The organism is Bacillus sp. FSL R5-0434 (assembly GCF_038004745.1).
Lineage (GTDB): Bacteria > Bacillota > Bacilli > Bacillales > Bacillaceae > Bacillus > Bacillus halotolerans.
Window position 1 is genome coordinate 408,186 of sequence record NZ_JBBORV010000001.1, and the last position, 56,937, is coordinate 465,122.

Annotated in this window: 59 protein-coding genes and 2 pseudogenes (2 of these 61 running past the window's edge); 41 read left to right on the forward strand and 20 right to left on the reverse strand. The window is 45.8% G+C overall.

All coding sequences use genetic code 11. The features are described from left to right. The 3 genes from tcyB to bsdA all read right to left on the reverse strand — a co-directional run. Positions 1-681, reverse strand: the 5' portion of a protein-coding gene (tcyB, locus tag NYE43_RS02060) for a cystine ABC transporter permease TcyB (protein WP_024120194.1). 24 nt of this gene lie to the left of the window's left edge; only the first 681 of its 705 coding nucleotides appear in the window; its start codon is at positions 679-681; its stop codon lies beyond the left edge, outside the window. Continuing rightward, on the reverse strand, positions 668-1,474 hold the full coding sequence (gene tcyA, locus NYE43_RS02065; RefSeq protein ID WP_095714076.1) for a cystine ABC transporter substrate-binding lipoprotein TcyA: 807 nt from the start codon (positions 1,472-1,474) through the stop codon (positions 668-670). Before tcyA ends, tcyB begins: the two co-directional genes overlap by 14 nt. A 115-nt stretch (positions 1,475-1,589) precedes the next feature. After that, positions 1,590-2,462, reverse strand: coding sequence for a transcriptional regulator BsdA (bsdA, locus tag NYE43_RS02070; protein ID WP_024120196.1), 873 nt, complete (start codon positions 2,460-2,462; stop codon positions 1,590-1,592). A gap of 88 nt (positions 2,463-2,550) precedes the next feature. Between bsdA and NYE43_RS02075 the strand changes: the two are divergent. The 5 genes and pseudogenes from NYE43_RS02075 (at position 2,551) to NYE43_RS02095 (ending at position 6,216) form a co-directional block, all read left to right on the forward strand. Continuing rightward, positions 2,551-3,166, forward strand: a pseudogene (locus NYE43_RS02075) (non-oxidative hydroxyarylic acid decarboxylases subunit B). 2 nt (positions 3,167-3,168) lie between these two features. Continuing rightward, positions 3,169-4,590 (forward strand): phenolic acid decarboxylase BsdC, encoded by a 1,422-nt coding sequence (gene bsdC, locus NYE43_RS02080; RefSeq protein WP_024120198.1) that lies wholly within the window; start codon positions 3,169-3,171, stop codon positions 4,588-4,590. Positions 4,591-4,607: 17 nt separating this feature from the next. Next, positions 4,608-4,835 (forward strand): phenolic acid decarboxylase subunit BsdD, encoded by a 228-nt coding sequence (gene bsdD / locus NYE43_RS02085; protein ID WP_044161900.1) that lies wholly within the window; start codon positions 4,608-4,610, stop codon positions 4,833-4,835. Then, on the forward strand, positions 4,832-5,296 hold the full coding sequence (locus NYE43_RS02090) for a pyridoxamine 5'-phosphate oxidase family protein (RefSeq protein ID WP_101863979.1): 465 nt from the start codon (positions 4,832-4,834) through the stop codon (positions 5,294-5,296). The genes bsdD and NYE43_RS02090 overlap by 4 nt, the downstream gene beginning before the upstream one ends. Before the next feature lie 74 nt (positions 5,297-5,370). Beyond that, entirely contained in the window at positions 5,371-6,216 is an 846-nt protein-coding gene (locus tag NYE43_RS02095; protein WP_101860974.1) for an alpha/beta fold hydrolase, read from the forward strand. Positions 6,217-6,251: 35 nt separating this feature from the next. On the opposite strand, the gene NYE43_RS02100 is transcribed toward NYE43_RS02095, so the two are convergent. Next, positions 6,252-7,730 (reverse strand): peptide MFS transporter, encoded by a 1,479-nt coding sequence (locus NYE43_RS02100; protein ID WP_044161897.1) that lies wholly within the window; start codon positions 7,728-7,730, stop codon positions 6,252-6,254. Positions 7,731-8,009: 279 nt separating this feature from the next. On the opposite strand from NYE43_RS02100, the gene NYE43_RS02105 reads away from it, so the two are divergent. Next, entirely contained in the window at positions 8,010-9,764 is a 1,755-nt protein-coding gene (locus tag NYE43_RS02105) for a right-handed parallel beta-helix repeat-containing protein (RefSeq protein WP_101860975.1), read from the forward strand. Positions 9,765-9,780: 16 nt separating this feature from the next. Here NYE43_RS02105 and NYE43_RS02110 read toward each other — a convergent pair whose 3' ends face one another. Continuing rightward, a complete protein-coding gene (locus tag NYE43_RS02110) occupies positions 9,781-9,999 on the reverse strand; it encodes a hypothetical protein (protein ID WP_340928021.1) in 219 nt (72 codons plus the stop codon). A 126-nt stretch (positions 10,000-10,125) separates the two neighbouring features. Here NYE43_RS02110 and gerKA point away from each other — a divergent pair, with 126 nt between their 5' ends. Genes gerKA through NYE43_RS02125 form a run of 3 tightly spaced genes read left to right on the forward strand, consistent with a single transcriptional unit; the run spans position 10,126 to position 14,114 of the window. Further along, positions 10,126-11,754 carry a spore germination protein GerKA gene (gene gerKA / locus NYE43_RS02115; RefSeq protein WP_024120205.1) on the forward strand — a complete coding sequence of 543 codons (1,629 nt, stop codon included), beginning with the start codon at positions 10,126-10,128 and terminating at the stop codon, positions 11,752-11,754. Then, positions 11,744-12,967 carry a Ger(x)C family spore germination protein gene (locus NYE43_RS02120; RefSeq protein ID WP_340928019.1) on the forward strand — a complete coding sequence of 408 codons (1,224 nt, stop codon included), beginning with the start codon at positions 11,744-11,746 and terminating at the stop codon, positions 12,965-12,967. Before gerKA ends, NYE43_RS02120 begins: the two co-directional genes overlap by 11 nt. A 22-nt stretch (positions 12,968-12,989) precedes the next feature. After that, positions 12,990-14,114, forward strand: a complete 1,125-nt coding sequence (locus tag NYE43_RS02125) for a GerAB/ArcD/ProY family transporter (RefSeq protein WP_024120207.1) — start codon at positions 12,990-12,992, stop codon at positions 14,112-14,114. 102 nt (positions 14,115-14,216) lie between these two features. Here NYE43_RS02125 and NYE43_RS02130 read toward each other — a convergent pair whose 3' ends face one another. Further along, positions 14,217-14,897 (reverse strand): ABC transporter ATP-binding protein, encoded by a 681-nt coding sequence (locus NYE43_RS02130; RefSeq protein ID WP_024120208.1) that lies wholly within the window; start codon positions 14,895-14,897, stop codon positions 14,217-14,219. A 15-nt stretch (positions 14,898-14,912) separates the two neighbouring features. After that, entirely contained in the window at positions 14,913-16,367 is a 1,455-nt protein-coding gene (locus NYE43_RS02135; protein ID WP_340928017.1) for an ABC transporter permease, read from the reverse strand. A gap of 212 nt (positions 16,368-16,579) precedes the next feature. Here NYE43_RS02135 and yclJ point away from each other — a divergent pair, with 212 nt between their 5' ends. From yclJ to NYE43_RS02155, 4 genes are all read left to right on the forward strand, one after another. Continuing rightward, the gene (yclJ, locus tag NYE43_RS02140) at positions 16,580-17,263 is read left to right on the forward strand and encodes a two-component system response regulator YclJ (RefSeq protein WP_024120210.1); all 684 of its coding nucleotides are present in this window, start codon (positions 16,580-16,582) and stop codon (positions 17,261-17,263) included. Further along, positions 17,250-18,674 carry a HAMP domain-containing sensor histidine kinase gene (locus NYE43_RS02145; protein ID WP_341060758.1) on the forward strand — a complete coding sequence of 475 codons (1,425 nt, stop codon included), beginning with the start codon at positions 17,250-17,252 and terminating at the stop codon, positions 18,672-18,674. Before yclJ ends, NYE43_RS02145 begins: the two co-directional genes overlap by 14 nt. Before the next feature lie 168 nt (positions 18,675-18,842). Beyond that, positions 18,843-19,991 carry a response regulator aspartate phosphatase RapC gene (gene rapC, locus NYE43_RS02150; protein WP_024120212.1) on the forward strand — a complete coding sequence of 383 codons (1,149 nt, stop codon included), beginning with the start codon at positions 18,843-18,845 and terminating at the stop codon, positions 19,989-19,991. After that, positions 19,975-20,097, forward strand: a complete 123-nt coding sequence (locus NYE43_RS02155) for a PhrC/PhrF family phosphatase-inhibitory pheromone (protein WP_024120213.1) — start codon at positions 19,975-19,977, stop codon at positions 20,095-20,097. Before rapC ends, NYE43_RS02155 begins: the two co-directional genes overlap by 17 nt. Before the next feature lie 104 nt (positions 20,098-20,201). On the opposite strand, the gene NYE43_RS02160 is transcribed toward NYE43_RS02155, so the two are convergent. From NYE43_RS02160 to NYE43_RS02170, 3 genes are all read right to left on the reverse strand, one after another. Further along, entirely contained in the window at positions 20,202-20,294 is a 93-nt protein-coding gene (locus NYE43_RS02160; RefSeq protein ID WP_024120214.1) for a YjcZ family sporulation protein, read from the reverse strand. A 146-nt stretch (positions 20,295-20,440) separates the two neighbouring features. Next, a complete protein-coding gene (locus tag NYE43_RS02165) occupies positions 20,441-20,551 on the reverse strand; it encodes a YjcZ family sporulation protein (protein WP_024120215.1) in 111 nt (36 codons plus the stop codon). A 150-nt stretch (positions 20,552-20,701) separates the two neighbouring features. Then, entirely contained in the window at positions 20,702-22,066 is a 1,365-nt protein-coding gene (locus NYE43_RS02170; protein WP_185848283.1) for an aspartate kinase, read from the reverse strand. A 385-nt stretch (positions 22,067-22,451) separates the two neighbouring features. On the opposite strand from NYE43_RS02170, the gene yclN reads away from it, so the two are divergent. Genes yclN through NYE43_RS02190 form a run of 4 tightly spaced genes read left to right on the forward strand, consistent with a single transcriptional unit; the run spans position 22,452 to position 26,069 of the window. Then, positions 22,452-23,402: a petrobactin ABC transporter permease YclN gene (yclN, locus tag NYE43_RS02175; RefSeq protein ID WP_010333025.1), complete on the forward strand. Its 951-nt coding sequence runs from the start codon at positions 22,452-22,454 to the stop codon at positions 23,400-23,402. After that, entirely contained in the window at positions 23,395-24,342 is a 948-nt protein-coding gene (yclO, locus tag NYE43_RS02180; protein ID WP_024120217.1) for a petrobactin ABC transporter permease YclO, read from the forward strand. The genes yclN and yclO overlap by 8 nt, the downstream gene beginning before the upstream one ends. Then, on the forward strand, positions 24,336-25,094 hold the full coding sequence (gene yclP / locus NYE43_RS02185) for a petrobactin ABC transporter ATP-binding protein YclP (protein ID WP_095714087.1): 759 nt from the start codon (positions 24,336-24,338) through the stop codon (positions 25,092-25,094). Before yclO ends, yclP begins: the two co-directional genes overlap by 7 nt. Positions 25,095-25,115: 21 nt before the next feature. After that, a complete protein-coding gene (locus NYE43_RS02190; protein WP_024120219.1) occupies positions 25,116-26,069 on the forward strand; it encodes a siderophore ABC transporter substrate-binding protein in 954 nt (317 codons plus the stop codon). A gap of 47 nt (positions 26,070-26,116) precedes the next feature. Here NYE43_RS02190 and NYE43_RS02195 read toward each other — a convergent pair whose 3' ends face one another. The 4 genes from NYE43_RS02195 to NYE43_RS02210 form a co-directional block, all read right to left on the reverse strand. Continuing rightward, entirely contained in the window at positions 26,117-27,535 is a 1,419-nt protein-coding gene (locus NYE43_RS02195; protein WP_185848282.1) for an MDR family MFS transporter, read from the reverse strand. Positions 27,536-27,553: 18 nt separating this feature from the next. Further along, positions 27,554-28,432 (reverse strand): TetR/AcrR family transcriptional regulator, encoded by an 879-nt coding sequence (locus tag NYE43_RS02200; RefSeq protein WP_103671929.1) that lies wholly within the window; start codon positions 28,430-28,432, stop codon positions 27,554-27,556. A gap of 162 nt (positions 28,433-28,594) precedes the next feature. After that, positions 28,595-29,344 (reverse strand): NADPH-dependent oxidoreductase, encoded by a 750-nt coding sequence (locus tag NYE43_RS02205; RefSeq protein WP_024120222.1) that lies wholly within the window; start codon positions 29,342-29,344, stop codon positions 28,595-28,597. Between the two features lie 16 nt (positions 29,345-29,360). Then, on the reverse strand, positions 29,361-29,648 hold the full coding sequence (locus NYE43_RS02210) for a putative quinol monooxygenase (protein ID WP_003225015.1): 288 nt from the start codon (positions 29,646-29,648) through the stop codon (positions 29,361-29,363). A gap of 140 nt (positions 29,649-29,788) precedes the next feature. On the opposite strand from NYE43_RS02210, the gene NYE43_RS02215 reads away from it, so the two are divergent. Further along, entirely contained in the window at positions 29,789-30,103 is a 315-nt protein-coding gene (locus NYE43_RS02215) for an ArsR/SmtB family transcription factor (RefSeq protein WP_103671931.1), read from the forward strand. Between the two features lies 1 nt (position 30,104). Here NYE43_RS02215 and gabR read toward each other — a convergent pair whose 3' ends face one another. After that, on the reverse strand, positions 30,105-31,544 hold the full coding sequence (gabR, locus tag NYE43_RS02220; RefSeq protein WP_341060764.1) for a MocR-like transcriptional regulator GabR: 1,440 nt from the start codon (positions 31,542-31,544) through the stop codon (positions 30,105-30,107). A gap of 105 nt (positions 31,545-31,649) precedes the next feature. Between gabR and gabT the strand changes: the two genes are divergently transcribed. From gabT to gdh, 4 genes are all read left to right on the forward strand, one after another. After that, on the forward strand, positions 31,650-32,963 hold the full coding sequence (gene gabT, locus NYE43_RS02225; protein WP_185848280.1) for a 4-aminobutyrate--2-oxoglutarate transaminase: 1,314 nt from the start codon (positions 31,650-31,652) through the stop codon (positions 32,961-32,963). A gap of 70 nt (positions 32,964-33,033) precedes the next feature. After that, positions 33,034-34,422, forward strand: coding sequence for a succinate-semialdehyde dehydrogenase (gene gabD, locus NYE43_RS02230; RefSeq protein ID WP_101860987.1), 1,389 nt, complete (start codon positions 33,034-33,036; stop codon positions 34,420-34,422). A 125-nt stretch (positions 34,423-34,547) separates the two neighbouring features. After that, a complete protein-coding gene (locus tag NYE43_RS02235) occupies positions 34,548-35,411 on the forward strand; it encodes a RhaT/GlcU family sugar-proton symporter (protein WP_103671933.1) in 864 nt (287 codons plus the stop codon). A gap of 18 nt (positions 35,412-35,429) precedes the next feature. Then, the gene (gene gdh / locus NYE43_RS02240; protein WP_024120229.1) at positions 35,430-36,215 is read left to right on the forward strand and encodes a glucose 1-dehydrogenase; all 786 of its coding nucleotides are present in this window, start codon (positions 35,430-35,432) and stop codon (positions 36,213-36,215) included. A gap of 43 nt (positions 36,216-36,258) precedes the next feature. Here the strand turns inward: gdh and NYE43_RS02245 are convergent, their stop codons facing one another. Genes NYE43_RS02245 through NYE43_RS02255 form a run of 3 tightly spaced genes read right to left on the reverse strand, consistent with a single transcriptional unit; the run spans position 36,259 to position 39,125 of the window. Next, positions 36,259-36,879 carry a YcnI family copper-binding membrane protein gene (locus NYE43_RS02245; protein ID WP_103671934.1) on the reverse strand — a complete coding sequence of 207 codons (621 nt, stop codon included), beginning with the start codon at positions 36,877-36,879 and terminating at the stop codon, positions 36,259-36,261. Between the two features lie 13 nt (positions 36,880-36,892). Next, positions 36,893-38,518, reverse strand: coding sequence for a copper resistance CopC/CopD family protein (locus NYE43_RS02250; RefSeq protein WP_185848279.1), 1,626 nt, complete (start codon positions 38,516-38,518; stop codon positions 36,893-36,895). A 34-nt stretch (positions 38,519-38,552) separates the two neighbouring features. Next, the gene (locus NYE43_RS02255) at positions 38,553-39,125 is read right to left on the reverse strand and encodes a DeoR family transcriptional regulator (RefSeq protein WP_024120232.1); all 573 of its coding nucleotides are present in this window, start codon (positions 39,123-39,125) and stop codon (positions 38,553-38,555) included. Between the two features lie 162 nt (positions 39,126-39,287). Here NYE43_RS02255 and NYE43_RS02260 point away from each other — a divergent pair, with 162 nt between their 5' ends. From NYE43_RS02260 to NYE43_RS02290, 7 genes and pseudogenes are all read left to right on the forward strand, one after another. Continuing rightward, positions 39,288-39,641 (forward strand): hypothetical protein, encoded by a 354-nt coding sequence (locus NYE43_RS02260; protein ID WP_024120233.1) that lies wholly within the window; start codon positions 39,288-39,290, stop codon positions 39,639-39,641. Between the two features lie 167 nt (positions 39,642-39,808). Further along, positions 39,809-41,242: a PTS mannitol transporter subunit IICB gene (locus tag NYE43_RS02265; protein WP_024120234.1), complete on the forward strand. Its 1,434-nt coding sequence runs from the start codon at positions 39,809-39,811 to the stop codon at positions 41,240-41,242. A gap of 24 nt (positions 41,243-41,266) precedes the next feature. Then, positions 41,267-41,698, forward strand: a complete 432-nt coding sequence (locus NYE43_RS02270) for a PTS sugar transporter subunit IIA (protein ID WP_059291950.1) — start codon at positions 41,267-41,269, stop codon at positions 41,696-41,698. A gap of 1 nt (position 41,699) precedes the next feature. Beyond that, positions 41,700-42,821, forward strand: coding sequence for a mannitol-1-phosphate 5-dehydrogenase (locus NYE43_RS02275; protein WP_101863995.1), 1,122 nt, complete (start codon positions 41,700-41,702; stop codon positions 42,819-42,821). A gap of 88 nt (positions 42,822-42,909) precedes the next feature. Next, entirely contained in the window at positions 42,910-43,974 is a 1,065-nt protein-coding gene (locus NYE43_RS02280) for a tartrate dehydrogenase (RefSeq protein ID WP_185848278.1), read from the forward strand. Between the two features lie 124 nt (positions 43,975-44,098). Beyond that, positions 44,099-44,658 (forward strand): annotated as a pseudogene (gene sipU, locus NYE43_RS02285) (signal peptidase I sipU). A 56-nt stretch (positions 44,659-44,714) separates the two neighbouring features. Further along, on the forward strand, positions 44,715-45,107 hold the full coding sequence (locus NYE43_RS02290) for a 3-hydroxyacyl-ACP dehydratase FabZ family protein (RefSeq protein WP_024120239.1): 393 nt from the start codon (positions 44,715-44,717) through the stop codon (positions 45,105-45,107). A gap of 35 nt (positions 45,108-45,142) precedes the next feature. On the opposite strand, the gene NYE43_RS02295 is transcribed toward NYE43_RS02290, so the two are convergent. Continuing rightward, positions 45,143-45,307, reverse strand: a complete 165-nt coding sequence (locus NYE43_RS02295) for a hypothetical protein (RefSeq protein WP_024120240.1) — start codon at positions 45,305-45,307, stop codon at positions 45,143-45,145. Positions 45,308-45,438: 131 nt separating this feature from the next. On the opposite strand from NYE43_RS02295, the gene NYE43_RS02300 reads away from it, so the two are divergent. The 9 genes from NYE43_RS02300 (at position 45,439) to NYE43_RS02340 (ending at position 52,861) form a co-directional block, all read left to right on the forward strand. Then, on the forward strand, positions 45,439-46,188 hold the full coding sequence (locus NYE43_RS02300; protein ID WP_185848277.1) for a Cof-type HAD-IIB family hydrolase: 750 nt from the start codon (positions 45,439-45,441) through the stop codon (positions 46,186-46,188). Between the two features lie 206 nt (positions 46,189-46,394). After that, positions 46,395-47,162, forward strand: coding sequence for a 5-oxoprolinase subunit PpxA (gene pxpA, locus NYE43_RS02305; RefSeq protein ID WP_185848276.1), 768 nt, complete (start codon positions 46,395-46,397; stop codon positions 47,160-47,162). A gap of 18 nt (positions 47,163-47,180) precedes the next feature. Further along, positions 47,181-48,395 carry an NRAMP family divalent metal transporter gene (locus tag NYE43_RS02310; protein WP_103671939.1) on the forward strand — a complete coding sequence of 405 codons (1,215 nt, stop codon included), beginning with the start codon at positions 47,181-47,183 and terminating at the stop codon, positions 48,393-48,395. 5 nt (positions 48,396-48,400) lie between these two features. Continuing rightward, a complete protein-coding gene (locus NYE43_RS02315; RefSeq protein ID WP_260627289.1) occupies positions 48,401-49,192 on the forward strand; it encodes a putative hydro-lyase in 792 nt (263 codons plus the stop codon). A 44-nt stretch (positions 49,193-49,236) separates the two neighbouring features. Further along, complete coding sequence (pxpB, locus tag NYE43_RS02320; protein ID WP_101860993.1) at positions 49,237-49,959, forward strand: 5-oxoprolinase subunit PxpB; 723 nt, start codon at positions 49,237-49,239, stop codon at positions 49,957-49,959. A 2-nt stretch (positions 49,960-49,961) separates the two neighbouring features. Beyond that, on the forward strand, positions 49,962-50,969 hold the full coding sequence (locus NYE43_RS02325) for a 5-oxoprolinase subunit C family protein (RefSeq protein WP_185848954.1): 1,008 nt from the start codon (positions 49,962-49,964) through the stop codon (positions 50,967-50,969). Positions 50,970-50,985: 16 nt separating this feature from the next. Next, positions 50,986-51,738 carry an IclR family transcriptional regulator gene (locus NYE43_RS02330; RefSeq protein WP_185848275.1) on the forward strand — a complete coding sequence of 251 codons (753 nt, stop codon included), beginning with the start codon at positions 50,986-50,988 and terminating at the stop codon, positions 51,736-51,738. Between the two features lie 63 nt (positions 51,739-51,801). After that, the gene (locus NYE43_RS02335) at positions 51,802-52,443 is read left to right on the forward strand and encodes a GDSL-type esterase/lipase family protein (protein ID WP_185848274.1); all 642 of its coding nucleotides are present in this window, start codon (positions 51,802-51,804) and stop codon (positions 52,441-52,443) included. 172 nt (positions 52,444-52,615) lie between these two features. After that, the gene (locus tag NYE43_RS02340) at positions 52,616-52,861 is read left to right on the forward strand and encodes a YczI family protein (RefSeq protein WP_010333057.1); all 246 of its coding nucleotides are present in this window, start codon (positions 52,616-52,618) and stop codon (positions 52,859-52,861) included. 2 nt (positions 52,862-52,863) lie between these two features. Here the strand turns inward: NYE43_RS02340 and NYE43_RS02345 are convergent, their stop codons facing one another. Continuing rightward, positions 52,864-53,154 carry an antibiotic biosynthesis monooxygenase family protein gene (locus NYE43_RS02345; protein ID WP_024120249.1) on the reverse strand — a complete coding sequence of 97 codons (291 nt, stop codon included), beginning with the start codon at positions 53,152-53,154 and terminating at the stop codon, positions 52,864-52,866. A gap of 150 nt (positions 53,155-53,304) precedes the next feature. Between NYE43_RS02345 and NYE43_RS02350 the strand changes: the two genes are divergently transcribed. The 3 genes from NYE43_RS02350 to NYE43_RS02360 form a co-directional block, all read left to right on the forward strand. Continuing rightward, on the forward strand, positions 53,305-55,311 hold the full coding sequence (locus tag NYE43_RS02350) for a penicillin-binding transpeptidase domain-containing protein (protein WP_024120250.1): 2,007 nt from the start codon (positions 53,305-53,307) through the stop codon (positions 55,309-55,311). Positions 55,312-55,408: 97 nt separating this feature from the next. Continuing rightward, entirely contained in the window at positions 55,409-56,311 is a 903-nt protein-coding gene (locus NYE43_RS02355; RefSeq protein ID WP_095714100.1) for an aldo/keto reductase, read from the forward strand. A gap of 190 nt (positions 56,312-56,501) precedes the next feature. Beyond that, positions 56,502-56,937, forward strand: partial view of a BglG family transcription antiterminator gene (locus tag NYE43_RS02360; protein ID WP_185848273.1) — the 5' end (the start) only. Its footprint extends 1,649 nt past the window's final position; 436 of the gene's 2,085 nt are visible here — the first part of the coding sequence; its start codon is at positions 56,502-56,504; the stop codon falls past the right edge of the window.

The window sequence follows — 56,937 nt, forward strand, 5'->3', positions numbered from 1 at the left end:
ACGCCGTTCGATGACATGCTGGACGAGCGAAAGCAAGAAGCAGATCATCCAATAAATAAAGGCCGCTTCAATATAAATGACTAAAATCTGATCGAGATTGCGCGCGCCGATTTCCTGAGCTTTTCTGAACAGCTCAGCGACGAGAATCTGAGATGCAAGAGATGTATCTTTGATCAGGCTGATAAAGGTATTGGATAATGGCGGGATCGACACACGAAACGCCTGCGGCAAAATGACGCGGAACAGCGTCTTCTGGTGTGTCATGCCGATGGTATAGCCAGCTTCCCATTGCCCCTTCGGCACGGATAAAATAGATGCCCTGATGATTTCAGATGCATAGGCGCCAACGTTTAAGGAAAAGGCAATGACTGCGCTTGGAAATGGATCTAGTGTAATGTTAAAGGCCGGGAACAGATAGAAAATGATGAACAATTGAACGAGAAGTGGAGTGCCGCGTACGGCGGATACGTATACGCTGAACACCCATCTCAAAGGTCTCACTTTCGACATTCTGGCAAGCGCCGTAATCAGCGCCAGTATCATTCCGAATATAAAGGAAAGAATCGTAAGGGGAATCGTATAGTAGATTCCCCCTGAAAGTATCGGCCAGAATGACTGCTGCACCAGATCCCACGGGATCGCCGTGCCAAGCGTCAATGCCGGTATATTATTTAGAAACATCTTCGCCGAACCATTTTTTAGAGATTTTAGAAAGAGTCCCGTCCTCTTTCATTTCTTTTAATGCTTTGTTGACTTGGTCGACAACCTCGCCGCTTCCTTTACGGAACGTGAAATACGTTTCCTGAGGGTCGCCTGTTTCAAACGCGATTTTTACGTTTTTGTTGCCTGATGTTTTTAAATAGTTTAATACGGCAAGCTTATCGTTGTACGTCATGTCGACGCGGCCTTGCTGGATCATTTGAAGGGCCTGCGCCATGCCTTCAACGCCTTCTACTTTCGCGCCGGCATTTGCAGCTAGTTTGTTATAGTTGCTTGTCAGTGATTGAGCTGACGTTTTTCCTTTTACGTCTTTTTCAGACTTAATATCGTTGTTGTCTTTTTTCGTCACGACAACGGCTCTTGATGTTGTGTATTTGTCTGAGAAGTCATATTGGTTTTCACGATCTGTTTTTCCGACTTGGTTGGCAACGACGTCAAACCGTTTGGAATTCAGGCCGGCAAACATACTGTCCCACTGTGTTTCCTTGAATTCGGCTTTCAGTCCAAGGCGTTTTGCGACTTCTGTGATGACTTCCACGTCATAGCCAGTCAGCTTGTCAGTGTCTTTGTCATGATAAGTGAACGGTTCGTACGTTCCTTCTGTACCGACTGTCAGTACGCCTTTTTTCTTAATTGAAGCCCAAAGATCGCCGTTTTTTCCGTTATCTTTTGACTGATTGTCATTTCCTGCTCCGCAAGCTGCGAGAACTGCAATGCTTACGACCATGAATAAAGCTAAAAGTGCTTTTTTCATTCTATTCCCCACTTTTCTGATTAATTTTGTTGAAATGAAAAAATAGCTTACAAATCTAAAGGATAACTTTTTTTTAGTATGAGTCAAGTATTTGGTTTTCATGAGACAAAAACACTTAAAATAAATTCAAAAATTGCTGTACCGGTTTTGGCAAATAACTGTCAGTTCTCCACATGACAGCCGGTGTCATAACGAAGGGGTTGTTTTCGATTTTAACTGTGTGAATGTGGTTTCTCATATGAACAGGAATCATGGTGACGGGCAGAATGGACGCGCCAAATCCTGATGAGACGAGACTGAGCAGTGTTGCTGAATCGTGGCATTCACAAACAATACGCGGCTCCAGCTGAAGACGGTGAAATTCATTCATGACCTGGTTATAAACGCCTTTTCCGTTCACAGGCCGCAGCAGAATCAGCGGGAAAGAAGGGATATCCTCCATTTGAATGGTGTCTCCGCATGTATACCCGGCATCATCAGAAAGAACGAGCACACATGGAATGTCGTCAAGCTTTTTAAATTGGACGGTATCGCTTTTTATCATGGTTGTCGTGACAGCGGCGTCGATTTGCCGGCTTTCCAGCAGCTCTAACAGCGTTGCCGGTTCGTTCTCCCAAATATTAAAGGTGAGGTGCGGATATCTATCTTTCATTTGCGTCACTTTCTCAAGCATAAGAGCGGCGCAATAAATCGTCGAACCCACAGCCAGCGTGCCGGCAACCTCCTCCCTCAGCTCTTGTACCTCAATGACCGCATCTTCAAACCTGTGCAGAATCTCTTTGGCTCTTTTGAGAAAAATGCTTCCTTCATATGTAAGAGTCATTTGTTTTTTCTTATTGCGGTCAAACAATACAACACCCAGCTCATCCTCCAGCTGTTTGAGCTGCCTGCTTAGCGGCGGCTGCGCCATATGGAGTTTTTTGGCGGCAGAGGTGATCTTTTGTTCTTGGGCAATGGTAATGAAATATCGCAGCTGACGAATGTCCAAAGAAGGGCCTCCTTTTATATACCTTTTAGGTATTGATTATAGATTTAACGAATATTTTTCATATGGATATATCAGGAGTATGATTGAAATGAAGACAGAATTCAAGCGTGAAGGAGGGGCAAAATTTGAAACTCGTTGTCGGAATGACAGGGGCAACTGGGGCTATCTTCGGTGTCAGGCTATTAGAATGGCTGAGGGCAGCGGAAGTGGAAACCCATCTCGTTGTGTCTCCTTGGGCTAACGTTACCATCAAACATGAAACAGGCTACACGTTAAAAGAAGTTGAAAAGATGGCCACATACACATACTCGCATAAGGATCAGGCGGCGGCCATCTCCAGCGGCTCGTTTGATACCGATGGCATGATTGTGGCGCCGTGCAGTATGAAATCGCTTGCGAGCATCCGCACCGGGATGGCGGATAATCTGCTGACTCGCTCGGCGGATGTCATGCTGAAAGAGCGGAAAAAGCTCGTTCTCTTAACAAGAGAGACACCTTTGAACCAGATTCATCTCGAAAATATGCTTGCACTCACAAAAATGGGGACGATTATTCTTCCGCCGATGCCGGCGTTTTATAATCAGCCGAGCAGCTTAGAAGAAATGGTCGACCATATTGTATTCAGAACGTTGGACCAATTCGGCCTGCGCCTTTCTGAGGCAAAGCGCTGGAATGGAATTGAAAAACAAAAAGGAGGAGCTTGATGATGGCTTATCAAGATTTCAGAGAATTTCTCGCTGCCCTTGAAAAAGAGGGACAATTGTTAACGGTGAATGAAGAGGTAAAGCCTGAGCCTGATCTGGGAGCAGCTGCACGGGCAGCCAGCAACCTTGGCGATAAAAGCCCTGCACTGCTATTTAACAATATTTACGGCTACAACAATGCGCAAATCGCGATGAATGTCATCGGCTCTTGGCCGAACCACGCGATGATGCTGGGACTGCCGAAAGATACACCGGTGAAAGAGCAGTTTTTTGAATTTGCGAAGCGATATGAACAGTTTCCGATGCCGGTCAAACGCGAAGAAACAGCGCCATTTCATGAAAATGAAATCACAGAGGACATCAATTTGTTCGATATCCTGCCTCTTTTCAGAATTAACCAAGGAGACGGCGGTTACTATTTAGACAAAGCATGCGTCATCTCCCGCGACCTTGAGGACCCTGACAACTTCGGCAAACAAAATGTCGGCATATACAGAATGCAGGTAAAGGGAAAAGACCGCCTCGGCATTCAGCCTGTGCCGCAGCACGATATTGCGATCCATCTGCGCCAAGCCGAAGAACGCGGCATCAATCTTCCGGTCACCATTGCGCTCGGATGTGAACCGGTCATTACAACCGCGGCATCCACTCCGCTTCTCTATGATCAATCCGAATACGAAATGGCGGGAGCAATCCAAGGAGAACCGTACCGCATCGTAAAATCAAAGCTGTCTGACCTTGATATTCCATGGGGAGCAGAAGTTGTGCTCGAGGGAGAAATCATTGCCGGAGAACGTGAATATGAAGGGCCATTCGGTGAATTTACAGGGCACTATTCCGGCGGACGCAGCATGCCGATTATCAAAATTAACCGCGTGTATCACAGAAACAACCCGATTTTTGAACATTTATACTTAGGCATGCCGTGGACAGAATGTGATTACATGATCGGCATTAATACTTGTGTGCCGCTGTATCAGCAGCTAAAAGAAGCGTATCCGAATGAAATTGTGGCTGTGAACGCCATGTACACACACGGTTTAATCGCGATTGTATCAACAAAAAACCGCTATGGCGGATTTGCGAAAGCGGTCGGCATGCGCGCGCTCACAACCCCGCACGGACTAGGCTACTGCAAAATGGTTATCGTTGTCGACGAGGATGTCGATCCATTCAACCTGCCGCAGGTCATGTGGGCGCTCTCTACAAAAATGCACCCGAAACACGATGCGGTCATTATACCGGATTTATCTGTCCTGCCGCTTGACCCGGGATCAAATCCATCAGGAATCACGCACAAAATGATTCTTGATGCCACAACACCTGTTGCGCCGGAAACAAGAGGCCATTATTCACAGCCGCTTGATTCTCCATTAACAACAAAAGAATGGGAACAAAAACTAATGGACTTGATGAATAAATAAGGAAAGGATGATTCGACATGCATACATGTCCTCGATGCGATTCAAAAAAAGGAGAAGTCATGAGCAAATCGCCTGTAGAAGGAGCATGGGAAGTCTATCAATGCCAAACATGTTTTTTTACATGGAGATCATGTGAACCGGAAAGTATTACAAATCCGGAAAAATATAATCCGGCCTTTAAAATCGATCCAAAAGAAACAGAAACAGCGGTTGAAGTTCCCGCTGTTCCGGAACGAAAGGCCTGATCGGCGTGAACCAACTATCAGACCGTCTCTTTGAGCTGCTTGACGGGGAACGTCTGAAAGAAAAGCAGCATGAAGCCTTCGTTCTGCAAACGGTATCGGAGGACGGCTGGCCGCATGCCGCTATGATCAGCGCCGGAGAAATCATCGCCCTGAATCGGACGGATATCCGGATCGCCCTGTGGAAAAACACAGAGACCGCGGGAAATATCCTTCGAACGGGACAAGCCCAGCTTACTGCATGGTGGAAAGGAGCCGCTCATTACGTAAAACTGCAATGTGAGCCGCTCCCGCCGCTGAACGATGCGGTTTATGACAGGGAACGCTTTGCCTGCCGTATCGCTTCAGCTAAGGAGGATGTTGCAAAGTACGCTGATATAACTTCCGGTGTCAGGATACAGCTTCACAATGCTGAAGAGGTGCTGAACAGATGGGAAGCAACGCTGGAGGAATTAAAACGATAAATAAAAAGCCTGACGCCATGCGTCAGGCTTTTATTAGTATAATGAACCATATAAAGACAAAGGGGGCGTGAGGAATGGTCACAAAGGGGATCTGTCATTCAGACGGTTTTGATTTATCTTATTGTATTGAAGGAGAGGGCGCGCCGATTCTCGTGATCGGCAGTGCGGTTTACTACCCGCGTCTATTTCATCAGGATATCAAACAGAAATATCAATGGATATTTGCCGATCACAGGGGTTTTGCCAAGCCGGCGCGGGCGCTGCGGCCGGAAGATCAAAGCCTGGATGCAGTTTTGGACGATATTGAAGCGATAAGACGCCATCTTCAGCTTAAGGATTTTATCATCATGGGACATTCGGGGCATGCGTTTATGGCATTAGAATACGCCAGAAAGTACCCTGAGCATGTGCGAAAGGCCGTGCTCCTCAATTCAGCGCCTGATAACAGTCAAAAAAGACAGCGGGACAGTGAAGCGTTTTTTAGGGAAACAGCCAGCCCTGAGAGAAAGAAACGTTTCGAAAAAGATATTGCAAGTTTAGCAGGTGACATAGAAAAAGATCCTGAAAGGCGTTTCGTGCACATGTGCATTCGCGCTGAAGCGAAAAGCTTTTATAAAGAGAGGCCGAATGCAGCAGCTTTATGGGAAGGTGTTGACACCAATATGCCGATTATAGATGAATTATGGGGACATACATTCGCGCAGATGAACCTCATACAGCGGTTAGCAGACGTTCATGTTCCTGTCTATATCGGTTTAGGCAGATATGACTATTTGGTTGCTCCCGTATCGTTGTGGGATGCCGTTGACGGTATATATCCGTATGTGAAGAAGGTCATCTTTGAAAAGAGCGGGCACCAGCCGATGCTGGAGGAACCGCAGACCTTCGGGCAAAGCTTAATGGAATGGACAGACAAATAAAAATCCCGCAGAGCTGCTCTGCGGGATTTTCTTTATTATAAGATACCTTTCATCGCACGTTTGATGATCGGTGAGATCAGCAGCAGAATGCCGCCGAGTATGATAGAAATCAAGCCGATGGTGCCGAAGTACGTTGTTTCAGGTATTTTATCAAACAACCCGGCTACTTGGGCATTGATCGCTTGGGCTGCTGCGTTAGTCAGAAACCACATACTCATTGTCTGTGCGGAGAATGCAGCTGGCGCCAGTTTTGTTGTCACGGATAAACCGACTGGTGACAGGCACAGCTCTCCAAGCACGACAAGCAGGAAGCTGAGAACGAGCCACAGCGGGCTTACGAGTGCTTCTTTCCCTTGCATAGCCGGGAATACCATAATGATAAATGACAATCCGGCTAAAATAATTCCGATTGAGAATTTAACTGGTGTGGACGGCTGGCGTTTGCCAAGCTTCATCCAAAGCCATGCGAAAATTGGTGCGAAAATGACGATAAACAAGGGGTTTAATGATTGGAACCAAGATGACTGAAGTTCTATTCCGCCCAATGAAAGTCTTATGCGTTCATCAGCGTATACCGCAAGAATGGTCGCTCCTTGTTCCTGAATGGCCCAGAACATGACAGCACCGATAAACAAAGGAACGTAAGCGGCAAGACGAGATTTTTCTGTTTTGTCCGCTTTTTTGCTTGTAAACATGATGATGAAATAAATAACAGGAATCAAAATACCGAGAATACTTACAAGGTCGATGAAACGGTTGATCGTCAGCACCCCTGTTTGTACAGAGATCATCACTGCGATCGCCACAATGATAACACCGATTCCGGTGCCGATTGCAGATTTTTTAGACAGCGGATTCGGGACATTTGAACCTGCAGGTCCGAGGTTTTTCTTTCTTGTCAAAGCAAATACGATAAGTCCAAGAAGCATTCCGACCGCGGCAGCTCCGAAGCCGAGATGATAGTTGTACTTCTGTCCGAGTGTTCCGACAATTAACGGCGCGAGTAAACCGCCGAGGTTAATCCCCATGTAGAAAATACTGAAACCTGAGTCGCGGCGCGGGTCTTCTTTCGTGTAAAGATCTCCAACGACGCTCGAAACGTTTGGTTTTAATAAGCCTGTTCCGATAATGATAAGCACCATGCTGATATAGAATGCTATCGCGCTGCCCGGATAGGCGAGTGCAATATGGCCGAACATAATAAATATCCCGCCGTAAAACACGGTGTTTGCGGTACCGAATACCCGATCAGCGAGCCATCCGCCAATAATAGTGGACATGTATACGAGTGATCCGTAAATCGACATAATGGCAACCGCAGTGCCTTTGTCAAAGCCAAGCCCTCCGTTTACCGTCTCTGTATACAAATAGTAAAGCAAGATTGCTCTCATTCCATAGTAAGAGAAACGCTCCCAAAATTCGGTGAAAAATAGTGTAAATAGTCCTCGCGGGTGACCAAAGAACCCTTTTTGCGGGACGCTTTTAATGATACTTTCGTTATCAATCGAAGCCATGTCAGCCAAACCCTTTCTTAAAAAAGTGTATTATAAAAATCATATTCTTATATAATACTTGTGTCAATATAAATTATACTCATTTCAAGAAGTTCCAGAATGGAAAAACTATAAAGGTGGAAAATAGTGAGTTTTTCCTGTTTCTTATGTCTCGTTTTGTTACATTTTCTAACGATAGTATTTCTTTATACTTTTTTAATAAAATTTTAGAGAAATGTACAAGCAGATCGGGCTGCCGCGAATATCATGGTAACAATCATGCGGGAGGAGGTTGGATCATTGGCTGAATTCATCTTGAATGCAGCAGATTTCGGTATTTCAGGGGACGGAAAAACGGATTCGACAGAACTGATTAATCAGTGCCTAAGCGCGGCTGCCTCAAAGGGGTACCATACAGTCTGGTTCCCGAAAGGAACATATTTAATTGACGGGACGCTTGGAGGGGATGCGAACCAGGTGTTTCGCAACGCTGGGATTATTGTTCCCGGCAATCTTAATATCGTCATGGACCCTGAGTGTATCATCAAAGTCATTCCGAACAGCTCCTGGGGGTATTCTGCATTTTATGTAGGCAAGCAAGAGAATATAACCATTTCCGGTGGACAAATTATCGGCGAGCGCGACGAGCATACGTATGCGTCCGCGGGGATAAGATCAACCCATGAATGGGGCTTCGGCATTTGTATTGAAGGGTGTTCGAATGTTGTCGTTGATGATGTTAACATTTCTGATTTTACCGGAGATGGGATCATTATCAGTCCGCGGGGCTTAAAGACAAATAACGATTATCGAACATCAGAGCACATTACCATCCGCCGCTGTAAGGTTCGGCGATCGAGGAGAAATAACATTTCGATTACCGGATGTGACACAGTTACGGTGGAGGGCTGCGTGATTGAAGATGCCGGAACGGGAAATGGAACAGCGCCGAAATTCGGAATTGACATTGAAGGATATGGTGAAGGAAATATTGATTATGAGGAACCGCTCAATGTCTCGATTCGAAATAACTATTTTAATGGAAACGTTTCAAGTTCTGTGACCAATTTTAACGGGTACGGCATTTCAATAGAAGGAAACCACTCAGACAATACGATCAGCTATGGGTATGGCACTCAAACGGTCATTAAGGGGAATATTCTCAGAAGGGCGGAAGACGCGGCTGCGGCGCCTAGAGTCGGGATTACCGGATTGGGTGTTTCACAAGGCAAAGAAAGCAGTGATGCAGTGATCGCCGGCAACCTCATTACCGGATTTTCAACCGGAATTGATGTCAGAGGAAAGAGCGTTCTTGTCACGAACAACAAAATCAGCAATTTTGAAAACACAGGGATATTGGTTTATCAGTCTTCCGACGTAAAGGTAGACGGCAACCAGATTCAAAACGGACTGTCTGAAACAAGGCGCAGTACCGGCCTTCGAGCGGTGCTGTCTGATGATACCGCATTTCTGAATAACTGTCTTATTCAAGTCATCGACGGGGTGAACATTTCAGGAGGCGATATGATCATTAAAGACAATGTGCTGAGAAAATTCAGCCGCGGCATTTGGATCGCTCAAGGAAGCGCGTTGATCGAAGGAAATACGCTTAACCCCGACGCGTTTGAAGCGGCCCTTGAATCGTATGCCGTTTCTGTCACAAACAATGCTGGCGCAATTATTAAAAACAATACATTTAAAAACTTTAAAAATTACCCGATTTACTGTACGACAAGTGCAAAAACCTCTATTATCGGAAACCACTTTGAAAGATCTCCTCTTTTAGTGACCATCTATATCAGCACCGGCGTTCATGACATTTTTGATAACACCCTTTCAGTCAATAGAACAGCCGGCAGACCGATTGTGATTTACCTCAACGGCTCCTCAGGCTCTATCATTTCAGGAAACACCATCAATAACCTCTCCGCAAGCACGGCGGTGGCCATTCAAACGGACACCTCAACCAATTCCACCATCATCGGAAATCGAATCATCAAAGGAACCATCACCAACAACAGCGGAGATAAGGTAAACGGCAATATGATCGTCTGAACAAAAGCGCCTCGCTCTAGGGGCTTTTGTTCGATTTATAGATCACGAATATCTCTCTGACCAATAACAAAACAAAAAATAACAGCATCATCCATTCCGCAAACGATGTCATCTTGAAGCTGGACATATTATTATAAATGGCTTTTCCCAAACTGAATCCTTGAAGCATGTCCATGAAAACTGAAATCACCAACAAACAAATTAATAAAACAGCCGTTATGCCTAATATTTTCATCCTTCATCACCCTCCGCTTATAGTGTCTATCTTTATGAGAGAGTTATACCCGTTCGCCAGTCACATGCATAATCTTAAGGCTGACAGGAAGAATATGAGAAAACGATAAGGAAAGGTATTTTGTGTATGCCGTCATTTTTTAAGCAAAAGAAAAATACCGAAACGAAAGACAGCCAGAAACAAGAAGATAAGAATCAGCAGAAGAAAGAAGAAGGGCCGATTCTGGCTTCTTCAAGTTTGGCGAAAAATGTGGCGGACATGAAGAAGAAAGTCGGAAGCAGCTCTGATGTCATTATTCGGGAAGTGAAAGCAGGGGAACAGGATGAAGTTCACCTGGCCATTATTTATATCGCGGGTTTGGTCGATAATAACACGATACATGAATCGTTAATCGAGCCTTTGATTCAGGATCAAACCATCCAAAATGCCCATGCGATAAAGCAGATCCTTGAAAAAACGCTTCCGCTGGGCGGAGTAAAAGCTGAAAAGAGCTGGGACAAGCTGTTCACTGAATTGATGCTTGGAAATGCGCTGGTTTTTGCGGACGGTTCTGATGAGGCGCTTATCTGCAGCACCCAGGGGGGAGAGCACCGTTCCATACAAGAGCCGAGCACCCAGGTGTCATTCCGGGGCCCGCGCCAAGGGTTTACAGAGTCTTTGCAAACCAATATTTCCATGATTCGGCGATACATTAAAAATCCCAATGTATGGGTCGAAAAAATGAAAATCGGTTCTGTAACAAATACGGATATCGCGCTGATGTACATTCACGGCATTTGTGATGAAAAGGTGCTGAAGGAAGTGAGGCAGCGCCTGAAAAAAATAGACATTGACAGTATTTTAGAATCCGGATACATCGAGCAGCTGATCGAAGACGAAACGTTTACGACGTTTCCGACCATGTATCACACGGAACGCCCTGACGTCGTCGCAGGAAATCTATTAGAAGGAAGATTTGCAATCGTTGTGGACGGAACACCGTTTGTTCTGATTGCCCCAGCCTTATTTATTCAATTTTTTCAGTCGGTTGAAGATTATTATTCACGCTTTGACATTGCGACAAGTATACGGATTCTGCGGATATTTATCTTTTTTATTTCACTTGTCGCACCGGCTGTTTATGTGGCAGCCACGACGTTTCATCAGGAAATGATTCCGACACAGCTGTTAATCGTCATTGCTGCCCAGCGGGAAATCGTTCCGTTTCCGGCCGTTGTTGAAGCCATCACAATGGAGGTTGCTTTTGAGATTCTCAGGGAAGCTGGGGTCAGACTGCCGAGGGTTGTAGGATCGGCTGTTTCCATTGTAGGCGCGCTTGTTATCGGTCAAGCTGCTGTTCAGGCTGGTATCGTGTCTCCGGCTATGGTCATCATCGTTGCCATAACGGCCATTGCCAGCTTCGCAACGCCGGCGTTTGCCATGGCGATATCTGCCCGCCTCATTCGGTTTATGTTTATCATTGCTTCTGCCGTAATGGGTTTTTACGGGCTGGTATTAGGGATTATTATGATGTTTGTTCATTTATGCAGTCTGCGTTCCTTTGGTGTTCCTTATATGTCGCCGCTTGCGCCCTTTTCTTCACAAGGCGTGAAGGACACGCTGTTCCGTGTTCCTTGGTGGGCCGACCAGAAAAGGCCTGAATCCATCAGCAAAAAAGATAAGGTCCGTCAGGGGAAAGACCAGCGTCCTCAGCCGGATGGTTCACGCGGGATGGTGAACAAAGAGTTGAGAGAAGGAGATCAGAATGATACGTAAACGTGTACTAGCCGTTATCATGCTTTTGAGCATCATTGTGCTGCCCGGCTGCTGGGATAAGCGTGAGCTGACAGATCTTGCGATTATTTCGGCAATCGGCATTGATCGGACAAATGAAGGGAATTACGTACTGCACTTTCAGATTATTAATCCCGGAAACGTCGCCGGAGGGCTTCAGGGCGGCGGTGCGGGAGACAGGCCGCCTGTATCCGTCTATTCCATAGTAGGCGACAACATGACGGAAGCGCTCAGAAAAGCCTCTATGAAAGTATCCCGGCGGCTTTATTTTGCCCATACCAATCTGGTCGTGATCAGTGAAAAGCTGGCGAGAGAGGAAGGTTTGAATTTTGTGTTAGATAACCTTGACCGCGATACGGAATTCAGGACCACGGCAACGATTGTCATCGCCCATAAAACGAAAGCCGAAAATATCGTCAAAACGCTTACGCCGATTGATAAAATACCATCCAATAAAGTCAATAAAACACTCGACTTCACGCAAGCGCAATATGGGCGGGTGATTAAAACCAATATCCAAGATGTCTTGAAAACACTTGCCCTCACCACAGAAGCGCCGGTGATCCCCGGATACAGGATGATCGGGGATGATAAAAAAGGAGTCAGCCTGGAAAACACACAGGCGACTGACCCGCAAGCCATTCTTCAGGCGGACGGTTTGGCGGTATTCGATAAAAGAGGCCATTTAAAATATTGGATTGAAGATAAGGACAAAGTTGGGGTTGTCTGGCTTAAGAATCAAATCCAGCATACGTTTATTAATGCCGATTGGAAGAAGACAAAAGATGCGGTAAGCTTACAGGTCACGCATCAGACAACAAAGCTTAACCCGGAAATACGAAACGGCCGTCCCCGCATTCATGTTCACGTAACGGTTGAAGGCATAATAGACGCAGTAAAATATCCATTTCATTTATCTGACCCAAAGGTGTTAGCCGATATCGAAAAAGCACTCAACAAACAGCTTGAAAAGGAAATCAGCCATGCAGTTGAAAAGATAAAGGAACATAAAATTGACTTTATCGGATTCGGAGACACGATATACAGGAAGTATCCGAAGCAGTGGGAAAAAATGAGGGATACATGGGACAAAGAATATTTGCCTGATCTGCCTGTCGATGTAAAGGCGGATACGTATATCAGAAGAACGGGGCTGCGAAATAATCCGCTCAGAAACCAGCTTAATCATAAATAGGTCAAGAAAGGAGTAGTGACAGATGGAAAAAGCCAAAATCAGCATTAGGCAGCTGTTTGTCATGATGATCATTTTTGAGCTGGGCAGCTCCTTATTGATTACACCGGGAACGATGGCGGGCCGGGATGCCTGGATAGCAGTGCTATTAGGCTGTGCAGTTGGTTTATTTCTTTTTTACTTGTATCAGGGGATCTATCAATGCTATCCAGAGTTCTCTCCAAAAGAATACATGGATGATATGCTCGGCAAAAAGCTGAGCTGGTTCTTTTCGTTTCTTTATATCTTGTATTTTGCATATATTGCCGCCCGGGTGCTGCGTGATTTCGGAGAAATGCTGCTGACGTTTGCTTACCATGATACTCCGATTATCATCGTGAATGCTTTACTAATGGTGGTCAGCATATATGCCGTCAGAAAAGGAATTGAAGTGCTGGCGCGGGCGGGTGAGCTTCTCTTCGGGGCAATGTATCTATTGGGTGCGCTCGGTCTCGTGCTGATCATTGTATCGGGTTCCATAGATCTGAAAAATTTAAAACCGGTTTTAGCAGACGGGATTTTCCCTGTTATTCATTCTGTTTTCACACAAACCATGTACGTTCCGTTCGGTGAAATTGTTTTATTTGTAATGATTTTCCCTAATCTCAATGATCGCAAGAATGTCAAAAAAGTGGGGATGCTCGCTATGGTCATCAGCGGATTGGTTGTGGCGCTTACTGTAGCGATTAATATCAGTGTGCTTGATGTTGATCTGACATTGCGATCGCAGTTTCCGCTTTTAAGTACGATTCAGACAATCAAAGTGGAAGAATTTCTGGATCGGCTTGATATCTTTTTTATGCTGGCACTGATTATCGGCGGCTTCTTCAAAGTCAGCCTCTATCTGTATGCGGTGGTGGTGGGTGCGTCCACTCTTTTTAAGGAAAAAAATCCTTCACAGTTGGCATATCCAATGGGACTGGGCATACTCATCCTCTCTATCGCAATTGCCACCAACTTTTCAGAGCATTTAAATGAAGGGCTGAAAGTAGTGCCGCTGTACATTCATTTGCCCTTTCAAGTGCTGTTTCCATTATTTCTGTTTATCCTCGCTGTTTGGAAAAAGAAGAGAAGAGAGAAATCGAAACAGGCTGATAAACAGAAACAATAAAAAGAGCGGGGGGATGCAGCCGCCGCTCTTTTTACGTTCACTTCTATATAAAAGGGGGATTTAGGTTGCGCCCCTGTCTGCACTGGCAGAGGCGCGTTTTTGTTAAACGACTGCGGCGTTTTCCGTCACAGTAAAGCTTCCTCGTGAAAGTCTGATGGTAATGTCAGATACCTTTGCAATTTGTTCATCATGCGTCACCATGATGATGCATTTATTTTCTTTGTGCGCCAAATCCTTAAAGAGCCGCACAATTTCTTTTGACGTATCCTCGTCAAGGTTTCCGGTCGGTTCATCGGCAACGATCAAGTCCGTGTCACAGCAAAACGCTCTTGTAATGGAAACACGCTGCTGCTGTCCGCCGCTTAATGTCAGCACCTTTTGCCGGGCTTGTTTTTCATTGATGCCGACCTTCTCCAGCATCTCCAACGCATATGCTTCTTTATTCTTTTCCTTTGAACCTGTGATTTCCATGGCGGTTGTCACATTTTGCAGAGCTGTCATATATGGAAGCAGGTTGTACGCCTGAAAGACAATTGATACGTATTTATTTCTGAAATTCGTCAATCCGATTTTAGAAACAGCTTTTCCGCCATAAAGGATATGTCCTTCTTTAGGTGCGTCAAGTCCGCCTGCCAGAGACAGGAAGGTCGTTTTTCCTGTCCCTGAGGTGCCGACGATTGTATAAAATTTACCTTTTTCAAAGCTGATATTAATATCCTGAAACAAGGGCTGGTTTTTGTCCTTATACCAGTAGCCGACTTGTTGAAATTCTAATAAGCTCATTCGTTTCGCCTCTTTCTATTCCTGTTTTGTCAATATCGTTTTCGGGTGGAGCCGCAGTACTGAAATAGACGGCAGCAGCGTTGCAATGACAGCGATTAACATTCCGATTCCGCCGAGTACAAGCATATCGTTCATCGAAACTGCCACATTCAGTGAATCAATGACGTCCGCGTTTGAAGAGCTTTGGCTGAACATTCCGTGGCCCATGCCGCCCCCGCCGCCGGGCATTTGGCCGCTTGCGGTTTGTGTTGAATCAGTTGATGAACTGATCTGCTGGGATAAGAGCTGATTGCCGAGCTGGTTGGCGACCAGATTTCCAGTCACTGATGCAATGCCGATGGCCACAACTGCCACGATCAGAATCTCAGTTAAGAACTGGCCAATCAGCTTCCACCGTTTTTCACCGATAGCCATTAACACACCCATCTCATATTTGCGCTCTCTGATTGACATCATGACAATGAGGCCAAGAATGACAGCGCCTGCCACTGATACAAGGTACACAACGTTTTTAGAGAAAGAAGCTACATTTTCGATCGGGCCGACCATTTGCTGGTAAAGCTGATCGTTTGTATTTAAAGTAAACGTATCAAAGTCGATTGACGTTTTCTTCGCTGCTTTAACGAATGCATCAATATGTTCAGCATCGTCCATATCATAAACAGCTGAATCAATCGTGTTTTTATAATCGTCACCTTTCAGAGCCGCTGTTGCTGTGTAAGGTGTGTAAAGCTTATTGTAAGGATTTAAGAATGAGAAATTCTGGGCTTGATCATCGCCTGAAGACGTTGTTTTATAAATACCGACAATCTTCAGTTTGAGTGTTGTATCTTCGTCTGTTGCTGATTCTATTGTGATGGAATCTCCAACGCTTACATCATTTTCTTCTGCTAATGTTTCATTGATCACTGTGACGTTTTTGCCGACATCAGATTTTGTAATCGCGCGGCCGTCTGTGATTTTTGAATCTCCGTCAGAGAATTCCTCTAACAGCGACGTGCTGATGACGCCTTCAATCGAAAGATCGGCTTGAACCATTTGTTTTCCGCCTTGCATTGGAGCGCCTTTTGTATCGCTTGAGCTTGAGTCTGTGCTCGAATCACTAGAGCTTGAGCTTTCAATCGCATCGAAGTTTCCGGCGTTGGCTGAAGCTGATGTAATGAAGTTGTAGCTCTTCACATGATCAAGCGCTGTCAGCTTATTGGCATCAGACACTTTTATCGGTGTAGATTCGAAGCTGCGTTTTTCACCGCTGTCCTGCTGCTTCTCCATTTGTTTTTGGCGGTCAACTTGAAGCGTAACGCTTCCGCCCAGCTCCTGTCTGGCAAGGTCGCTGGATTTTTGAGCTGCTGACTGGATCGTGAGGCCAGACAGAACAAATATACAAATCACTGTAAACACAAATAACTGCAAAAACGTTTTTCCTTTTTTGGCCTTTATGTTCCAAAAAGCCCGTTTGATAAAATTCATTTATGTTCCTCCGTATAGGTATTTTTATAGATAAGACCGCCTGTGAGGCAGGCCCGCTTGTTGATAAATTTATAGTAGTCCAAAGGTATGAAAAAAATATGAACAATCTATTTCTAGTTGATGAAATAAAAACTAACAATTGTGAAACCCAAAATTCTCTGTCTAAAATGGTGCTATTATATAGAAAAGCATCAAAACAATCGGAGGATCCAATGAAAATTTTAATGATAGAAGATAACGTAAGTGTTTGTACGATGACAGAGATGTTCTTTTTTAAAGAAGGTTTTGAAGCTGAATTTGTTCATGACGGTTTAGAGGGGTATCAGCGCTTTGCTGAAGAAAATTGGGATTTGGTGATTCTGGATATTATGCTTCCGTCTATGGACGGCGTAACCATCTGCAGAAAAATAAGAGAGACAAGCACGGTTCCGATTATCATGCTGACTGCCAGAGACACCGAATCAGATCAGGTGATCGGCTTTGAGATGGGTGCGGACGATTATGTGACGAAGCCATTCAGCCCGCTGACATTGGTTGCCCGCATCAAAGCCGTGAACAGAAGATATCAGGCGACGGGCAAGGCGGCAGCGGAAGAAGATACGATTGAATCGGAATGCTTTAAAATTAATAAAAAGACGAGAGAAGTATTTTTAAATGGGGAGCCTGTTGAAAACCTCACGCCTAAGGAATTTGACCTGCTTTATTACCTTGTGCAGAACCCGCGGCAGGTGTTTTCCAGAGAGCAGCTGCTTGAGCAGGTATGGGGCTATCAGTTCTACGGAGACGAACGGACTGTCGATGTTCATATTAAACGGCTGCGGAAAAAGCTTGCAAGTGAGGACAGGCCTTTCCTATATACTGTATGGGGAGTAGGGTATAAATTTGATGAGGATTAAATATTTATATCAGCTGCTGCTGAGCCATGTCAGCATATTAATTTTAGCATTTGTTATCATTATTTCTCTTTTTTCTCACTTTGTGAAAGAGTTTGCCTACCAAAATAAAGTAGAGGAACTGACGTCATATGCGGTGCAGATTGCAAGCGAATTTCAAACCGGCCAGGTTGATATGCGCCGGCTGTACCCATATCAGGATATATTACGCACAAGAAAGACACAGTTTATCATCTTTAATGAAGCACAGCAGCCTTATTTTCACCCTGAAGACTTTCACCCACGGGAAAAGCTGAAGAAAGCGGAGTGGGAGAAGCTGAAAAAAGGGCAGGTGGTCATGAACAGAGCGGATGGCCGTTTTAACGATGAGGTTTCCCTTGTTGCACAGCCGATTTTTGTTAACAATGAATTTAAAGGCGCGGTACTGCTGATTTCTCCAATCAGCGGCGTAGAGCAAATGATTAACCAGGTCAACCTCTATATGTTTTACGCGATAATCAGCACGCTTGTCATTACCATTCTCGTCAGCTGGCTGCTTTCCAAATTCCATGTGAAACGTATTCAAAAGCTGAGAGAAGCAACGGATAAAGTGGCTTCCGGCGACTATGACATCCACTTGGAAAACGGCTACCGGGATGAAATCGGGGTGCTGGCGTCTGACTTTAATATCATGGCGAAAAAATTAAAGCAGTCGAGGGATGAAATCGATCGGCTTGAGAAGCGGAGAAGGCAGTTTATTGCCGATGTATCCCATGAATTAAGAACGCCGCTGACAACCATTAACGGTTTGGTTGAAGGGCTGAACAGCAATACGATTCCAGAGGAGAATAAAGAAAAATGCTTCGCGCTCATCAGTGAGGAAACGAGGCGAATGCTGCGGCTCGTAAAAGAAAATCTCGATTACGAAAAAATCAGATCACAGCAAATCACCCTGAACAAGCTTGACGTTCCGCTGATTGAAGTATTCGAAATCATGAAAGAGCACCTTGAACAGCAGGCGGAAGAAAAGCAAAATAAGCTGATGATTCAGGTGGAGGACAGCGTGATCGTTCATGCCGACTATGACCGGTTAATTCAAATCCTCGTGAACATTACAAAAAACAGCATCCAATTTACGCAGCAAGGTGACATTTGGCTGCGGGGAACAGAAGGATATAAAGAGACCATTATCGAAATTGAAGATACGGGAATCGGCATTTCAAAAGAGGATATCGAGCATATTTGGGAGCGGTTCTACAAAGCTGATATTTCAAGAACGAACACGGCGTACGGAGAATACGGCCTTGGCCTCTCCATCGTCAAGCAGCTTGTTGAAATGCATCAAGGTACAATAGACATTAAGAGTGAACAAGGGAAAGGCACAACATTCATTATCCGCCTTCCTTTACCTGCAAAACAGCAATCAATCATGTAAGGCGGCGGCATATCGTCAGATGCTGCCGCCTTCTTTCTAATATCGCTTCGGTATTCCTATTTTAATTGCGTGCTCCCGAAATAAAGATTGCGTGTTTTTCGGGTTAGGACAGTCTGTAAACATGATAAAATATGACATAAACAGTTTTTGATGGGAGAGGGTGAAGGAATGAAGAGCGGGGTAATTCCTTCTTCAGCGGTCGGTCAAAAAATTAACGAGTGGTACAAATATATCCGGACCTTCAGCGTGCCGGATGCCGAGGTGCTAAAAGCTGAAATCCAGCAGGAACTGAAACACATGCAGCATGATTCCAACTTGCTGTTATATTACTCACTAATGGAATTTCGCCACCAGCTTATGCTTGATTATCTCGAGCCGCTGGAGAAATTAAATATCGAAGACCAGCCAAGCCTGTCTGAATTATCACGAAATATAGACAGCAACCAAGCTGATCTGAAAGGGCTTCTCGATTATTATGTGAATTTTTTCCGCGGAATGTATGAGTTTGATAAGCGGGAATTTATTTCTGCCATTACATATTACAAACAGGCGGAGAAAAAACTTTCTTTTGTTTCCGATCATATTGAACGGGCTGAATTTTATTTTAAAATCGCGGAAGCTTATTATTATATGAAGCAAACGTACTTTTCATTGATTCATATCAAAAATGCATATGAAATTTATGTAGAGCAGGAAACCTATAATGTTCGGATTATCCAATGCCATTTTGTGTTCGGGGTTAACCTCATGGATGAGAGAAATTTTGAACAAGCCGCACGGCATTTCAAATTGGCGCTGGAGATGGCGGAAGCGGAACAAAAAGCTCAATTGGTCGGAAGAGCATTTTATAATTTAGGGCTGTGTTATTACAATCAAGACCTTCTCGACCCTGCCATTGAACATTTTGAGAAAGCGGTTTCCACTTTTGAAAACAGCAGAATCACCAATTCTCTGCCTCAAGCATATTTTTTAATAACACTTATTTATTATAAACGCGGAAAACATGAGAAGGCCTCGGAATATCACAAGAGGGGCTATGAATATGCTAAAGAAACAGACGATGCAGATTACGCGGTAAAATTTGAGTTTTTACAATCCCTATATCAGGCACAGCCCAATACAGAAGGAATCGAACGATGTTTCCGATATTTAAAAAATAAAAATATGTATGCTGATATAGAGGATTTAGGCCTAGAAGTAGCAAAATATTACTATGAACAAAAATGGTTTGAACTGTCTGCTTCCTACTTTCTTAGAGTTGAAGAGGCAAGAAAACAAATACAAAGGAGTGAAGGTTTGTATGAAATTGAAATCTAAGTTATTTGTTATTTGTTTGGCTGCAGCAGCTGTTTTTACAGCGGTTGGCGTCTCTGAACATGCTGAAGCATCCGACTTTCATGTCACAGAAAGAGGAATGACGTAAGAACCAGGCCCCTTCTCAATACGAGAAGGGGTTTTCTTTTAAAGAAACAGCAACGCAGGATATGGACCTTACGGCGCCGCCTGATTCATGGAGATTCCTTTTTCTTAGTAGCCTCCGTTAAAAAACGCAGTTCCCACGATAATTAAGAGGATAAATAACACAACAATCAAAGCAAAAGAGTTTCCGTAACCAGACATCTGTGCCACCTCCTTGTGAGATTACTTTATGATATGCTGCATAAACGCGGCGGACAGGGCTTTCAAGATATAGATTGAAAAATAAAGAAAACAACTAAAAAACGCCGCATGACAATGATATTGTCTTACGGCGCTGTACTGCAGACTTAGAAGCCTCTTGTAAATGCAGTACCTACGATAATCAATAGAATAAACAATACAACGATCAAAGCGAAAGAACCGATGCCGTAACCGCCGCCGTTAGCGTATCCTGACATAAGGCTTCACCTCCCTATGATGGATACTACAAAATATGCGGACATGGCCGGATTGATAGGGATAATAGTGACAAGGCAAAAAATGAACAATGAGGCTATCGCGGCGGGCAATATAAAAAGCGGGCCCTGCCGCCCGCTTTTATGTATAGATTAAGAGACCAGCACACCCGCGAAAAACTCCCGGTATAATGCTTGGACGGCTTTTCTTGCTTCGGCTTCCTTTACGCCGAACATCATGCTCACTTCAGAAGATCCTTGGTTAATCATTTCGATATTTACTTTCGCCTGTGATAAGGCTTTGGCCGCTCTTGCCGTTGTGCCGACATTATGGCGCATTGCTTCTCCTACAACCATAATCAGCGCCAGATTGTGCTCGACAATGACTTCATCGGCATGAAGGTTCTCTTTAATCTGCTTCATTACGCTTCGTTCGGCCGAAGCATCCATTTGGCCCTGTCTTAAGATGATCGTCATGTCATCAATTCCCGATGGAACATGCTCATACGTCAAACCGTGTTCTTCTAGGATTTGAAGGGCTCTGCGGCCAAACCCGATTTCTCTGTTCATTAAATACTTGCTGATATAAATGCTGCAAAAGCCGGTATCGCTGGCAATGCCGACGACAGGACCGTTAGTGTTATCACGTTTGCTGACGACGCGTGTTCCGTTCGCCGACGGGTTGTTCGTATTTTTGATCTGTACGGGAATGCCCGCTCTGAATGCCGGAATGAGCGCTTCATCATGAAACACTGAAAAGCCTGCGTACGACAGCTCGCGCATCTCTCTGTATGTCAGCTCGTGGATTTCCTTCGGGTTCTCAACAATGGAAGGATTAACAGAGTACACGGCATCTACATCAGTAAAGTTTTCGTACAGATCGGCCTGAAGACCGTTGGCCAAAATGGAGCCTGTAATATCAGAACCGCTCCGTGAGAATGTCATCACATCGCCATCCTTGCTGAACCCGAAAAAGCCGGGGAATATGATGAGGCCTTCACGCTCTCTCAGCTGAAAGAGATTTTGATACGATTCAGGCAGCACCTGCGCGTTGCCGGGTTCGTTTGTTACAAAAAGGCCGGCATCCTTCGGGTTCACATATTCCGCTTTCACGCCTTTGTGGCGGAAATAGGCGGCAATCAGCTTAGCGTTGTTATCCTCACCGCTTGCTTTGACTGCGTCCAAATATTGTACGGGATTGCTTTTATCTCCTTCTAAAAGCGTAAACAAATCATCACGGATTTTTTCTATAATACACGGCTCAAGCTGAAGCTCATTTGCGATCAGAGCATACCGTTCAATGACCGCTTCCGCCAGTTCAGGGGCGCTGCCGGATGATAAATACTGTTCAGCACATGCGATTAAGAGATCAGTCACTTTCGTATCCTCGGAATAGCGTTTGCCCGGAGCCGAAACCACTACAGCTTTGCGCGCGGGATCTGAGGTTACGATTTGAAACACCTTTTCAAGCTGTGCGCCTGAAGCGAGTGAGCTGCCTCCGAATTTAACGACCTTCATGTTTACATCTCCTAATGTTTAAAATTTTCACACAAATTTAGTATTTATTATCCCTCTTTCAGTTCTGTAAATCAAGGAGAAATTTCTTTGTGGAATGAACATTTGTATTTATAGAGAGGAATTGTGTCAGGTCTGATGACGAACCTGAAGCATAGTGAAGATAAATATGGTAAACAGACTAACGATTTGTGATGGGAAATGGTTTGAATGATTAGTAAAATTGAATAGATAACGAAGTTAATATTTTTAAAGAATATTGACTAACACTAGAAAAATGGTAATATGTAAATGATAATGATAATCAATTACTATATGGCCATATTGTTTTGAGTCCTTGCGGAGTAGGAGATACGTTCTTTTTGCTGTGAGGATGTAAGGAGGCAGCATGAAGCTACGTTACTTATTTTTTCTACTTATCATATTAGCAGTCACTTCTGTATTTATCGGCGTAGAAGATCTGTCACCGCTTGATCTCTTTGATTTAAGCAAAGAAGAGGCGTCAACGCTCTTTGCCAGCCGTTTGCCGCGGCTGATCAGCATTCTAATCGCGGGCATGAGCATGAGCATCTGCGGGCTGATTATGCAGCAGATCACCAGAAACAAATTCGTGTCACCGACAACGGCCGGCACGATGGACTGGGCGAGGCTGGGAATCTTAATATCCTTGCTTCTGTTTACATCGGCAAGTCCTTTAATGAAAATGCTGATTGCTTTTGTCTTTGCTTTAGTCGGCAATTTTCTGTTTATGAAAATTCTTGAAAGAATCAAGTTTAACGACACCATCTTTATTCCGCTAGTCGGTTTAATGCTCGGGAATATCGTCAGCTCAATCGCGACGTTTATCGCGTATAAATATGACCTGATCCAGAACGTGTCATCATGGCTTCAGGGGGATTTCTCCTTAGTTGTGAAAGGGAGATACGAGCTTCTTTATCTGAGTATTCCGCTTGTCATCATTGCCTATGTTTATGCGGATAAATTTACAGTGGCGGGTATGGGAGAAAGCTTTTCTGTCAACCTCGGCCTCAAGTATAAACGGGTTGTGAACATCGGGCTCATTATCGTATCCCTGATTACGTCACTTGTCATTTTGACTGTCGGTATGCTTCCGTTTCTCGGTTTAATCATCCCGAACATTGTATCGATCTACAGAGGAGACAACCTGAAAAACAGCCTGCCGCACACTGCGCTGCTGGGAGCGGTTTTTGTTCTGTTTTGCGATATATTGGGCAGAGTCATTATCTTCCCATATGAAATCTCGATTGGTCTGATGGTCGGAATCATCGGCAGCGGCATTTTCCTGTTTATGCTGTTAAGGAGAAAAGCGTATGCGTAACCAGATGAAAATTGCGTTGCTCGTTGGTATAGCCGTTGTATGTATCGGTTTGTTTCTGTTTTATGACTTAGGCAATTGGGATTACACACTGCCGAGAAGAATCAAAAAAGTCGCTGCCATTATGCTGACAGGCGGAGCGATTGCGTTTTCGACGATGATCTTCCAAACCATCTCGAATAACCGCATCCTGACGCCCAGCATTTTAGGCCTTGATTCTCTCTATATGCTGATTCAGACCGTCATCATCTTTTTGTTCGGTTCTATGAATATCGTAATCATGAATAAAAACATCAACTTCATCATCTCTGTTTTGCTGATGGTGCTGTTTTCTTTTGTTCTCTATCAGATCATGTTCAAAGGTGAGGGGAAAAATATCTTCTTTCTTCTGCTCATCGGAATCGTGTTCGGCACGCTGTTCAGCAGTCTGTCTTCCTTTATGCAGATGCTGATTGATCCGAATGAGTTTCAGGTTGTGCAGGACAAAATGTTTGCCAGCTTTAACAACATCAACACTGATTTGTTATGGCTCGCCTTCATCATCTTCCTGCTGACCGGTATCTATGTCTGGCGTTTCACGAAATTTTTTGACGTGCTGTCACTCGGCCGTGAACACGCCGTCAATTTGGGCATTAACTACGACAAAGTTGTCAAACAGATGCTGATCGTGATCGCGATCCTTGTTTCTGTTTCTACAGCGCTTGTCGGCCCGATTATGTTCTTGGGGCTTCTCGTTGTCAACCTGGCGAGAGAATTTCTGAAAACATATAAGCATTCGTACTTAATCGCAGGTTCTGTTTTAATCAGCATTATTGCGTTAGTCGGGGGACAGTTTGTGGTTGAGAAAGTATTCACCTTCTCAACGACGCTGAGCGTTATTATTAATTTTGCCGGCGGGATTTATTTTATCTACTTGCTGTTAAAGGAGAATAAATCATGGTAGAGGTCAAAAATGTAAGCAAACAATATGGAGGGAAAGTTGTCCTTGAAGAGACGTCAGTCACGATTCAAAAAGGCAAAATCACCTCGTTTATCGGTCCTAACGGCGCCGGCAAAAGTACGCTGCTGTCTATTATGAGCCGCCTGATCAAAAAGGATTCCGGTGAGATTTTCATAGACGGAGAAGAGATCGGAACCTGCGACAGCAAAGAGCTTGCCAAAAAAATGAGTATTTTAAAGCAGGCGAACCAAATCAATATCAGACTGACCATCAAAGACCTTGTCAGTTTCGGCAGATTCCCTTATTCACAGGGCCGGCTGACAGAGGAAGACTGGGTTCATATCAACCAGGCGCTCAGTTATATGAAGCTGGAGGAGATTCAGGATAAGTACTTGGATCAGCTGAGCGGCGGACAGTGCCAAAGGGCTTTTATCGCAATGGTCATTGCCCAGGACACGGATTACATTTTTCTGGATGAGCCGCTGAACAATCTGGATATGAAACATTCAGTTGAAATTATGAAGCTTCTGAAGAGGCTGGTAGAGGAGCTTGGAAAAACAATCGTGATCGTAATTCACGATATCAACTTTGCTTCCGTCTACTCCGATCATATCGTTGCTTTGAAAAACGGCCGAATCGTAAAAGAGGGGCCGCCGGAGGAGATGATTGAAACCTCTGTGCTTGAAGAAATCTACGATATGACCATCCCGATTCAGACGATTGATAACCAAAGAATAGGTGTTTATTTTTCTTAATATACAGAAGAGGTGAAGAGCATGAAAAAGTTTGCAATTCTATTCATCGCATTGGTGACGGCTGTTGTCATTTCCGCTTGCGGAAACCAAAGCTCAAGCAGCAAAGGTTCTGACACGAAGAAAGAACAAATGACGGTGAAACACCAGCTGGACAAAAACGGCACAAAAGTGACAAAGAACCCTAAAAAAGTCGTTGTATTTGATTTAGGAAGCTTAGATACATTAGATAAATTAGGTCTTGATGATAAAGTAGCGGGCCTGCCGAAACAAGCCCTTCCTAAATATCTGTCCAAATTCAAAGATGATAAATATGCTGATGTCGGAAGCTTAAAAGAGCCAGACTTTGAAAAAGTAGCGGATTTAGAGCCTGACCTGATCATTATCTCTGGCAGACAATCTGAGTCCTACAAAGAATTCTCTAATATTGCACCGACCATTTACCTTGGCGTAGATACAGCGAACTACATGGAATCATTTAAATCAGATGCACAAACAATCGGTAAAATCTTTGATAAAGAAGATGAAGTAAAAGACGAGCTCGCAACAATTGATAACTCAATTGCGGATCTTAAGAAAACAGCTGAAAAGAAAAACAAAAACGGCCTTGTGATTATGGCGAACGACGGCAAAATCAGCGCCTTTGGTTCTAAATCAAGATACGGGCTGATCCACGACGTATTCGGCGTGACACCGGCTGATAAAAATATCAAAGCATCTACTCACGGACAAAGCGTTTCATATGAGTACATTTCAAAAACAAACCCTGATTACCTGTTTGTTATTGACCGCGGTACAGCAATCGGAGAAACATCATCTACAAAACAAGTCGTTGAAAATGACTATGTGAAAAACGTAAACGCCGTGAAAAATAATCATGTCGTTTACCTTGATTCAGCTACTTGGTACTTATCAGGAGGCGGACTTGAGTCAATGACGCAAATGATTAAAGAAGTGAAAGACGGTTTAGAGAAGTAAAACCAAAAAGAGCCTCCGCTCTCAAAGCGGGGCTCTTTTTTATAGGATCAGCGTGCCGGCTGCTGTTCGGCAGGGCGCTGAGGTTTCTTTAATGTAAAGGATAGAAGTAAGCCGGCAAGCGCGATGCAGGCTGCCACGATAAAAGCGGCGTTCATGCCGTGCAGAGCGGCGTGTTTTACATTTGTGGTTCCTGCATGTGCCGCCTGGTTGCTCATCACGGATACCAGGAGAGCAGTTCCGATGGAGCCGCCGACTTGGCGAACCGTATTGTTCATCGCTGTTCCGTGCGGAATCAGGTGGCGCGGCAGCGCATTGATTCCGGCTGTTGTCACAGGCATCATAATCATCGCTGTCCCTAAGAGACGAACGGTATATAAAACGACAATCCAAGCCAGTGACGTATGGTCAGTCAGCTGCATAAACGGAAGTGATGTCAGGAAGATGATACAGAAACCTGCAATCGCCAGGCCTCTTCCGCCGACACGGTCAAAAATTCTTCCGATAATCGGTGACATGAAGCCCATTACAATGGCTCCCGGAAGAAGCATAAGCCCTGTATCAAAGGCTGTAACGTCTCTGACGTTTTGTGTATACAGCGGCAGAATTGTTTCTGTACCAATTAATAATGCAAAGACAAGGGTTCCCAGCAGGGTTGTTAAGCTGAAGATACCAAACGTAAATACGCGGAATTCCAGCATCGGTTTTTCAAGCTTCATCTGTCTTGTAATAAATAAGAGCAGCGCGATCACGCCCACTAGCAGTGAAATCAGAACCGTTGAGCTGGTCCATCCGTAAGAGCCGACGCTTGAGAAGCCATAGAGCAGCCCGCCAAATCCAAATGTCGACAGGATAACTGAAAAAATATCAATCTGTGTTTTTCTTAATGTCGTCACGTTTTTCATAAGAATGATAGCGAGAAGCAAATCGATCACGGCAAACGGAAGAATGATATAAAACAATGATCTCCATGAGAAAGCTTCTACTGCCCATCCTGAAAGAGTCGGTCCGATCGCAGGCGCGAAGGAGATGACCAATCCGACCATACCCATAGCCTGGCCGCGCTTTTCAATCGGAAAGATCGTTAAAAATACTGTCTGCATGAGCGGCATCATAATGCCGGCTCCGGCTGCCTGAATGATACGGGCCGCCAGCAGAACCGGAAAGTTCGGGGCAAACGTGCCGACGATTGTTCCGGCAGTGAAAATACTCATCGCCGTAATGAGAAGCGTACGGCTCGTGAATTTTTCAATTAAAAACGCAGTAATCGGAATTAAAATACCGTTCGTTAACATAAATGAAGTCGTCAGCCATTGGGCTTGGTTTGCATCTATATGAAAATCCCTCATGATATGGGGGAGAGCGGTAATTAACAGTGTCTGGTTCAAAATGGCGACAAACGCCCCGGCTAACAAAATGCCGACAATGACAGAACGGTTAAACGGTTTTTTTTCAATACTTGTGTCCAATAAGATCCCTTCTTTTCTTTAAGTAATTAACAGTGTTTTTAACATAGAAATTTGCTGTGTTAAAACACCGGTTTGTTCCAGATAGCCAATCAGTGATTTCAGTAAAAAGGCGCGGGGCTCTTCCTTTTTTGCTTCCTCTTCCAGCATGGCTGCAGCGGATGTCAGCTCATCGATATCATAATCCGCGGCGGGCAGGGAAGAGATGCCTTTATGTAATTCTTTCAGGCTTTCTGATAACAGGAGTGATTTATCCTTTGGCTGGTAGGAGGACGCCGATTGGATATAAAGCTCGATGGTCTCAGGCGGAAGCAGGGACTGCCGTGTTTCTCTGTTTTTGACAATCTGATTGAGGGTGCTGATGATAAACGCTGCGATCGGGTCAAGCTCAAGCGGTTTTTCCTCTATTTTGATCAGCATTAAAAACTCACGCATCATGCCGTGAAGAATGATCACCAAATCCCATACAAACGGGAGAATGGTTTCTCCATACGCCTGGATCAGCGAATCGCGGTGCCAGCAGATAATCGTTGATCTGGTCTGATGGATATGCTGTTTTACACGGTCATTGTGCAGCTTGGGGTTTCCGTAGGTCAGCATATTAAAAAACTGCTGATTCCGCCTGAATCCTTCCAGCTCCATTTTGACCTTTTGAATCAAACGCTCCTCCGGTGTCAGCGCGGTATTTTCCTGCAGTCTTGATGCCGCGGCCACCATTTGCTTCTGGTTAAACGTCAGCAGCTCCAAAAGCAAATCTTCCTTCGATTGAAACAGCTTATATATCGAAGCTTTTGATATCTTACATTCTTCTGCGATTGCCTGCATGGAAACCGACGTAAAATCCTTTTCAGAAAAAAGCTTCCGCGCGGCTAACAAGATTTCTGTTTTTTTATCAAGCATCTCATGGCTTCCTTCTTTCTTGAACAATAGAAAACCCATTGGTTCACAGAAAACCAATGAGTAACATTGATAAAATTTTACCAAATAAACAAAATGAAAGTCAATGGATTTTATCCGGACAAATAAAAAGGCCTGCCGGAATTCCGACAGGCCGGGTGAGGCTTATTTTTCAACTTTAAACCCTTGTTTTTCGAGCATTTCACGAATATGCGGATAGTACAGGCGCTCATAGTATGAGGCGATGCCTTGTGACCAGTTTCGTGTTTCTTTTCCGTTGGTCCGGTTTTTCATGTATTCGGCCATTTGTTCATCATATGACTGAATGTGTGATGTCAGCTCGTCCTGCTGCAAATACGTTTCTTTATGATAAACCGCTGCCTTTGGAAGACGAGGTTTTTTCGCTGAACGATCAGCAGGATGGCCGACGACTAGACCCGATACAGGGAACACGTATTTCGGAAGCTGAAGCAGCTCGATCAGTTCATTTGGGTTTCCCCGAACCGCGCCGATCGGAACAGTGCCAAGCCCGAGTGATTCAGCTGCCGCTGTCGCCGTGCCAAGTGCGATGCCGGCATCTACAGCGCCGACAAGAACGGATTCTAAACCGTTTGTGATTTCCATGTTGAAGTCATGCAGATCTTCAAGCGCAATTTTTGCCCGGTTGAAGTCTGCGCAGAAAAGCAAGAAAACCGGAGCTTGGTCAATCCAAGGCTGTCCGCCCGCCAGTTCGGAGATTTTCTTTTTCCGCTCTTTATCCTGAATTGCGATGACGGTCACTTGCTGCCCATTGATAGAAGTAGGGGCTGATTGCACCGCTTGTATAATATGGTCTAGCTGCTCTTCTGACACTGGCTCATCCGTATAGCTGCGGATGGAGCGGTGGTCTGTTAATGATTTGATTACTTCGTTCATGTGAGACATCCTTTCTTTACTCACTGAGCTCTGTGCGGACAACATCAAGAGGAGCGCTCAGCAGTTCTTTGCCTTTTGCTACAAATCCTTGGAAATGCGCAGTTTCATTGTGAGATTTCATCGCCGCTTCATCTTTCCATTGTTCAAGCATCACAAATGTATTTTCTTCGCCTACTTTTTCAAAAAGGTCGTATTGGGCGTTGCCTTCCTCGGCTCTTGAATGTTGAACCAGTGATTGTGCCTCGCTCAAGAATTCTTCGCGTTTTTCGGGTTTTACTTTGATATAAGCTTGTAATACGATCATGTAAATCTCCTCCATTTGTCTTTAAAATTTATTGTTCGAATTTGATCGAACTAAATGTACCATGTAATCAAAATCAGGTAAAGGAAAAACCCTCAAATAGTAAAATTGTCATTCTAATTGTTGTGTGATACATTTGTGTCATGAACATTCCAAACCATCCAGAAACAGAAACATTGCAGCTGACAAAGGTTCTTCACGCACTGAGTGATCCGCTTCGTTTAGAGTTGGTGAAGCAATTGGCCGAAGCAAAAGAGAAAACGTGCGGCACCTGTGCTGATGTACAGGTTGCAAAGTCGACCTTGTCCCACCATTTTAAAGTATTAAGAGAATCGGGCATCGCTCAAGTACGCATAGAAGGAAAGCGCCGTTATTATTCGCTTCGCACAGAAGATCTTGAAAGGGCATTTCCGGGCCTGCTTGAAGCAGTGCTGAACGTGGACCAGGAGCGCTGGTAAATCAATCCCCTGAACCGGGGATTTTTTTATGTCCATAAACAGCGCGGCGAAGTCTTTGCACACCTTCCTGAATGTCCTCTTCCCCCAGCCGTGCAAAGCCGATAATAAGCGCGGGCTTGTCCGGTTGCGGACGGCTTTCTTTTAAGCGAAACCGGCTCATCCCGAAGATTTCAAGCTGCTGGGCGGCGGCATGCGCGAGTATCTCTTGTTCTGTGCGGCAGGTGTAAAATTCAGTGACGAAATGCAGTCCCGCATTTGCCCCTTTTACCGTAATCTCCCCTCCAAACTCTGATTCTAATGCGCGGATGAGGCGTTCTCTCTTTTCTTTATAATGCTGCTTCATTTTTTTAATATGCTTCTGATATTCTCCGGACTCGATAAATTCCTGCAGGGCGAGCTGTGTGAGCGACGAGCAGGTCTGCAGGTCATAGCCCCGCTTTTTGTATACCCGTAACAGCTTCGGCGGCAGCACCATGTAGCTGATCCGCAATCCGGGGAGAAGTGATTTTGAAAAGGTGCCCATATAGATGACGTTTTGAAATCGGTCGAGGCTTTGGAGCGCCGGGATACTGTCTACATCATATTTAAATTCGCTGTCATAATCATCCTCAATAATATAGCGGCTCGGCTGCTCCGCTGCCCAGTTCAGCAGCTGAATTCTCCGGGATACAGGCATAATTGTTCCGGCCGGGAATTGATGTGAAGGGGTAGTGATTAATACATCAGGCTTCTGTCTGATGATTTCAGAAATGGAGATCCCTTTTTCATCAAGCATAATCGTCTTCACCTGTTTTCCGGCATGTTGCAAAAGCTGGTACATTCGCCTGTAGCCAGGCTCTTCCATCGCATACACCGCGTCCTGAGGCAAAAGCTCAGTCAGCAGCTGCATCAGCACCTGGGTGCCCGCCCCGATGACGATTTGTTCCGGCCGGCATTTCACACCCCGCGTCAGAGAGATCAGCCTTGTAATGGCGGCTCTTACCTCATATATGCCTTGCGGATGAGACATGTCGCCGAGCGTGCGGTGTGAGCGGGCAGCCGCTTTTTGCTCACAGCGAAACCAGCTTTTCATTGGAAAATGATCTGTATCGGCACTCATATGTGAAAAAGATATCCAATCGCTTTGATCGATATGAACCTCTTTCAGATCATCCGGCAGTGAAGATGAGGGCTGTTCCTCAGAGGGAAATGTGTCCAGCTGTTCGACGAAAAAACCCTTTCTTTCTTCAGCGTACAAATACCCTTCGGCGAGCAGCTGCTGATAGGCTGAATTCACAGAGTTTACGCTGACCTTCAGCTTTTCAGCCAGCTCTCGTTTGGAGGGAACCTTCGAGTGGGGCAGCAGATTATGGCTGAGGATTTCGTTTTTCAGCTTTTGATAAATCTGCTGATAGATATAATCCGCTTTTTCTGAGCGATCGAGAGTGATTGTGATGTCCATTGCGGTGTCTCCTTCTGGTACCATCAAAAAGTTATAATTGGTACTTTTCATCATACCAAAAAGAAGTCAGAATGGTAAGAAAATAATGACAGTGGGGGAATTCACATGAGTCAAACAACGGCATCAACTTTCACTACAGCAGAGTGGCAGCAAAAACGGGACCAATTTGTCTCAAAAGGTGTGAGCAACGGAAACCGCAGCCTGGCGGTAAAAGGAGAGGGAGCAGAGCTGTATGATTTGGACGGCCGGAGATTTATTGATTTTGCGGGCGCTATTGGAACTTTAAACGTCGGACACTCGCATCCGAAGGTGGTAGAAGCTGTGAAGCGGCAGGCGGAGGAGCTGATCCATCCGGGCTTTAACGTCATGATGTATCCGTCTTATATTGAATTAGCTGAAAAGCTTTGCGGCATTGCGCCTGGCACTCATGAGAAAAAAGCGATTTTCCTCAATTCCGGAGCGGAAGCGGTGGAAAACGCTGTGAAAATCGCCAGAAAGTATACCAAGCGCCAAGGCGTTGTCTCGTTTACACGCGGGTTCCACGGACGCACGAATATGACAATGAGCATGACAAGCAAGGTAAAGCCGTACAAATTCGGTTTCGGCCCATTTGCATCAGAGGTATACCAGGCGCCGTTTCCGTATTATTATCAGAAGCCTGCCGGACTGAGTGATGATGCATATGACGATATGGTCATTCAAGCGTTCAATGACTTCTTTATCGCAGCAGTTGCTCCTGAAACGGTAGCGTGTGTTGTGATGGAGCCGGTGCAGGGAGAAGGCGGATTCATTATTCCTTCTAAACGGTTTGTGCAGCACGTCGCTTCCTTCTGTAAAGAACACGGCATCGTCTTTGTAGCCGATGAAATTCAAACCGGATTTGCCAGAACGGGCACTTATTTCGCGATCGAGCACTTTGATGTCGTGCCAGACCTGATCACGGTTTCGAAATCTCTTGCGGCTGGGCTGCCGTTAAGCGGTGTGATCGGACGCGCGGAAATGCTTGATGCGGCGGCGCCCGGAGAGCTCGGCGGCACGTATGCGGGAAGTCCGCTTGGGTGCGCGGCGGCATTGGCTGTTTTGGACATTATTGAAGAAGAAGGCTTGAATGAACGTTCTGAGGAAATCGGCAGGATCATTGAAGAAAAAGCGCTTGAATGGCAAACAGAATACCCGTTTATCGGTGACATCCGCAGACTTGGGGCAATGGCAGCAATCGAGATCGTGAAAGACCCTGAAACATGTGAACCTGATAAAGCGAAAGCGGCAGCCATCGCAGCGTACGCGAATCAAAACGGATTGCTGCTGCTGACAGCCGGAATCAACGGCAATATCATCCGCTTCCTGACGCCGCTGGTTATTTCAGATGACCTTCTGAATGAAGGGCTCCACATTGTGGAAGCAGGTCTGCGAGCTTAATCATTGGAAAGACCGCACACGGGTCTGCTATCATTTTAAGTAAATCCAAGAATAGAAAGGAATGTTCAATATGCCAGATCAATTAACGGTCTACAACCCGGCTACAGGCGAGGCGATCAAAACGATTCCTCAGCAATCAGCCAAAGAAGTAGAAGAAGCCATTGAACGTTCACATCAAGCGTTTAAATCATGGTCTAAAACATCAGCGAACGAAAGAGCGTCTCTTTTGAAAAAGTGGTATGAGCTAATCGTGGAACATAAAGAAGAACTTGCAGATTTAATTACGAAGGAAAACGGAAAACCGTACCAGGAAGCTGTCGGAGAGGTGCTGTACGGCGCCGGTTATATCGAATGGTTCGCAGAGGAAGCGAAGCGTGTATACGGAAGAACCGTTCCGGCTCCGACAACCGGAAAACGAATTGTCGTGACGCGCCAGGCAGTCGGCCCAGTTGCCGCGATTACGCCTTGGAATTTCCCAAATGCGATGATTACACGTAAAGCGGCGCCTGCTCTTGCTGCCGGCTGTACGTTTATTATCAAGCCGGCGCCTGATACACCGCTGTCAGCCTATGAACTTGCACGCCTCGCATACGAAGCAGGTATTCCAAAAGACGTGCTTCAGGTTGTCATCGGTGATGGCGAGGAGATCGGAAACGTTTTTACAAGCAGTCCGAAAATCCGCAAAATCACCTTTACAGGATCAACACCTGTAGGGAAAATCCTGATGAAAAACAGCGCCGATACTGTGAAACACGTATCCATGGAGCTCGGCGGACATGCCCCGCTGATTGTGGATGAAGATGCAAACATTGATCTTGCTGTTGAACAGGCAATGGTGTCTAAATACCGAAACGCGGGTCAGACTTGCGTATGCGCCAACCGGCTCATCGTCCATGAATCCATCAAAGATGAATTTGCTGCGAAACTGAGCGAGCAAGTATCGAAGCTGAAGGTAGGAAATGGACTTGAGGAAGGCGTAAACGTCGGTCCGATTATCAACAAAAGGGGCTTTGAAAAAATCGTCAGCCAAATTGATGATGCGGTTGAAAAAGGAGCGAAGGTTGTCGCTGGGGGCACTTATGAACGAAACGATGATAAAGGCTGCTACTTTGTCAATCCGACAGTGCTCGCTGACGTCGATACGTCCATGAATATCATGCACGAGGAAACATTCGGCCCTGTTGCGCCAATCGTCACTTTTACAGATATTGATGAAGCAATTGAGCTTGCCAACGATACACCGTACGGCTTGGCTGCTTATTTCTTCACAGAAAATTACCGCCGCGGCATTTATATTTCCGAGAACCTTGAGTACGGAATTATCGGCTGGAATGACGGAGGACCGTCCGCGGTTCAAGCTCCTTTTGGCGGAATGAAAGAAAGCGGAATCGGCCGTGAAGGCGGTTCAGAAGGTATCGAACCATACCTTGAAACAAAATATATGTCCATCGGTTTATAAACGAAACGATATGCTCCTGAAGAGCTGCCGGAAGATCCGGCAGCTCTTTTTTTGTTTCAGCGAATAAACATATCAATTCCAGCCAAAATAACAGCAAATACATTTTGAAAGAAGGTTCCCCAACAATGGATTTATTTTTGGCTCTTCTCCCGGCTTTGTTTTGGGGGAGCATTGTTCTCTTCAATGTTAAATTAGGCGGCGGGCCGTACAGCCAAACACTGGGAACGACGATCGGGGCGTTAATTGTTTCTATCGTTATTTATTTGTTTGTCCAACCCGTCTTGTCCATGCGCATTTTTATCGTTGGAATTATATCCGGCTTATTTTGGTCACTTGGGCAGAGCAACCAGCTCAAAAGCATTCAGTTAATGGGTGTGTCCAAAACGATGCCGATTTCCACAGGGATGCAGCTTGTTTCCACCTCACTGTTCGGCGTCATTGTTTTCCGAGAGTGGTCAACACCGATTTCGATTACACTTGGAGTCCTCGCTCTTATCTTTATTATTGTCGGTATCGTTCTCACGTCATTAGAAGATAAGAAAAACAAAAAAGATGGAGAGCCGAGCAACTTAAAAAAGGGCATTTTAATCCTTCTGGTCTCGACATTGGGTTATTTGATTTATGTCGTTGTCGCAAGATTATTTAATGTATCTGGATGGTCCGCCCTGTTGCCGCAGGCGATCGGGATGGTCATTGGAGGGGTCATTTTAACCTATAAGCACAAGCCCTTCAATAAGTATGCCATCCGAAATATTCTCCCGGGCTTAATCTGGGCAGGGGGAAATATGTTTTTGTTTATTTCTCAGCCGAAAGTCGGCGTTGCCACAAGCTTTTCTCTCTCTCAAATGGGAATTGTCATCTCGACGCTTGGCGGTATTTTCATCCTGCGTGAAAAGAAATCAAAACGCCAGCTGATTGCGATTGCGATCGGGATTGCACTGATTATTGCGGCTGCCGTATTTTTAGGGATCGCCAAAACGAATTCATAACAGTTAAGGAGGATGAATATGTATCCGGATTTAAAAGGAAAAGTCGTTGCTATTACAGGAGCTGCTTCAGGATTAGGAAAGGCAATGGCCATTCGCTTCGGCAAGGAGCAGGCGAAAGTGGTCATCAACTATTACAGTAATAAACAGGATCCAAACGAGGTAAAAGAAGAGGTCATCAAGGCGGGCGGTGAAGCCATTGTCGTCCAAGGAGACGTAACGAAAGAGGAAGATGTAAAAAACATCGTTCAAACAGCGATTAAAGAGTTCGGCACACTCGATATTATGATTAATAATGCCGGTCTTGAAAATCCCGTGCCGTCTCATGAAATGCCGCTCAAGGATTGGGAAAAAGTCATCAGCACGAACTTAACGGGCGCCTTTTTAGGATGCCGTGAAGCGATTAAATATTTTGTTGAAAACGATATAAAAGGAAATGTCATTAATATGTCGAGCGTACATGAAGTGATTCCGTGGCCATTATTTGTTCACTATGCGGCAAGTAAAGGCGGAATCAAGCTGATGACGGAAACATTGGCGCTGGAATATGCGCCGAAAGGCATTCGTGTCAACAATATCGGGCCAGGCGCGATCAACACGCCAATCAATGCTGAAAAATTTGCTGATCCTAAGCAGAGAGCAGATGTAGAAAGCATGATTCCGATGGGATATATCGGTGAACCGGAGGAAATTGCGGCAGTGGCAGCATGGCTTGCTTCGAAGGAAGCCAGCTACGTCACAGGCATTACGTTATTCGCGGACGGCGGTATGACACAATACCCTTCCTTCCAGGCAGGACGCGGATAAATCAAAAAAAAGCGACCCAGAACTCATCTGGATCGCTTTTTGTTTAGTCGCGCTTTTTCTTTACTAGAGCTGCAACAGATAAAATAATGGCTGCCGCAGACAGCACAATCGCTGTGATATCAAGAGCCGATGAACCTGAGTCTGCAGAAGCAGAATCATCTTTCGTTTGAGTGGCGCCATGCTCATCTGTTACTTCTTTGGCTGCGGTGATTTTTGTGATGGCATGAGGCGTATCCGCATCTTCATCGCCTGTCCATTCAACTATGCTGCCGTCTTTGTAATATTGATAGGCATCCCAAGCGGCTTCCTCCGCTTTATCAGGGTTTTTGGCAACAAAGGTAAATTGCTGGAACTGGCCTTCCTGAATGCCTCCGTCAGTGGCTTCCCACGTTACGGACACTGATTTGTCGTCGTGTTTGGCAGTAGACACCTTCCAGCCCGGAACCGGTTCGTATTGCTGGAACTCAACATTCTTTGGCATTTTTAAAACAACCTTTGTTGTCGGCTGATTTTTTTCGGAAGGAACTTTCATTGTGTAGGTCTCCCATGAGCCTGCGGCGGATTCAGCCGGTTTTACAGACACGTGCGCGCTGGCAGGCGCCGTAAAGAATAAAAGAGAGCCGATAACAGCTGGACATAGTGTGAATGCGATTTTTTTCAACAACTCAAACACTCCTTTAATTTGTCTTTGTAAACATGATATTGATTTCGTTAAAGTCGCCGGTCAGTCCGTGGACTTTGATCTTCCAGTTTCCCTTTTCATTAATGGACAGGTTTTCAGTCTGGAAGATGCCATCTGTTTTTTCCTTCAATTGAAACGTGCTTTTGTTTTTATTGCCTGACAGTCCCGTTTTATAAACGGTCAAGGTGATTTGCTGAATGTTTTTTACAGGGTCTCTGTTATGATCGGTAACCCTGAGTTCAAACACGTTTTTGCCGGGCTGGTTCGGGCTGATGCTGAGAGAAACATTTTGCCCGTTTTCAATCGCTTTCGTTTGATAAAACGGTTCGGGTGCAGGCTCAGGCGGACTTGGCAGACTTGTAAATACGGCAGCTGTGATCAGGACAGCGATGCCGATTGCCCATTCCGCTTTTAGCGTGCGGGTGATTTTGGACCCCTGCCGTTTTCTGGTGAGCAGAAAATGAATACCGCCCAGAATCAGCATCAAAACAAACAGTCCGCTTTTGACTAACAAGGCTTGGCCATACGCCGTATGGAACAGTGAATCCATTGACCGAATGATGAAAAATCCATTGAGCAAGCCCGAGAACAAAATGACACCGACTGCTGTGAGCGCCCATGGAGAGAACCGTTTCACCGTCTCCCAAGCAAGCGTTTTGTCCGGCTGTCTCCACTCCTGTGACAGCAGTAAAACGATGGCCGCTATTCCGCCGATCCAGATGGAGGCGGCCGATAAATGAAGGAAATCCATCAGGATACCGACTGTCTTTTCTTCAACAACAGCGGCATGTCCGGTAAACGCTTTGGCAAGCAGGAGACCGAAAAAGAAAATGAGCGGCGCCGTCCAATATGCGAAGGACGCAAAACGCTTTTTGCGTAACACTGGGATGGCAGACAGGACAAGGAGTACATACAGCACGGCCTGAATCATCCAAATTGTGCCTCCCGCGGTTTCAAACAGCGTCTCCTTCATGTACTCCGGCTGAAAGGCATTGCCCCAGCCGCCGCCTGCATTCGCTTTTGTCTGTATCGGAAGCTGAAGCAGGAGCGCCAGCCCCAGCACAGTGACTGAGATGACAAGCAAACGCTTCGTCCGTTTGGCGAGTTTTTTTCCGTCCCCTTTATACCAGAAGAGATGGAAGAAAACGGTCCCGATAAACAGAGAAAAGGCTGTATACAGAATGGCGCGGTCTGCTGCTGTTCCCGGATTCAGGGCTGAGCCTGATGTTTTCTGGCTGCTGAACCCTCCATCCGCTTTTCCGATGCTGAACGGGATGACGCCGGAAACAGGGTGCCCGTCTGCCGAAACGGCATTCCATTCCGCTCTGTACACGTCATGAGGCAGATTCTTTTTCAGCTTCACGGTCATGATGTGATTGTTGTCTTTTTTGATTTCTGTTTTGTCCGTATCCACCCGGTCGCCGTCTGAATTATAGACTTTAATGTAGTGAAAGCCCTCTTCAACCGGTTCATTAAATTCAATTTCCACCTGTGCGGGAGCGCTTTTTAATTCACTGTTTTCTCCGGGCGAAGATTTGACAATATAGGCGTGAGCAAAGCTTGTTTTCGGCAGGAAAACAAGAAAAAGCAGAAGTATGATCCACCATCTGTTTCGTTGCATTACTCAGACACCACCTTCCGCTAATTATATTGTGTTATTTCTTGGTGCAGGTGCAGCGCTTTTTTCTGTCTCTCAGCATGTCTTCCAGCGCTTGATCGAAGGTGCGGACGGCTCCGCCAAAGCCTTTTTGAAAACGTTCAGCATGGTCAAGAGTCGCAAACGGTATGGCCTGCGGCTGGCAGCAGTGCAGATTTAATTCAGCGTTTACAACAAAATAAGCCGAAGCGGCACTGACCGTAGTTTGTAACAGAAAGTCTTTGCAAATCAAATGAGAAACCTCTTCCGTTTTATCTGCATACCGCAAAAACGCGCAATGTGCGCAGCACAGCTGTTCAATGTCTTGTGTCACCGTGATCAGCTGGACCGAATAAGCCTGATTGGCCGGCTTTAGGCAATAGCTGCACATGTGATCAGCCTGAGGCGCACGGACTGGGAGCGTGATGCCGCCGGCCGTTTTTATCACCTGGTTTGATTGGACAAGCTGATTCACATCTCTGTATACTGTCATTTCTGACACACCGAACCGTTGACTGATATCAGAAATTCTGAGCGCGCCTTCTTTTTTCAGCCACTCAAGTATGTGCTGCTGTCTATTAATCGGAAGCATTCATACATCCCCTTCATTAAGATCTTCTTAAGCGTAGAGGATTTCAAAGACCGAGACAAGTATGCTGATGATAAAAAATGTGAAAATGTGTTGAACAGTAACAAAACGAAACAGAATGGTCTCTGGTATAATGGACATATGAATGGAGAGTGAAAATACCATATGAAAGAAACAGTATGCCCGAACTGCGGCAAACCTTTGACAGGCGACATGGTCAGATCGTCAAATGTCCCGTGCCAATTTCGCTGCGGTCACTGCCGGGAACGGCTTTACGAATATAAAGTATCAGCTCCGATTATGATTGTATCTTTGGCACTCATCGTGCTGCTCATTTATCTTTTGATGCTCCTTCGCAATGCGGCAGGCTCAATGGTTCCGGCCGTTCAGCATGTGCCGATGGCTGTTTTGGCGCTTGTGTGTGCCTATCCTGTATTTATTGTAAGTGAACGGATGATCGCGAAGCATGTGATTCAAAACGGCAAGATTATTTATAGAGGAAAGAGAAAAGGCTCCTAAAACAGGAGTCTTTTTATTTTTAAAAAATTGTCACACCCATGTGCCAAAGTCCTCTTTACTTTCAATTGTGCACATACTGTAAGCGTTTTAATATAGAGTCAAAGGGAAGCATCATTCTCTGACATTATCATTCTTTTAGCGACAAACAAAACAGGGAGGGTTTATATATGCAGCAAGAACAGCAGCAAGGCGGCATGAAAGTGAAAGTTCAGCGCTTTGGCAGTTATTTGAGCGGAATGATCATGCCGAATATCGGCGCGTTTATCGCGTGGGGCATCATTACTGCTTTGTTTATTCCGGCGGGATGGTTTCCGAATGAGCAGCTGAATACGCTGGTCAGCCCGATGATTACGTATTTACTGCCGCTTTTGATAGCGTATACAGGCGGAAAAATGATTTACGACCACCGCGGCGGAGTCGTCGGTGCGACGGCGGCAATCGGGGTAATTGTCGGGTCGGATATTCCGATGTTTCTAGGCGCGATGATAATGGGGCCGCTGGGCGGATATCTCATTAAGCAAACTGATAAATTATTCAAGGACAAAGTAAAACAAGGCTTTGAGATGCTGATTAACAACTTTACGGCAGGAATTGTCGGCGCGGCTTTAACGATTCTCGCGTTTTATGCGATCGGCCCAGTCGTTCTGACGTTAAATAAATTACTGGCAGCCGGTGTAGAGGTCATTGTACACGCTAACTTACTGCCTGTTGCAAGCGTTTTCGTGGAACCGGCGAAGGTCTTGTTCCTAAATAACGCGATCAACCACGGTATCTTAAGCCCGATTGGAATCGAGCAGGCAGCCAATACCGGAAAGTCAATTCTGTTTTTAGTAGAAGCAAACCCTGGACCGGGGCTCGGCATTTTGCTCGCGTATATGTTCTTTGGAAAAGGATCTTCAAAATCAACGGCTCCTGGAGCGGCAATCATTCATTTCTTCGGGGGGATTCACGAAATTTACTTCCCGTACATTTTAATGAAGCCGGCATTGATTCTGGCAGCGATTGCAGGCGGAGCAAGCGGACTCCTAACGTTCTCTATCTTTAACGCCGGTCTAGTTGCAGCATCGTCACCAGGCAGCATTATCGCATTGATGGCCATGACGCCAAGAGGCGGATACTTCGGCGTGCTGGCAGGCGTATTGGTCGCTGCAGCCGTTTCGTTTATCGTGTCAGCTGTGATCCTGAAGTCTTCGAAAGCAAGCGAAGAAGATCTCGCTGCCGCAACAGAAAAAATGCAGTCCATGAAGGGGAAGAAAAGCCAAGCTGCCGCTGCTTTAGAGGCAGAACAAGCAAAAGCTGAGGAAGCGTCTGAGCTGTCTCCTGAAAGCGTCAATAAAATTATTTTCGCATGTGACGCCGGAATGGGCTCAAGCGCGATGGGGGCCTCGATTTTAAGAAACAAAGTCAAAAAAGCAGACCTGGATATCAGTGTGACCAACACGGCGATTAACAATCTGCCGAGCGATGCGGATATTGTCATTACCCACAAAGACTTAACAGATCGAGCAAAGGCAAAGCTGCCAAATGCGACGCACATATCAGTGGAGAACTTCTTAAACAGTCCGAAATATGACGAGCTTATTGAAAAGCTAAAAAAGTAATCTCATAGAAAGAGAGTGATACTCATGCAAGTACTCGCAAAAGAAAACATCAAACTCAATCAAACGGTTGCAACAAAAGAAGAAGCGATCAGATTGGCGGGCCAAACGCTGATTGACAACGGCTACGTGACAGACGATTATATTGAAAAAATGTTTGAACGGGAAGAAACATCTTCTACCTTTATGGGGAATTTTATTGCCATCCCCCACGGCACAGAAGATGCCAAAAGCGAAGTGCTTCACTCAGGGATTTCAATCATTCAAATTCCTGGCGGAGTAGAGTATGGAGAAGGAAACACAGCCAAAGTCGTATTCGGCATTGCCGGAAAAAATAACGAGCATTTAGACATTTTGTCTAACATCGCCATCATCTGCTCAGAAGAAGAAAACATTGAACGCCTGATTTCTGCGAAAAGCGAAGAAGATTTGATCGCGATTTTTAACGAGGTGAACTAGCATGATTGCCTTACATTTCGGTGCGGGTAATATCGGGAGGGGCTTTATCGGTACGCTGCTTCACCACTCCGGCTATGAAGTGGTGTTTGCGGATGTAAATGACACGATGGTCGGCCTCCTTAATGAAAAACGGGCATACACTGTTGAACTCGCAGAAGAAGGGCGTTCATCAGAGGTGATCGGCCCGGTCAGCGCCATCAACAGCGGCAGCCAGCCGGAGGAGCTGTATCGGCTGATCAATGAGGCGGCGCTCATCACGACGGCTGTCGGCCCGAATGTATTGAAGCTGATTGCCCCGTCTATCGCAGAAGGCTTAAGACGAAGAAGCTCTGCCGACACACTGAATATCATTGCCTGTGAAAATATGATTGGCGGAAGCAGCTTCTTAAAAAAAGAAGTATACAGCCACTTAACAGAGGCGGAGCAGGAGGCTGTCGGCAACACTGTCGGATTCCCAAATTCCGCGGTTGACCGGATCGTGCCGATTCAGCATCATGAAGATCCGCTCAAAGTGTCGGTTGAGCCGTTCTTTGAATGGGTCATCGACGAATCAGGCTTTATAGGGGAAACACCGGCAATAAAAGGCGCGCTGTTTGTTGATGATTTAACGCCGTACATCGAACGAAAGCTGTTTACCGTTAATACCGGCCATGCTGTAACGGCCTATGTCGGCTATCAGCGCGGATTAAAAACGATAAAAGAAGCGATCGATCATCCGGAAATCCGCCGTGTTGTTCACTCAGCGCTGCTTGAAACCGGTGATTATCTCATCAAAACGTATCATTTTAAGCAATCAGAACACGAGCAATATATTAAAAAAATCATCGGCCGCTTTGAAAATGAATTTATCACCGACGATGTGACCCGTGTGGCGAGATCGCCGCTCAGAAAGCTTGGGGAAAATGACAGGCTTGTAGGTCCGGCGAAGAAAATCAAAGAGCCTAATGCACTGGCTGAAGGCATTGCTGCGGCGCTGCGATTCGACTTTGCCGGTGATCCGGAAGCGGTCGAGCTGCAAGCGCTGATCGCGGAAAAAGGATACAGCGGAGTGCTTCACGAGGTGTGCGGTATTCCGTCTCATGAACCGCTGCATGCCACCGTTTTAAAAAAACTGAATCAATAACCGGACCCGTGACTATACGTCACGGGCTTTTTTTACCATCTCGCAATCTAGTATAATAGAAAACGCTTACGATAACAGGGGGAGGAGAATGACGATGAAACAATTCGAGATTGCGGCAATACCGGGAGATGGAGTAGGAAAAGAAGTTGTGGCGGCTGCTGAGAAAGTGCTTCATACAGCAGCTGAGGTTCACGGAGGTTTGTCATTCTCATTTACGTCATTTCCATGGAGCTGTGACTATTATATGGAGCACGGCGAAATGATGCCTGAGAACGGCATACATACGCTCACTCAATTTGAAGCGGTTTTCTTGGGAGCGGTCGGAAATCCGAAACTGGTTCCAGACCATATTTCCTTATGGGGGCTGCTGCTGAAGATCCGGAGAGAGCTTGAGCTTTCCATTAATATGAGACCAGCCAAACAAATGGCCGGCATCACGTCGCCGCTGCGGCATCCGAACGATTTTGATCTAGTGGTGATTCGCGAGAACAGTGAAGGTGAATACAGTGAAGTCGGCGGACGCATTCACAGGGGTGACGATGAAATCGCCATCCAGAATGCCGTGTTTACGAGAAAAGCGACAGAACGTGTCATGCGCTTTGCCTTCGAATTGGCGAAAAAACGGCGCGGTCATGTGACAAGTGCGACAAAATCTAATGGAATTTATCACGCGATGCCGTTTTGGGATGAAGTCTTTCAGCAGACTGCGGCTGATTACAGCGGAATCGAAACGTCATCCCAGCATATTGATGCGTTGGCCGCTTTTTTTGTGACGCGTCCGGAAACGTTTGATGTCATTGTGGCGAGCAACCTGTTCGGTGATATTTTAACCGACATCAGCTCGAGCCTGATGGGAAGCATTGGCATTGCGCCGTCTGCGAACATTAACCCGTCTGGCAAGTACCCATCCATGTTCGAACCGGTTCATGGTTCAGCTCCGGATATTGCCGGCAAAGGCCTTGCCAACCCAATCGGCCAGATTTGGACAGCGAAGCTGATGCTTGACCATTTCGGAGAGGAAGAACTGGGGGCAAAGATCCTCAATGTGATGGAACGAGTCACGGCTGACGGCATTAAAACACGCGACATTGGCGGACAAAGCACGACGGAAGAGGTCACTGACGAAATTTGTGTGCGTTTAAGAAACTTATAAACATGCAGGCCGGGACGAATGGTTGCCCCGGCCGTTTACAAAAATTTCAACAGATTACTAACCAAGAAGATCCAAATGCTGTATAATGACATGGAATTCTTAGGAAGGTATCAGGTGGAAGAAGTTGAACGCAAAAACGATCACATTAAAGAAAAAATCAAAAACCAAATGGATTGTACTCAGTACTGCATGTATTCTAGCTTTCATTTTCATGATCAGAATGGCGTTTTATATGCCCTATCTCGTTGAAGGTTCATCAATGGCTCCGACGCTAAAAGACTCAGAACGAATGTTGGTTGACAAAGCAGCCAAATATACAGGCGGATTTCATAGAGGCGACATCATCGTGATTCATGACGAAAAGAGCGGCCGTTCATTTATAAAACGGTTAATCGGTTTGCCTGGCGACTCAATTATCATGAAGGATGATCAGCTATACATAAACGGTAAGAAAGTGACGAACCGTATCTAAAGGAACATAAACAAGAAATGCAAGCGTCAGGGGAAAATCTCACGAGTGATTTTGAAGCTGAGGTTCCTGCCGGCAAATATTTTGTAATGGGAGATAACCGTCTCAATTCGGTGGACAGCAGAAATGGAATGGGGATGCCTTCTGATGAAGATATCATTGGTACGGAGTCTCTAGTCTTTTATCCGTTCAGTGAGATAAGAGTAGCAAAATGAATACATACGCAAAAAAGAGATAATGCTTGATGAAATGAAAGAAAGGGTGGAGAACGATGAAACCATATATGCTGCCTCACCGCTACCCATTTTTATTGATTGACGGCGTGACAGAAAGCGAGCCCGGCAAGCATGCAGCTGCTTATAAGCTGGTCAGTGAGAACGACTGGTTTATCACTGACACGCAAACAGAAATGCCGTTTTCACTTGTGATTGAAGCACTTGCGCAAACCGCGGCTTTTACAGGAATTACAGATGAAAACAGCTTGGGCTTATTGTCTTCCGTGAAGAAAGCGGAAAAGCTGGGCGCGGCCATACCCGGTGACCGGCTTGATCTTACGTTTGAAGTTACGCGCAACCGGCGCGGGTTTGTGTTTGGACATGCCAAGGCGTCAGTGGGCGGGCAGCCTGTTGCTGAAGCTGAAATCGGCATCTATATTGAAAAATGAAAAAAACCCTTCACTACGATTTGTGAGGGGTTCTATTATTTCGTATCGTAATCCCGTTCGCTTTGTGAGTCATCTCGTTGCTGCCGCTTCTGTTTTTCATCATTCATGTTTTCCTTCAGCTCTTCATTCGGTATCGGATCGGTCAAGTCATTATGTTCGGGGTTTTCATTAGGGCGGTTCTGCTGTTTTCTCTCTTTCATGTTTTATCACCTCACCATTTGTTTTCCTCTAATGTCTCCACTTGAAACATGTGAAATGGCTGTTTTGTTCCGCTGGGTATAATGTATTAGAATAGAACCAGAACAACTAAAAGATAAAGAGAGGTACATATATGTCTGTTCAAAGAGAAGATGTGAATATCAAGCTGATTGCTATTGATATGGACGGAACACTGCTGAATGACGAGCAGCTGATTTCAGACGAAAACCGCAACGCGATTCGTGAGGCGGAGGATAAAGGTGTTTACGTGGTCATCAGTACGGGCCGGACGCTGATGACGTGCCGGGAGCTGGCTGAGTCGCTGAAGCTGTCGTCTTTTTTAATCACGGCTAACGGCAGCGAAATCTGGGACTCGAATTTTAATTTAGTGGAACGCAATCTGCTCCACACGGATCACATCAAAATGATGTGGGATTTGCGGAATAAGCACAACACTAATTTCTGGGCTTCAACTGTTAACAAAGTGTGGAGAGGCGAGTTCCCGGAAAACATCACTGATCATGAATGGCTTAAATTCGGATTTGACATAGAGGATGACGACATCCGAAACGAAGTGCTGGCGGAGCTCAGAAAAAATAAAGAGCTCGAAATCACAAACTCAAGCCCGACAAACATCGAGGTCAACGCGCTCGGCATCAACAAAGCCGCAGCCCTTGCGAAGGTTTCTGAAAAACTCGGCTTTACGATGGAAAATGTCATGGCGATGGGCGACAGCCTGAATGATATCGCGATGATCAAAGAAGCCGGGCTGGGCGTAGCGATGGGCAATGCCCAAGACGTCGTGAAGGAAACGGCTGATTGGATCACTGATACAAATATAGAAGATGGCGTCGCTAAAGCGATACGTCATTGGGTACTATAAGAAAAGAGTCCTGAGATAAGGACTCTTTTCTTTTTTTTATCAGGGAGATTTTCTTCTAGGACCATGGTAGGTTTTCTAACAAAGTTATTTCACAAACTGATATGATTGAATATAATGAAATAAAGTTCAAAAATTCGGAATAGTCGTTCCGAATTTCGGAACAATAAAATACATAGAGCAATCGTTTGCTTGGCAGGAGGGATTCTGTGTTTCAAGTTGATTTAAATTGTGATTTAGGGGAAAGCTTCGGAGCCTATACGATAGGTCTTGATCAAGATATTTTAGCGTTTGTTACTTCAGCGAATGTCGCATGCGGATTTCATGCAGGGGATCCAAGTGTCATGCGGAAAACAGTTGCCCTTGCTGCTGAAAAAGGCGTAAAAATCGGCGCTCACCCGGGACTCCCGGATTTGCTCGGCTTCGGCCGCCGAAATATAGCGATTTCTCCAGAGGAAGCATATGATCTTGTGGTTTATCAAATTGGCGCCTTGTCAGGGTTTTTAAAAGCGGAAGGACTTCACATGCAGCACGTCAAGCCGCACGGCGCTTTGTACAATATGGCCGCAGTCGATCAGAAGCTATCGGACGCCATTGCAAAAGCTGTCTACAAGGTCGATCCAGGACTGATTCTTTTCGGCCTTGCTGAGAGCGAGCTTGTAAAAGCGGGAGAACGGATCGGGCTTCAAACAGCAAGTGAAGTGTTCGCCGACAGAACATACCAAGCGGACGGGACGCTCACGCCGCGCTCCCAGCCGGACGCACTCATTGAAAGCGATGATGCCGCCGTCACTCAGGTGATCAAAATGGTGAAAGAAGGGACGGTCAAATCTCAGCAAGGACATGATGTGTCATTAAAAGCAGATACAGTTTGCATTCATGGAGATGGAGCCCACGCGCTGACATTTGCGCAAAAAATCAGAAAAGAGCTCAAAGCGGCCGGAATTGAAATGACTGCTATTTCAGCGCAGAAGTAATCAGAAGGAGGAAAATAGATGGAGCAGCAGAAAAAAACAGCAGGGAAAAAAACGGGCAGCTGGTCATTGCTGATGGGGGCCGCCTTCTTAATGGCGACATCAGCAATCGGCCCGGGATTCCTGACACAAACCGCAACATTCACAAACACACTCGCAGCAAGCTTCGGTTTTGTTATTTTAATTTCTATTATTTTGGATATCTTCGCTCAAACCAACGTATGGCGCATCATTGCGGTCTCAGGAAAAAGGGGCCAGGAGATTGCGAATATGGTGCTTCCCGGACTGGGATATGTCATCGCAATTCTCGTCGTGCTTGGCGGACTTGCCTTTAATATCGGGAATATCGGAGGGGCTGGGCTCGGACTTCAAGTCTTGTTCGGCATTACACCAGAAACAGGCGCCTTAATCAGCGCCGTCATCGCCATTCTGATTTTTGTCATCAAGGAAGCAGGAAAAGCGATGGACCGTTTTACGCAAATCGCGGGTTTTGTCATGATTATTTTAACTGTCTTTGTTGCGGTCACCACAGCGCCGCCGGTCGGACAGGCTGTGGCTAACACGTTTGTCCCTGAACATATCAGTATATTTGCAATTGTCACATTAGTCGGCGGAACCGTCGGGGGATATATCACATTTGCCGGCGGACATCGTTTGCTTGATGCAGGGATTAAAGGCAAGGAATCCATCCCCCAGGTGACAAAAAGCTCAGTTATCGGCATTTTAATTACATCCATCATGCGGATCGCCCTTTTCTTAGCTGTGCTCGGCGTTGTTTCAAAAGGCCTGCACATTGACGAAAGTAACCCGGCGGCCTCTGTGTTCCAGCTGGCAGCGGGAAATGTCGGTTATAAAATTTTCGGATTGATCATGTGGTCAGCGGCCATTACGTCTGTTATCGGAGCCGCTTATACATCTGTTTCGTTTTTTAAAACCTTTTCTCCAAAAATTGAAAAGAATTCACGCGGCATTATTATCGGATTTATTGTCGTTTCTACATTAGCCTTCGTTACCATCGGACAACCGGCAAAAATTCTCGTGCTTGTCGGATCTCTGAACGGTTTGATTCTGCCGATTGCGCTTGGAACGCTGCTTATTGCTGCATATAAGAAAAACATTGTCGGTGATTATAAGCATCCGCTTTGGCTGACAGGCTCAGGTGCCCTGGTTGTCATCGTCATGGCGATTATGGGCGTCTACACGTTATTTACACAACTTCCTCAATTGTGGAGCTGATAAGAGTGGATCATTTAAACAAGATGGCGCCAAGAGATGTGCGCGCGTTTATACGAGAGGGGAAAATAAACGGGCCGACTGCCGGAATGTCCGGCGGCTATGCTCAAGCGAACCTTGTGATTTTGAAAAAAGATCTGGCATTTGACTTTCTGCTGTTTTGCCAGCGGAATCCAAAACCCTGTCCGGTGCTGGATGTGACGGAATCCGGTTCGCCTGTGCCGTCGCTTGCAGCGCCAGATGCGGATATCAGAACGGATTTTCCAAAATACCGTGTATACAGGCACGGTGTTTTGACAGATGAGATATCTGATATTACGCCATACTGGGAGGACGATTTTGTCGGCTTTCTGATCGGATGCAGTTTCTCTTTTGAACAAGCGCTGATCAATCATGGAATACCCGTCAGACATATCGACGAGGGGACGAACGTTCCAATGTACAAAACGAATATAGATTGTGTTCCGGCGGGGCCGTTTCATGGACAGATGGTTGTCAGTATGAGACCGGTTCCTGAACGGCTCGCTGTACGTGCCGCACAGGTAACCTCGCGTTTTCCGGCTGTGCACGGAGGACCGATTCATATCGGCAATCCAAAAGCGATCGGCATACAGGATTTGAGCAATCCAGATTTTGGGGATGCCGTTTCTGTTCGTGAAGGCGAGGTTCCTCTATTTTGGGCATGCGGGGTAACTCCGCAAGCTGTGGCTATGAATGTAAAACCTGAAATGGTCATCACACATGCGCCGGGACATATGCTCATCACAGATATTCGAGACGAGTCGCTTGCGGTGCTGTAACCTCTCGTCCTCCTGATGAACGAGAAATAAACGAGGTGAGAAAGATGACTGAACGATTACAAATCGAACAGCTCGGTGATTCTGCAATGATGATCCGATTTGGAGAAGAAATTAGCGAGCAAGTAAACGGTCTTGTCCATGCCGCTGCCGCTTATATAGAAGAACAGCCGTTTCCGGGATTCATTGAATGTATCCCGGCTTTTACGAGTCTTACCGTATTTTATGATATGTATGAAGTGTATAAGCATTTGCCTCAAGGCATCAGCTCGCCTTTTGAGAAGGTGAAACGCGATATTCATGAGCGGCTCGGAGAATTAACGGCTGATTATGAAAGCAGCCGTCGCATCGTTGAAATTCCCGTCTGCTATGGCGGTGAATTCGGGCCTGATTTAGAAGAGGTGGCGAAGATCAATCATCTCACACCCGAAGAGGTCATTGAGATTCATACAGGCGGTGAATATGTGGTGTATATGCTGGGCTTTGCACCGGGGTTTCCTTTCTTAGGCGGGATGTCCAAACGCATTGCAGCTCCAAGGAAATCATCGCCAAGACCATCGATTCCCGCCGGTTCAGTCGGAATTGCGGGACTGCAAACAGGCGTTTATCCGATTTCGACACCGGGCGGCTGGCAGCTGATTGGCAAAACGCCGCTGGCTCTATTCCGGCCGCAGGAAAACCCGCCAACGTTATTAAGAGCAGGAGATATTGTTACATTTGTCCGCATCTCAGAGGATGACTATCACGCCTATAAGGAGGAGTCCAATTGAGCATGAAAGTGTTAAAGCCCGGACTGCTCACAACGGTTCAGGATATAGGCAGAACGGGGTATCAAAAATACGGCGTGCTGGCAAGCGGCGCCATGGACACGGTATCGCTTCGAATCGCAAATCTGCTGATCGGAAACAGCGAAAAAGAAGCCGGCCTTGAAATTACGCTGATGGGTCCCGGCCCGTCGCTTTATGTGTCAGAACCAATGCTGATTGCCGTAACAGGAGCGGACTTTACCCTGCGTGTGAATGATGAGGAAGCGCCTCTTTGGAAACCTGTGCTCGTTAAGGGAAACAGCACGGTCACCTTCGGCCCCTGCAAACTCGGCAGCCGCGCTTATTTGGCGACAGCCGGCGGCTTCAATGTACCTGCTGTGATGGAAAGCAAAAGCACGTATGTCAGAGCGGGCATCGGCGGATTTCACGGAAGAGCGCTTCAGAAGGAAGATGAACTGCCGATCGGAGAGATGTCATCTCTTTCGAAAACCATCGTCTCCCGCTTGAGCCAACACCTTGGCCAGCGAGGATTTGCGGCGCCGAATTGGTCAGTCAGCCGATACAGATTTCTGCCGTTAAAAAAGAATCCGGTGATCCGAGTGCTGGAAGGAAAACAATTCTCTTTTTTCACAGAAGAATCGAAAACGCGGTTTTATGAAGAAACGTTTCGTGTCACTCCGCAGTCCGATCGTATGGGCTACAGGCTCAAAGGGGAACCGCTTCAATTGAAGGCGCCGCTTGAGATGGTGTCAGAGGCGGTTACATTTGGAACAGTTCAGGTGCCGCCTGACGGCAATCCGATTATCCTGCTTGCAGACCGGCAGACGACGGGAGGTTATCCGAGGATCGCTCACATCATTTCAGCTGATCTTCCGATTGCCTCGCAAATCATGCCGGGCGAGCACGTCCAATTTGAGCCTGTATCCCTTCAGGAAGCGGAAGCGCTTTTCATTGAACGGGAAGCGCATTTAAAAGAACTGAAAACAAGAATGAAAATGGAATGGCTGACATAACAAAGGGGATGGAATGATGCAGAATAAAAACAAAACCGTAGTGAAATCTATGGCGTTGCTCAATTTGTTTTTGCATGAACCAAGCCTTACTTTAAGCGAACTCGTTTCCCTGTCAGGAATGCCGAAAACCTCTGTTCACCGAATGGTCAGCTCACTGGAAGAAATGGGGTTCATCAATCGAGACCCATCCGGCGTTTATACGCTGGGACTGGTGTTTTTGGAATTCGGACAGCTTGTCGCGGACAGACTCGATATCAGAAAAATAGCCAAGCCTGTGATGGAAGAGCTTTGCCGTGAAGTAGATGAAGCCGTTCATTTGATCATGAGGGACGGAAATGAAGCGATCTACGTGGAGAAGATTGAAGGGACACAAACCGTTCGCCTCTACACTGCAATCGGCCGGCGTTCTCCTCTGTACGCCGGGGCATGTGCCCGGAGCATTTTGTCCTTTCTGCCCCGTGAAGAAATTGAAGCGTACATCAAACAGACAGAGCTCATTCCGATCGGTTCAGGGACCATGACAGATCCGTCAAAGCTTCTTGAGGCCATTGAGGCCTCAGTGCAAAACGGCTATACCGTCAGCTATTCAGAACTCGAAAACTATACGGCCGCTATTGGCGCGCCGATTTTTAACCATCATCACCAGGTGGCGGCCGGCATCAGTATTGCAGGGTTTGAAGCGAGATTTACAGAAGACAGGCTGCCGTATTTAACGGAAAGAGTAAAACAAGCCGCTTTGCAGATTTCCAGAAAAATAGGGTATCCATAAGTAGCCGATCTTTTCTCTGCTGCGTACATTAACGTATCGACGTTCATGAGTGGAGGAAAGATCATGGTGCTTCAGTATACAGCGCTCGGAGATTCTTTAACGACGGGGAGAGGCTCTGGGCTGTTTTCTGCAGGATTTGTCCAGCGCTTCAGAGACATGATGGAAGCCGATCTGAAATCAAAAACAGCCGTATCGGTTTTCGCCAAATCCGGTCTTGATACAGAGGAAATCCTCGGGCTCCTGTCATATCCCTATGTTCAAAAACAAATTCAAGCCGCTGATATGATTACGATCACAGGGTGCGGAAATGATCTCATTGAATCTGTATTATCCTATCAATCTTCTCAGGATGAAACGATTTTCAGCCGTGCGTCCGCGCATTGTCATGAGAATTTTGAAAAGATGATTGCCCATATCGCCAATATCAAAGGGTCAGATCCATCACCTTACGCCATCCGTGTTTTTAATTTATACAACCCGTTTCCCAGCATTGGCATTGCTGATCAATGGATTACTTCATTTAATTCGCATTTGAAAACGCTGGCAACAGCACCTCATGTTAAAATCGCTGACGTTTACAGTGTCTTTAAAGGGAAAGAGCAGGAATACCTGTCTTTCGACGGTGTCCATCCGAATAGCAGCGGCTATCAGGCAATGGCCGAAGTGCTCCGAGGAATAGGTTATCGAGAATTATCAGTTTCATAGAAAACGCGCCTGATCACTGGCGCGTTTTTTTATATGAATTCAAATATTAAAAGAAACTTAAATTTCCCCGTCTCATGTTCTATATACAAAAAAAGTGCGCTAGAATAATGGAGGGCAAAGGCAAATATAGGCATAACGCTCAATATTTCGTATATAAGGAAGGATGGTCCTTTTGTTTCGCATTTTTAAAATGTCTTTTGCGGTTATCATTATCATACTGGCGCTTATCGCTTTTAACTATACGGAACACACCTCTGTTATCCAATCTGTCATGCTCGTTTTCCTGGGCGCTGTCATGTTTATTCAGGGGCTTGAAGAACGCAAAAAAGAAAACGACAGCTCAGGAGCATTTAACATCTATACTGCCGTTTTCGTTTGGTCTGTTTCTCTCATCGGTTTTACGCTTTATATGATATAAATCTATGATACATCCAGAAAATGCTCAACCGTCGGGAACGGCGTATAGAACCGATGCAGCAAGGCTTTCCACTCTTTGTACTCGGAAGACCCGCGAAAGCCTTCAGTGTGGTCCTCAAGCGTTTCCCACTCTACGAGCAGCAGGTACTTATGTGTTTCTTCCATACATTTTGATAAAGAATGTGTGATATAGCCCTTCATTCCGGCAATGATCGGCGCCGCCAGCCGGAACGCGTCCTCAAATTCTTGTTCAAGCCCCTCTTTAATATGAAGCATAGCTGCTTCTCTGACCATGTGATCCCTTCTTTCCTCTTTTCAAATAGTTTACAGGAAACGAAAGGAGATTTCTGCAAAAACGATGAACCTTTTCCTTCATTTTCAAAAAGATCTTGCACGTACTAATTCATTTAAGAGAAAATAACAAGTGGAAGGCAGGGGAAAGTCATGTGTAAAAAGTGTATTCTACTATTATTTCTATGTATCGGGCTGATCGGATTAATCGGATGCTCCAAAACAGATTCACCAGAGGACCGAATGGAAGCATTCGTAAAACAGTGGAACGATCAGCAATTCGATGACATGTATCAAAGCCTGACCAAAGATGTAAAAAAAGAAATCTCCAAAAAGGATTTCGTCAGCAGATATAAAACCATCTATGAGCAGGCAGGCGTAAAAAATCTGAAAGTCACTGCGGGAAAAGTGGACGAGGATGATAAAGACAATAAAACGATGAAGCACATCCCATACAAAGTCAGCATGGACACAAATGCGGGCAAAGTCAGCTTTAAAAATACCGCTGTGCTGAAAAAAGAAAAAACAGATGATGAGGAGTCATGGAATATAGATTGGGACCCATCGTTTATTTTCAAGCAGCTGGCTGATGACAAAACCGTTCAAATCGCCAGCATTGAACCGAAACGCGGCCAAATCTACGATAAAAACGGGAAAGGCTTAGCCGTCAACACAGATGTTCCGGAAATCGGAATTATTCCCGGAGAACTTGGCGATAAAAAAGAGAAAGTCATAAAAGAGCTCGCGAAAAAACTGGATGTAACTGAAGATGACATCAACCAGAAGCTGAAACAAAGCTGGGTCAAAGATGATTCATTCGTGCCGGTCAAAAAAGTAAAACCGGACGAAGAAAAGTTAGTGTCTGAAGTGACGTCATTAAAAGGCGTCACAAGAACAAATGTCAGCTCGCGCTATTATCCGTATGGCGAAAAAACAGCTCATCTGACAGGCTACGTTCGCGCGATTACGGCGGAAGAACTGAAGAAAAAGAAAGACGGAACATACAGCGATACGTCAAACATCGGAATCGCAGGTCTTGAAAATGTGTATGAAGATAAGCTCAGAGGCACAACAGGATGGAAAATCTACGTTCCGCAAACCGGCGAAGTCATCGCTGAAACGAAAGCGAAAGACGGTGAGGATTTACATCTCACAATTGATATCAAAACGCAAACAAAGCTTTATGACGAGCTGAAGGATGACAGCGGGGCGGCAGTCGCACTGCAGCCGCAGACAGGTGAAACACTGGCTCTTGTCAGCGCGCCTTCTTACGATCCAAACGGATTTATCTTCGGATGGAGCGATAAAGAATGGAAAAAACTAAACGAAGACAAAAACAATCCGTTTTCAGCGAAATTCAACAAAACATATGCACCAGGATCCACGATTAAACCGATCGCTGCTGCTATCGGCCTGAAAAACGGCACGCTTAAAGCCGCAGAGAAGAAAACTATCAAAGGGAAACAGTGGCAGAAAGATTCAAGCTGGGGCGGCTATTCTGTTACACGAGTGTCTGACAGCTTAGAGCAAGTGGATTTGGAACATGCCCTGATCACGTCAGACAATATTTACTTTGCGCAAAACGCGCTTGATATGGGAGCGGACACCTTTACAAAAGGCATGAAAACATTTGGGTTTGCAGAGGATATTCCATTTGAATTCCCAGTCCAGCAATCGTCAATCGCAAACGACAAGCTTGACTCAGACATTTTGCTTGCGGATACAGGCTACGGACAGGGACAAATGCAGATGTCTCCGCTTCACCTAGCGGCAGCTTACACGCCATTTGTCGATAATGGAGACCTCGTGAAACCGACGCTTATCAAGAAAGACTCACAAACCGCTGATGTCTGGCACAAACAAGTGCTCACAAAAGAAGGAGCCGCCGATATTACAAAAGGTTTGAAAGGCGTAGTCGAAGATGAGCGCGGGTCAGCGTATCAGCCTGTCGTAAAAGGAATCACTGTCGCTGGAAAAACGGGAACAGCCGAGCTGAAAAAATCAAAGGATGATAAAGACGGCACCGAAAATGGCTGGTTCGTCGGCTATGACTATAAAAACAAAGACCTGCTTGTCGCAATGATGATTCAAAATGTTCAAGATCATGGCGGCAGCCACTACGTAGTCGAAAAAGCAAAAAAGCAATTTCAATCGAAATAAAACCTTTTTAACGGGAGTGAAAGGAAAAAGGGCGTCTGAGGCCGAATGATCTAGTAAGGGGCAAAAACCCGGTTTATAAAGAAAAGAGGGATTTTGCATGCAGCGTATTCATTTGGCGGAGGATCTTCAATTTTCAAGAGTGATACACGGGCTTTGGCGTCTGAATGAATGGAACTATTCAGACGCTGAGCTGCTCAGTCTCATTGAGTGGTGTGTCGATCAAGGCATCACTACCTTTGATCATGCGGATATTTACGGGGGCTACACGTGCGAAAAAGGGTTTGGAAATGCTCTTGCTCTTTCACCCGGATTAAGGGAAAACATAGAGCTGGTCACAAAATGCGGCATCGTTCTTGAATCACCTGAACGCCCTGCTCACAGATCGCACCATTATAATACAAGCAAAACACACATTCTCGCGTCTGTTGAACAGTCGCTTTTGAATCTCAGAACGGATTATATCGATGTGCTGCTGATTCACAGACCGGACCCGCTCATGGACCCGGAAGGAGTGGCTGAGGCGTTTCATGCGCTGAAAAGCTCCGGGAAGGTCAGATATTTCGGTGTGTCGAACTTTAAAGGCCATCAATATCGGATGCTGGAATCGTATCTGCCTGAAAAGCTTGTCACCAATCAGATTGAGCTTTCCGCATATGAATTAGAAAATATTCAGGACGGCACATTGAACCTGTGTCAGGAAAAACGGATTTCTCCGATGGCCTGGTCGCCGCTTGCAGGCGGTAAAGTATTCGCCGGAAACACGGAAAAAGATCGGCGCATTCGTACGGCGCTTGAAACTGTTCAGGCTGAAATCGGTGCTGCCTCATTGGACGAGGTGATGTACGCATGGCTGTTCACGCATCCGGCCGGCATCATGCCGATTGTCGGAAGCGGAAAACGCGAGCGTATTTCCGCCGCGGTAAACGCCTTGGCGTATAAGCTTGATCAGGATCAGTGGTTCCGTATTTATACAGCCGTACAAGGCCACGATATACCATAAAGAAAAAGCATCAGCATAACGGCTGATGCTTTTTCAATATTGTCACACCGCTTAGTGCCAAATTCCCATTTATAAGTGATTGAATCCTGTTTGAAAGCGTTTTATATTAATATAGAAACCCTCTTTTTTTCCTCTTCCTATATCTCCATGCGACTTCATCCGCACATCACGAATGTCTGGAGGCCTTTTTATGTATATGACTGCAAGAGAACAAAAGCTTTTAAAGCATTTATTACTACTGAACCGATATGTAACCGTAACGGAGCTGGCTGAGCTGATGGAAGTGAGCACCAGAACCATTCACAGGGAGCTGAAATCAATCAAGCCGCTGATGGAGACTGTGGGGCTCAAGCTCGATAAACAGCCCGGCAAAGGCTTGAAGGCGGTAGGAAGTCCCGAAGATAAACAAAAGCTGCTCACCGAGCTGTCACATGAACAGCATGAATACAGCGCCGACGAACGAAAACTGCTGATTCTCTGTTCGCTATTGGAGTCCCAAGAACCGGTGAAGCTGTACACGCTCGCTCATGATCTGCAGGTCACCAATGCTACGGTCAGCTACGATTTAGATGAGCTGGAGAAATGGATTTCTCCGTTCGGGTTAACACTGATCCGAAAAAGAGGCT

What these genes read in the sequence shown, in the direction of transcription:
- tcyA (WP_095714076.1), bottom strand. Translation starts at nt 1,474, where the DNA reads ATGAAAAAAGCACTTTTAGCTTTATTCATGGTCGTAAGCATTGCAGTT.
- bsdC (WP_024120198.1), top strand. Translation starts at nt 3,169, where the DNA reads ATGGCTTATCAAGATTTCAGAGAATTTCTCGCTGCCCTTGAAAAAGAG.
- bsdD (WP_044161900.1), top strand. Translation starts at nt 4,608, where the DNA reads ATGCATACATGTCCTCGATGCGATTCAAAAAAAGGAGAAGTCATGAGC.
- NYE43_RS02095 (WP_101860974.1), top strand. Translation starts at nt 5,371, where the DNA reads ATGGTCACAAAGGGGATCTGTCATTCAGACGGTTTTGATTTATCTTAT.
- NYE43_RS02100 (WP_044161897.1), bottom strand. Translation starts at nt 7,730, where the DNA reads ATGGCTTCGATTGATAACGAAAGTATCATTAAAAGCGTCCCGCAAAAA.
- NYE43_RS02110 (WP_340928021.1), bottom strand. Translation starts at nt 9,999, where the DNA reads ATGAAAATATTAGGCATAACGGCTGTTTTATTAATTTGTTTGTTGGTG.
- gerKA (WP_024120205.1), top strand. Translation starts at nt 10,126, where the DNA reads ATGCCGTCATTTTTTAAGCAAAAGAAAAATACCGAAACGAAAGACAGC.
- NYE43_RS02120 (WP_340928019.1), top strand. Translation starts at nt 11,744, where the DNA reads ATGATACGTAAACGTGTACTAGCCGTTATCATGCTTTTGAGCATCATT.
- NYE43_RS02125 (WP_024120207.1), top strand. Translation starts at nt 12,990, where the DNA reads ATGGAAAAAGCCAAAATCAGCATTAGGCAGCTGTTTGTCATGATGATC.
- NYE43_RS02130 (WP_024120208.1), bottom strand. Translation starts at nt 14,897, where the DNA reads ATGAGCTTATTAGAATTTCAACAAGTCGGCTACTGGTATAAGGACAAA.
- NYE43_RS02135 (WP_340928017.1), bottom strand. Translation starts at nt 16,367, where the DNA reads ATGAATTTTATCAAACGGGCTTTTTGGAACATAAAGGCCAAAAAAGGA.
- yclJ (WP_024120210.1), top strand. Translation starts at nt 16,580, where the DNA reads ATGAAAATTTTAATGATAGAAGATAACGTAAGTGTTTGTACGATGACA.
- rapC (WP_024120212.1), top strand. Translation starts at nt 18,843, where the DNA reads ATGAAGAGCGGGGTAATTCCTTCTTCAGCGGTCGGTCAAAAAATTAAC.
- NYE43_RS02155 (WP_024120213.1), top strand. Translation starts at nt 19,975, where the DNA reads ATGAAATTGAAATCTAAGTTATTTGTTATTTGTTTGGCTGCAGCAGCT.
- NYE43_RS02160 (WP_024120214.1), bottom strand. Translation starts at nt 20,294, where the DNA reads ATGTCTGGTTACGGAAACTCTTTTGCTTTGATTGTTGTGTTATTTATC.
- NYE43_RS02165 (WP_024120215.1), bottom strand. Translation starts at nt 20,551, where the DNA reads ATGTCAGGATACGCTAACGGCGGCGGTTACGGCATCGGTTCTTTCGCT.
- NYE43_RS02170 (WP_185848283.1), bottom strand. Translation starts at nt 22,066, where the DNA reads ATGAAGGTCGTTAAATTCGGAGGCAGCTCACTCGCTTCAGGCGCACAG.
- yclN (WP_010333025.1), top strand. Translation starts at nt 22,452, where the DNA reads ATGAAGCTACGTTACTTATTTTTTCTACTTATCATATTAGCAGTCACT.
- yclO (WP_024120217.1), top strand. Translation starts at nt 23,395, where the DNA reads ATGCGTAACCAGATGAAAATTGCGTTGCTCGTTGGTATAGCCGTTGTA.
- yclP (WP_095714087.1), top strand. Translation starts at nt 24,336, where the DNA reads ATGGTAGAGGTCAAAAATGTAAGCAAACAATATGGAGGGAAAGTTGTC.
- NYE43_RS02190 (WP_024120219.1), top strand. Translation starts at nt 25,116, where the DNA reads ATGAAAAAGTTTGCAATTCTATTCATCGCATTGGTGACGGCTGTTGTC.
- NYE43_RS02200 (WP_103671929.1), bottom strand. Translation starts at nt 28,432, where the DNA reads ATGCTTGATAAAAAAACAGAAATCTTGTTAGCCGCGCGGAAGCTTTTT.
- NYE43_RS02205 (WP_024120222.1), bottom strand. Translation starts at nt 29,344, where the DNA reads ATGAACGAAGTAATCAAATCATTAACAGACCACCGCTCCATCCGCAGC.
- NYE43_RS02210 (WP_003225015.1), bottom strand. Translation starts at nt 29,648, where the DNA reads ATGATCGTATTACAAGCTTATATCAAAGTAAAACCCGAAAAACGCGAA.
- NYE43_RS02215 (WP_103671931.1), top strand. Translation starts at nt 29,789, where the DNA reads ATGAACATTCCAAACCATCCAGAAACAGAAACATTGCAGCTGACAAAG.
- gabR (WP_341060764.1), bottom strand. Translation starts at nt 31,544, where the DNA reads ATGGACATCACAATCACTCTCGATCGCTCAGAAAAAGCGGATTATATC.
- gabT (WP_185848280.1), top strand. Translation starts at nt 31,650, where the DNA reads ATGAGTCAAACAACGGCATCAACTTTCACTACAGCAGAGTGGCAGCAA.
- gabD (WP_101860987.1), top strand. Translation starts at nt 33,034, where the DNA reads ATGCCAGATCAATTAACGGTCTACAACCCGGCTACAGGCGAGGCGATC.
- NYE43_RS02235 (WP_103671933.1), top strand. Translation starts at nt 34,548, where the DNA reads ATGGATTTATTTTTGGCTCTTCTCCCGGCTTTGTTTTGGGGGAGCATT.
- gdh (WP_024120229.1), top strand. Translation starts at nt 35,430, where the DNA reads ATGTATCCGGATTTAAAAGGAAAAGTCGTTGCTATTACAGGAGCTGCT.
- NYE43_RS02250 (WP_185848279.1), bottom strand. Translation starts at nt 38,518, where the DNA reads ATGCAACGAAACAGATGGTGGATCATACTTCTGCTTTTTCTTGTTTTC.
- NYE43_RS02255 (WP_024120232.1), bottom strand. Translation starts at nt 39,125, where the DNA reads ATGCTTCCGATTAATAGACAGCAGCACATACTTGAGTGGCTGAAAAAA.
- NYE43_RS02260 (WP_024120233.1), top strand. Translation starts at nt 39,288, where the DNA reads ATGAAAGAAACAGTATGCCCGAACTGCGGCAAACCTTTGACAGGCGAC.
- NYE43_RS02265 (WP_024120234.1), top strand. Translation starts at nt 39,809, where the DNA reads ATGCAGCAAGAACAGCAGCAAGGCGGCATGAAAGTGAAAGTTCAGCGC.
- NYE43_RS02270 (WP_059291950.1), top strand. Translation starts at nt 41,267, where the DNA reads ATGCAAGTACTCGCAAAAGAAAACATCAAACTCAATCAAACGGTTGCA.
- NYE43_RS02275 (WP_101863995.1), top strand. Translation starts at nt 41,700, where the DNA reads ATGATTGCCTTACATTTCGGTGCGGGTAATATCGGGAGGGGCTTTATC.
- NYE43_RS02280 (WP_185848278.1), top strand. Translation starts at nt 42,910, where the DNA reads ATGACGATGAAACAATTCGAGATTGCGGCAATACCGGGAGATGGAGTA.
- NYE43_RS02290 (WP_024120239.1), top strand. Translation starts at nt 44,715, where the DNA reads ATGAAACCATATATGCTGCCTCACCGCTACCCATTTTTATTGATTGAC.
- NYE43_RS02295 (WP_024120240.1), bottom strand. Translation starts at nt 45,307, where the DNA reads ATGAAAGAGAGAAAACAGCAGAACCGCCCTAATGAAAACCCCGAACAT.
- NYE43_RS02300 (WP_185848277.1), top strand. Translation starts at nt 45,439, where the DNA reads ATGTCTGTTCAAAGAGAAGATGTGAATATCAAGCTGATTGCTATTGAT.
- NYE43_RS02310 (WP_103671939.1), top strand. Translation starts at nt 47,181, where the DNA reads ATGGAGCAGCAGAAAAAAACAGCAGGGAAAAAAACGGGCAGCTGGTCA.
- pxpB (WP_101860993.1), top strand. Translation starts at nt 49,237, where the DNA reads ATGACTGAACGATTACAAATCGAACAGCTCGGTGATTCTGCAATGATG.
- NYE43_RS02325 (WP_185848954.1), top strand. Translation starts at nt 49,962, where the DNA reads ATGAAAGTGTTAAAGCCCGGACTGCTCACAACGGTTCAGGATATAGGC.
- NYE43_RS02330 (WP_185848275.1), top strand. Translation starts at nt 50,986, where the DNA reads ATGCAGAATAAAAACAAAACCGTAGTGAAATCTATGGCGTTGCTCAAT.
- NYE43_RS02335 (WP_185848274.1), top strand. Translation starts at nt 51,802, where the DNA reads ATGGTGCTTCAGTATACAGCGCTCGGAGATTCTTTAACGACGGGGAGA.
- NYE43_RS02345 (WP_024120249.1), bottom strand. Translation starts at nt 53,154, where the DNA reads ATGGTCAGAGAAGCAGCTATGCTTCATATTAAAGAGGGGCTTGAACAA.
- NYE43_RS02350 (WP_024120250.1), top strand. Translation starts at nt 53,305, where the DNA reads ATGTGTAAAAAGTGTATTCTACTATTATTTCTATGTATCGGGCTGATC.
- NYE43_RS02355 (WP_095714100.1), top strand. Translation starts at nt 55,409, where the DNA reads ATGCAGCGTATTCATTTGGCGGAGGATCTTCAATTTTCAAGAGTGATA.